This window comes from Pseudomonas sp. GW821-FHT02A11 (genome assembly GCF_059421985.1).
Window position 1 is genome coordinate 57,672 of record NZ_JBWKWB010000008.1, and the last position, 57,406, is coordinate 115,077.

Genomic DNA, 57,406 nt, shown 5'->3' on the forward strand with positions numbered 1-57,406 from the left:
GAAGATCGAGCAGGTGTTCATCGGCGGTGAAGGCCTGAGCGATCAGGAATTCGCCATCAAGCTGTTCTGTGCCCGTCGCCGTTCGTCGGTGGCCAACGCGGCCGACAGCGACCACTACATCTGCAGCTTCTCGCACAAGACCATCATCTATAAAGGCCTGATGATGCCGCGTGACCTCACGGCATTTTATCCAGACCTCAGCGACGAGCGCCTGCAGACCGCGATCTGCGTATTCCACCAGCGCTTCTCCACCAACACCCTGCCGAAATGGCCGTTGGCTCAGCCTTTCCGCTTCCTCGCCCACAACGGCGAGATCAACACCATTACCGGTAACCGCAACTGGGCTCAAGCTCGTCGTACCAAGTTCACCAATGATCTGATGGATCTGGACGAGTTGGGCCCGCTGGTCAACCGCGTAGGCTCCGACTCCTCGAGCATGGACAACATGCTGGAGTTGATGGTCACCGGCGGCATCGACCTCTTCCGTGGCGTGCGCATGCTCGTTCCGCCTGCATGGCAGAACGTCGAGACCATGGACCCGGATCTGCGCGCCTTCTACGAATTCAACTCCATGCACATGGAGCCGTGGGACGGCCCGGCCGGTATCGTGATGACCGAAGGTCGCCACGCGGTCTGCCTGCTCGACCGTAACGGTCTGCGTCCGGCGCGCTGGGTCACCACCAAGAACGGCTACATCACCCTGGCGTCGGAAATCGGCGTGTGGAACTACACCCCTGAAGACGTCATCGCCAAGGGCCGCGTAGGCCCGGGCCAGATCTTCGCCGTGGACACCGAAACCGGTCAGATCCTCGATACCGACGCCATCGACAGCCGTCTGAAGTCGCGCCATCCGTACAAGCAGTGGCTGCGCAAGAATGCGCTGCGCATTCAGGCGACGCTGGAAGATCACGATCACGGTTCGGCGTTCTACAACCCGGATCAGCTCAAGCAGTACATGAAGATGTTCCAGGTCACGTTCGAAGAGCGCGATCAGGTGCTGCGTCCGCTGGGCGAGCAAGGTCAGGAAGCCGTGGGCTCCATGGGTGACGACACGCCGATGGCCGTGCTGTCGCGGCGTGTGCGCACGCCTTACGACTACTTCCGTCAGCAGTTCGCGCAGGTCACCAACCCGCCGATCGACCCGCTGCGTGAAGCCATCGTCATGTCGCTGGAAGTCTGCCTCGGTGCTGAGCGCAACATCTTCCAGGAATCCCCTGAGCACGCTTCGCGCGTGATCCTCAGCTCCCCTGTCATCTCGCCTGCCAAGTGGCGCGCGCTGATGAACCTGGAGCGTGAAGGTTTCGATCGCGCCATCATCGACCTGAACTACGACGAAGCCACCGGCCTTGAAGCCGCGCTGCGCAACGTTGTCGATCAGGCCGAAGAAGCCGTGCGTGCCGGTCGCACCCAGATCGTGCTGAGCGACCGCCACATCGCGCCGGGCAAACTGCCGATTCACGCGTCGCTGGCCACCGGCGCCGTGCACCACCGCCTGACCGAGAAAGGCCTGCGCTGCGACAGCAACATTCTGGTCGAAACCGCGACTGCCCGTGACCCGCATCACTTCGCTGTACTGATCGGCTTTGGTGCGTCGGCGGTCTATCCGTTCCTGGCTTACGAAGTGCTGGGCGACCTGATCCGCACCGGCGAAGTGCTGGGCGATCTGTATGAAGTCTTCAAGAATTATCGCAAAGGCATCACCAAGGGCCTGCTCAAGATCCTGTCGAAAATGGGCATCTCCACCATCGGTTCGTACCGCGGTGCGCAGCTGTTCGAGGCCATCGGCCTGTCCGAAGAAGTCTGCGATCTGAGCTTCCGTGGCGTGCCGAGCCGCATCAAGGGTGCGCGTTTCGTCGACATCGAAGCCGAGCAGAAAGCCCTGGCCGGCGAAGCCTGGAGCCCGCGCAAGCCGATCCAGCAAGGCGGCCTGCTGAAGTTCGTCTATGGCGGCGAATACCACGCCTACAACCCTGACGTGGTCGCGACCCTGCAAGCCGCTGTGCAACAGGGCGACTACAGCAAGTTCAAGGAATACACCGCGCTGGTGGACAACCGTCCGGTGTCGATGATCCGCGACCTGTTCAAGGTCAAGGAACTCGACACGCCGTTGTCGATTGACGACATCGAGCCGCTGGAAGCGATCCTCAAGCGTTTCGACTCGGCGGGTATCTCGCTGGGCGCGCTGTCGCCGGAAGCTCACGAAGCGCTGGCCGAGGCCATGAACCGCCTGGGCGCACGTTCCAACTCCGGCGAAGGCGGTGAAGACCCGGCGCGCTACGGCACCATCCGCAGCTCCAAGATCAAGCAGATCGCCACCGGTCGTTTCGGTGTGACGCCTGAGTACCTGGTCAACGCTGACGTGTTGCAGATCAAAGTCGCGCAAGGCGCCAAGCCGGGCGAGGGTGGTCAATTGCCAGGCGGCAAGGTCAACGGTCTGATCGCCAAGCTGCGTTACGCGGTGCCGGGCGTGACCCTGATTTCGCCTCCGCCGCACCACGATATCTACTCGATCGAAGACCTGTCTCAGCTGATTTTCGACCTCAAGCAGGTCAACCCGGCTGCACTGGTTTCGGTCAAGCTGGTGGCAGAAGCGGGCGTCGGCACCATCGCCGCCGGCGTGGCCAAGGCGTACGCCGACCTGATCACCATTTCCGGCTACGACGGCGGCACCGGTGCATCGCCGCTGTCGTCGATCAAATACGCGGGCGCTCCGTGGGAAATCGGCCTGGCCGAAACCCACCAGACCCTGCGCGGCAACGATCTTCGCGGCAAGGTCCGGGTACAGACCGACGGTGGTCTGAAAACCGGTCTGGACGTGATCAAGGCCGCGATTCTCGGCGCCGAGAGCTTCGGCTTCGGTACGGCGCCCATGATCGCGCTGGGCTGCAAATACCTGCGTATCTGCCACCTGAACAACTGCGCCACCGGCGTTGCGACTCAGAACGACAAGCTGCGCAAGGATCACTACATCGGCACCGTCGACATGGTGATCAACTTCTTCACCTATGTGGCTGAAGAAACCCGCGAGTGGCTGGCCAAGCTGGGCGTTCGCTCGCTGGAAGAGCTGATCGGCCGTACCGATCTGCTGGACATCCTGCCGGGCGAGACCGCCAAACAGCAGCATCTTGACCTGACGCCATTGCTGGGCAGCGATCACATCCCGGCCGACAAGCCTCAGTTCAGTCTGGTCGACCGCAACCCGCCGTTCGACAAGGGCTTGCTGGCCGAGAAAATGGTCGAGCTGGCCAAGTCGGCCATCGAGTCCAAGAGCGGTGGCGAGTACGAACTCGACATCTGCAACTGCGACCGTTCCATCGGCGCGCGTATTTCCGGCGAAATCGCCAAGCTTCACGGCAACCAGGGCATGAAAGAGGCCCCGGTGACTTTCCGCTTCAAGGGCACGGCGGGTCAGAGCTTTGGCGTGTGGAACGCCGGCGGCCTGAACATGTACCTGGAAGGCGACGCCAACGACTACGTCGGCAAAGGCATGACAGCCGGCAAGCTGGTGATCGTGCCGCCCAAAGGCAGCCCGTTCAAAACCCAGGACAGCGCCATTGTCGGTAACACCTGCCTGTACGGCGCCACCGGCGGCAAGCTTTTTGCTGCAGGGACCGCCGGCGAGCGTTTCGCTGTGCGTAACTCGGGTGCCCACACCGTTGTGGAAGGCACCGGCGATCACTGCTGCGAATACATGACCGGCGGTTTTGTCTGCGTCTTGGGCAAGACAGGTTACAACTTCGGTTCCGGCATGACCGGCGGTTTCGCCTACGTGCTCGACCAGGACAACACCTTCGTCGACCGGGTCAACCACGAACTGGTTGAAATCCAGCGCATCAGCGGCGAAGCGATGGAAGCCTATCGCAGCCACCTGGAGCGCGTTCTCGCCGAATACGTTGCAGAAACCGATAGCGAGTGGGGCCGTAATCTCTGGGAAAACCTGGATGACTACCTGCGCCGCTTCTGGCTGGTGAAGCCTAAGGCCGCCAACCTCAAGTCTTTGCTGTCGAGTACACGCGCCAACCCGCAATAAAAGCAGCTGCAAGCGGCGAGCTACAAGCCGCAAGTTAAATGCAGTGCGCGAGTGCCTGCGAAATATGATTCTTGCAGCTTGAAGCTTAGGGCTTGAAGCTGCCTCGAAGAGGCTCAAAATGGCTGAACGTCTGAGTAACGACTTCCAGTTCATCGATGTCGGGCGCAAAGATCCGAAGAAGAAACTGTTGCGTCAACGCAAGAAAGAGTTCGTGGAAATCTACGAACCCTTCAAACCCCAGCAGTCGGCCGATCAGGCCCACCGCTGCCTGGGTTGCGGTAATCCGTACTGCGAATGGAAATGCCCTGTGCATAACTTCATTCCCAACTGGCTCAAGCTGGTGTCGGAGGGCAACATCCTCGCCGCCGCCGAGCTGTCGCACCAGACCAATACGCTGCCGGAAGTCTGCGGCCGCGTGTGCCCGCAGGACCGTCTGTGTGAAGGTGCGTGCACCCTAAACGACGGCTTTGGCGCGGTCACCATCGGTTCGGTGGAGAAGTACATCACCGACACCGCTTTCGCCATGGGCTGGCGTCCAGACATGTCCCGCGTAGTGCCGACCGGCAAGCGCGTGGCAATCATTGGTGCAGGCCCTGCAGGCCTGGGTTGCGCCGACGTGCTGGTGCGTGGCGGCGTGACGCCGGTGGTGTTCGACAAGAACCCTGAAATCGGTGGTCTGCTGACCTTCGGTATCCCGGAGTTCAAGCTCGAAAAGAGCGTGCTGAGCCATCGTCGTGAGGTCTTCACCGGCATGGGTATCGAGTTCCGCCTCAATACCGAAGTCGGCAAGGACATCACCGTCGAGCAACTGCTGCAGGAATACGATGCCGTGTTCATGGGCATGGGCACCTACACCTACATGAAGGGCGGCTTCCCGGGCGAAGACCTGCCGGGCGTGCACGACGCGCTGGATTTCCTGATCGCCAACGTCAACCGCAACCTGGGCTTTGAAAAGTCGCCGGAAGATTTCGTCGACATGAAAGGCAAGAAGGTTGTGGTGCTGGGCGGTGGTGACACCGCGATGGACTGCAACCGCACTTCGATCCGTCAGGGTGCCAAGGCCGTGACGTGCGCCTATCGTCGTGACGAAGAAAACATGCCGGGTTCGCGCAAGGAAGTGAAAAACGCCAAGGAAGAGGGCGTGAAGTTCCTCTACAACCGTCAGCCCATCGCCATCGTCGGTGAGGACAAGGTTGAAGGCGTGAAGGTCGTCGAGACCCGTCTGGGCGAGCCTGATGCCCGTGGCCGTCGCAGCCCCGAGCCGATCCCGGGCTCCGAAGAGATCATCCCGGCAGACGCCGTGGTCATCGCTTTCGGTTTCCGTCCAAGCCCGGCGTCCTGGTTCGAGCAGCACAATATTGAAACCGACAGCCAGGGCCGCGTCGTTGCGCCAGAACAAGGCCAGTTCAAGCACCAGACCAGCAACCCGAAGATCTTCGCCGGCGGCGACATGGTCCGCGGTTCCGACCTGGTGGTGACCGCGATCTTCGAAGGCCGCAATGCGGCTGAAGGGATTCTGGACTATCTGGGCGTGTAAACACGCCAATTTGTAGGAGCGCGCTTGCCCGCGAACGCGTTGGTTCATGCACCCATTGAGTGTCTGAACGTGTGCAATCGCGGGCAAGCGCGCTCCTACAGGCTGCAGCGCTCTCATGCGACAAATCGCCCCCATAGACAAAAGGCACGGTACTTACCGTGCCTTTTGCGTTGGTGTCTGAGAAAATGCCCGCACTTTTTTTCCGGATCCTGCCATGACTGCCCTGAAGAACGACCGTTTCCTTCGCGCCCTGCTCAAGCAACCCGTAGACGTCACGCCGGTCTGGATGATGCGTCAGGCCGGTCGCTACCTCCCGGAGTACCGCGCCAGCCGTGCCAAGGCCGGAGATTTCATGAGCCTGTGCAAGAACCCGGCGTTCGCCTGCGAGGTCACCCTGCAGCCGCTCGAGCGTTACCCGCTGGACGCCGCGATCCTGTTCTCCGACATCCTCACCGTGCCTGACGCCATGGACCTGGGTCTGTATTTCGAGACCGGCGAAGGCCCGCGCTTCAAGAAAACCGTCAGCACTCTGGCCGACATCGAAGCACTGCCCATCCCCGACGCGCAGAAAGACCTCGGCTACGTCATGGATGCGGTCAGCACCATTCGTCGCGAGCTCAACGGCCGTGTACCGCTGATCGGTTTCTCCGGTAGCCCCTGGACCCTCGCGACCTATATGGTTGAGGGCGGCTCGTCCAAGGACTTCCGCAAGTCCAAGGCCATGCTCTACGACAACCCACAAGCCATGCACCTGTTGCTAGACAAGCTGGCGCAGTCGGTGACGGCTTACCTGAATGGCCAGATCCTCGCTGGCGCGCAAGCCGTGCAGATCTTCGACAGCTGGGGTGGCAGCCTCTCGGCAGCGGCGTATCAGGAATTCTCCCTGGCTTACATGCGCAAGATTGTCAGCGGTCTGATTCGCGAACACGATGGCCGCAAAGTTCCGGTCATCCTCTTCACCAAAGGCGGCGGCCTGTGGCTGGAAAGCATCGCCGACGCCGGGGCCGACGCGCTGGGCCTGGACTGGACGTGCGACATCGGCGAAGCGCGCCGCCGTGTCGGCAGCAAAGTCGCCCTGCAAGGCAACATGGACCCCACCGTGCTCTACGCGAATCCCCAGGCAATCCGCCAGGAAGTCGCCAACATCCTCAAAAGCTACGGCAGCGGCACCGGCCACGTCTTCAACCTCGGCCACGGCATCACCCCGGAAGTCGACCCGGCCAATGCTGGCGCGTTCATCAACGCGGTGCACGAGCTGTCGGCGCAGTATCACCCGTAAGCTGATACGCAGATACGAACACGCCCGGTCAATGCCGGGCGTTTTTGTGTGCGCATGGAAGGTTTGCTGTTAATCCGGTTTGCTTCTGCCATCAAACCTGCACATTCACCGCTAACGGCTTTACCCGCGCCAGTTTCAGCGCAGCGCCCAGCGCCATCAGCAGCAGGATGCCGATGAACAGCCCGATGCCGTTCCAGCCGCCGTAGTGCCAGAACATGCCGCCGCCGGTGCCGGCGATGCTGGAGCCGACGTAGTAGCTGAAGAGGTACAGCGAAGAGGCTTGGCCCTTGGCTTTGATGGCGCGGCGGCCGATCCAGCTGCTGGCCACGGAGTGGGCGCCGAAAAAACCGAAGGTGAACAGCAATACGCCGATGATCACGATGGGCAGTGGGGTGAACAGCGTCAGCACCAGCCCCACGAGCATCAAGCCGATAACTGCCCACAGCACATTGCGACGGCCCAGTTTGTCGGCCAGCGCGCCGATCTTCGCCGAGCTGTAGATACCCGACAGGTACACCACCGAGAACAGCCCCACCACTGCCTGACTCAAGTGGTAAGGCTCGGCCAGCAGCCGATAGCCGATGTAGTTGAACAAGGTGACGAACGATCCCATCAGCAGGAACCCTTCGAGGAACAGCCATGGCAGGCCTGCGTCGCGGAACTGCAGCACGAACCCGTCCAGCAGGTTACGGGCGTTGAGCGGATTGGGGCGGAAGTTGCGCGAAGGCGGCAGAAACTTCCAGAACAGGCCGGCAGCACCGAGAGCGATCAAGCCCATGATCAACAGCGAGGTGTGCCAACTGACGAAATCGCTCAGTACCCCTGTGATCAACCGCCCGCTCATGCCGCCAATGGCGTTGCCCCCGATGTACAGCCCCATGGCCAGGCCAATGTGCTGGGGATGAATCTCTTCACTGAGGTAAGTCATGCCCACTGCTGCCAGGCCGCTCAACGAAAGCCCGAGCAGCGCCCGAGCCACCAGCACCCCTTCCCAGGTCGGCATGACGGCGCTGACAAGGGTAAAGAAAGCAGCCGAGAACAGTGCGAAGACCATCACCGATTTGCGCCCCAGACGATCGGAAATCGGCCCGGTGATCAGCAGGCCGATCGCCATCATGGCGGTGGAAACGGAAAGGATCAGGCTGCTCTGCGCCGCGTTGATCGAAAACTCGCGGGAGAGCACCGGCATCATCGGCTGCACGCAGTAGAGCAGGGCAAAAGTGGCAAAGCCGCCGGAGAACAGCGCGAGCACAGTGCGGACAAAAGCGGGGGTGTCTTTTTCGATATAGGTATCACCCAGCGGGATGGCAGCGTTGATCACGTCAGGCGCGGGGGATGCAGCACTATTCACGATGGACCTCAGGGGAAGCGGAGCGACAATGGAAAAGAATATAGCCTGCTAACGATTCCTTCCAATATATTGTTCGACCTAATTGATAGGTTTAACGACTTAATGGTGAAGTCATGGAATTACGTCATTTGCGCTACTTCATTGCAGTCGCCGAAGAGCTGCATTTTGGACGCGCCGCCGAGTCCTTAGGCATCTCGCAACCGCCGTTGAGTCAGCAGATTCAGGCGCTGGAACAGGAGCTAGGCGCGCGGTTGTTTGAGCGCACCAACCGACGAGTGGAGCTGAGCGAGGCGGGCCGCTTGTTTCTCGACGAGGCACGGCTGGTGCTGGCGCAGGTCGAAAAGGCCTCGGACGTCGCCCGCCGCGCGCAGTTGGGCGAACTGGGCGAACTGAAGATTGGCTTCACTGCCTCGGCGCCGTTCACCTCCAGTATTCCCCAGGCGATCTTCGCCTTTCGCCAGCGTTATCCGGCCGTGCATCTGGCCTTGCAGGAGATGAGCAGCAAGGAGGTTGCCGAACGCTTGGAGGAAGAATCGATGCAAGTCGGCATCATGCGGCCTCTGCCGTTGCCGGATTCTCTGGTGGCGGTTGAGCTGCTTCGCGAACCGCTGGTGGCGATTCTGCGCTCCGATCACCCTCTGGCCGAGGGTAGCGAGCGCGGTATCTACCTCAAGGAGCTGGCGACAGAGCCGTTTGTGTTCTTTCCTCGCAGTTATGGCAGCGGCTTGTACGCGCAGCTGTTGAGCCTGGCGCGGGAGGCGGGATTCAGCCCGTTGTTCACTCAGGAAGCGGGGGAGGCGATGACGATTATCGGTCTGGTAGCGGCGGGGTTGGGGGTGACAGTGCTACCGGCGTCCTATCAACGCATGCGCATCGACGGCGTGGTCTATCGCACCTTGCTGGATACCGAGGCCACTTCAGCCGTGTGGCTGGTGCAGCGCAAGGATCAGAAATCGCCCATGGCCAAGGCGTTTGTGGAGCTGGTGACGCGCAGGGCGGGCTAAATCATCGGGGGCGTCAGGCACATAACACTGTGGGAGCGAATTCATTCGCGAAAGATGCAACTGGCGATACACATCTAGCGCCTGGAAGATTTTTCGCGAATGAATTCGCTCCCACAGAGAAACGGCGCTTGTCAGTCTACGTGAGCGAGGTCACCCCGCAACGATACGCTGGACATGACCAAACCGGCTCGGCACTGGAATTTTTCAGTGTCTTTGTACAGCGAGCGCTGGTCGACACTGGCAATGTTGACGACCGCATTGGCATCGGCCTTCTTGGCAGCGTTTTGCAAAGTGGCCAAGGCTGACTGCAGCGCCCAGAAGCAGGCTTCCTGATCCGACTTGTTGGTGCCGTTGGTTTTGCGGCTGCTGCTGACGGTTTGTAGTGTACGAACTTGGTCAGGCAGTGCTTCACCCGCCAGATAGAACTCTACGCTGCCATCCAGCAGGCCTGCTTCGGTGGCGCGTTTGACGCCTTCACGGAAGCTCAGGTAGGTCGGCGAGTCCGCACCCTGTTTGACGATGCCCTTTTCATTCAAGCGCTCGATCGTTGGGTCGAACGACAATTCCTTGAGGATGTTGTCGCGAAGCCGGTTGACCCAGCGGTTGTAGTTGCCGTGGATGTCTCCGTCCTTGTAGTTCAGGCCCCAGCTGTCGCGATAGGCAATTTCGAACGACGTCGGGCTGAACGGAATATCGACTTCCGCATGGTGCTTGCCGCGTACGGTAATGGCGGCTTTGATCATGCCCGGTTTGACCGATTGCACGACCCATTGGCGATCATTCAACGCCGTGACGATGGCGCGGCTCATCTGGCTATCGGTAAACCCGAGTTCAGGGGAAAAGCTTTCCTTGGCTGTGTACACCGGCTTGCTGCTACAGGCGCTCAGGAACAGCGCGATGGCTAGCACTGCAACGATGCGGTAAATCTGAGTCATTCCGTTCACTCCATCATGTATTTCAAGGATCAAGACCAGCGACGAAAAATCAACGACGTGTTGACCCCGCCAAAAGCGAAATTGTTGTTCATCACGAACTCGTGGCTCATGTGCCGCGGTTCGCCTCGCAGGTAGTCCAGTTCGCCGCAGCGGCTGTCCACGTCGTCCAGGTTGAGGGTGTGGATGTAGCGGTCGCGGTTCATCATCTCGATGGTGAACCAGGATTCCAGCGCCCCACAGGCGCCCAGGGTGTGGCCCAGGAAGCTCTTCTGCGAGCTGATCGGCATGCGCGAGCCGAACAGGCTCTGGGTCGCCAGCGTCTCGGCGATGTCGCCCTGTTCGGTGGCGGTGCCGTGACCGTTGACGTAGCCGACGGCGTCAGGGGGCAGGTGGGCGTCTTCCAGCGCCAGTTCCATCGCGCGGCGCATGGTGACCTGCTCGGGGCGCGTGGTGTGGACGCCGTCGGCGTTGCTGCCGAAACCAACGATCTCCGCGTGAATCTTCGCTCCGCGCGCCAGTGCGTGTTCCAGCTCTTCGAGCACCAACATGCCGCCGCCTTCGCCGATCACCAGGCCATCCCGACCGGTGTCATAGGGGCGCGGACTGGTGTGCGGCGCGTCGTTTTTCAGGCTGGTGGCGTACAGCGCGTCGAACACCATGGCCTCGGTCGGGCACAGCTCTTCGGCGCCGCCAGCGAGCATCAGCGGCAGGCGTCCGAACTTGATCGCTTCATAGGCATAACCCACGCCCTGGCTGCCGCTGGTGCAGGCACTGGACGTCGGAATCAAGCGGCCGGTGAGGTTGAAAAAGATGCTGATATTCGCGGCCGTCGTGTGCGGCATCATTCGCACGTACGAGTTGGCGTTGAGGCCGTCGGCCACCGAGTTGAGCAGCATGTTGCCGAACGCCTTGATCTCGTCGGTACTGCCAGTGGACGAGCCGCAGGCCACGCCCATGCGCCCGTCGCGGATGATCGGGTCGTCGAGCAAGCCGGCGTCGCGCAACGCCGCCTCCGATGCACCGACCGCCAGGCGCGATACCCGGCCCATGCTGCGCAACTGCTTGCGGGTCCAGTGCGAAGGCACGACGAAGTCGTCGATGGGACCGGCCAGACGGGTGTTCAGCTCGGTGAACCGGTCCCACTCGTCCATGCGCCGAATACCGCTGCGATTGGCGCTGAAATTGGCCTCGATGCTTGCCCAGTCGCTGCCCAGCGAGGTAATGCCGGCCATGCCGGTGACGACGACGCGCTTCATCAGCACAAGCCTCCGTTGACCGCCAGCACTTGGCGGGTGATGTACGAGGCTTCCGCCGACATCAGGAAATTCACGGCGCCGGCGACTTCTTCCGGGGTACCCATGCGTTGCGCGGGGATCATCTTCAGCAGTTCATCCACGGGTACGTTTTCATCGAGCATGGCCGTGTCGATCAGCCCCGGCGCGACGCAGTTGACGGTGATCTTGCGCTTGCCCAACTCGATGGCCAGCGCCTTGGCGGCACCGATCACACCGGCCTTGGAGGCGCTGTAATTGACCTGCCCGCGATTGCCGATCAGGCCGGACACCGAGGTGATGCAGACAATCCGTCCGGCGGCGCGACGACGAATCATCGGCATCATGACCGGGTGCAGCACGTTGTAGAAACCGTCCAGATTGGTGCGCATGACCACGTCCCAATCCTCGTCGGTCAACGCTGGAAACGCGCCGTCGCGGGTCAGGCCGGCGTTGCACACCACGCCGTAATAGGCGCCGTGATTTTCCACGTCGGCCTCGAGGATTTCCTTGCACGCGGCGCGATCGGCCACGTCGAATTGCAGCACGCGCGCCTGTCGGCCCAGGGCCTGGATTTCACCCTGCACGGCTTCGGCCTCGGCCCGACCGCTGCGGCAATGCAGCACGATGTCGTAACCGGATTGAGCCAGGCGCAGGGCGATGGCGCGACCGATGCCACGGCTGGAGCCGGTGACCAGAATTGAGTCAGTCATTGTCGGCTCCTTCGGCCAGATAACCCGCCGATTGCGGCGGGCGATACACATTGAGTCGAGCACTGGCATCGATGCCGGGGCCGCTCAGGTGACACTCGAACACGCCCATGCCGCTGTCGTCCTGCAATGAACGCTGCGCGTGGACGATCAGCTCACTGCCTGCCGGGAAGTGATCGACGTTGCATTCGAACTTGCGCGTGCCGAGCAGAAAACCCAGCTCGACCGGCTCATCTTTAACTCGCGCCTGGCAACCGGCGTAGGCCGCGACGCTCTGAGCCATCAGCTCGATGCCGACCCACGCAGGCAGGCTGCCATCGGTGCGGTTGAACAGGCCGCCGGGGCGTACGTGAATGCGCGTGCGGATGTCTTCTTCGCCGAACTCGATCACTTCATCGATGAGGATCATGTCACCCGCGTGGGGCAGCAGATCGGCAGGTGGCCACGGGGAGGGGGTCATAGCACTCATGGGCCGTCTCCGATGATCAGGCTGACGTTGTTGCCACCAAAGGCGAAAGAGTTGCTCATCAGGCGACGCGACGAGGTGTCTGGCAGCACATCGCCCGGTTTGACCCAGGCCAGCGCGGGCAGGTTTGTATCGGCCTGGTCGTCCCACACATGAGGCGGCAACTGCCGATCGCTGTTCTCGGGCGCCAGCGCCAGCCAGCAGAACGCCGTTTCCAGCGCACCGGCAGCGCCGAGGGTGTGGCCGCTCATGGGCTTGGTCGAAGAGCAGGGCACGCCTTCGGGGAAGACGGCCTGCACGGCCAGAGACTCCATCGCGTCGTTGTGCTGGGTCGCGGTGCCGTGCAGGTTCAGGTAACCGATATCGCTGGCCTTCAGGCGCGCGTTATCCAGCGCCTTTTGCATGGCCTGCTGCGCACCTTTGCCGCTAGGTTCGGGGGCGGAAATATGGTGTGCGTCGGAGCTTGCGCCTGCGCCGAGCAGCGCGATCCGGTGATCACCGCTGGCCTCGCGGGTCATCAGGAACAGCACCGCCGCTTCGCCGATGTTGATGCCGTTGCGGTTGGCGGAGAACGGGTTGCAGCGTTCGCTGGACACTGCCTCAAGGGATGAAAAGCCGTTGAGGGTCAGCTTGCACAGGCTGTCCACACCGCCACACAGCACGGCGTCGCACAGGTTCATGTCGAGCAGGCGACGGGCGCTGAGCAAGGCCCGGGCGCTGGAGGTGCAGGCGGTCGAGATCACGTAGGTCGGGCCGCTGAGGTCCAGCCAGGCAGCGAGAAAATTCGCCGGCGCGCTGAGTTCCTGCTGGCGATAGTCGTAGTCGGCGGGGAAGGCCTCGTCGCGCAGATAGGCGGCGATGCCCCGGCTGGCTTCGTCGATACCCGACGTGCTGGTGCCCAGAATGACGCCGATGCGATCGCGTCCGTATTGGCTGATCGCCTGCTGGATCTGCGGTTCGATCTGCAACGCGGCCGCCAGCAACAGTTGATTGTTGCGGCTGGACTGCTGAGCCACCCGGGCCGGGATTTCCGGCAACGGCGTTTTCACTGCCGCCACGGGCAGGACGCGCTCCGGCACCCAGCCACTTTCAGGGCGCATGCACGAGGTGTCGCCAGCGAACAACGTGCGCGCGACACTGGCGCGGTCGTCACCCAGCGAGCAAATTAGCCCCAGTGCATTGAGGTAGGCGGTCATTTCGAGGCCTTGCCTTCCAGCGAACTGACGATGTAGGTCAGCTCGCCCCCTTCCAGCGTGAGGCGGAAAATGCCTTCAGAGGCGTAATCGACGCGCCAGCGATCTTCCAGCGTACGCCCGTGCGGCAGCAGCACCACGCCCGGATAGTCGAAGCGCGCTTCTTCATTGGAGGTCAGCGCAAACAGCACGGCGGCGAACAGCTCACGGGCCTCGGGGTTTGGCGGCAGCAGGCCGTCGGCTTTCCAGGTCTCGTCATGCAGCAGCTGACGCGCGACCGGAATGCCCAGCGGGTCCATCAGCGACCAGCGCAGACCGTGCTGTTCTTTCTGCACCACCAGCAGCCAGTCCTGGCGCTGTCCGGCCTGCTCACGCTGTACGTGCAGCTGCTTGGGGAACTTGATGTGCGGGATCTGCGGGGGCAGCGGCGCATGACTGGTACAGGCGCTCAACAGCAGGACGCAAAACAGCACAAGGGCGCGAATCATGGTGTGTCACCTTCGAGTGTTGCCAGCGGCGGTTTGCGGACGACGGCGTTGACCAGCGTCTCTTCGCGTTCGCCAAAGGGCTTGGGTTTGATCAGTTTCAAGCGTTCCAGCAGGCCGAAATCCTTGGCCCGGCTCCACCACAGGTAGGGGTAGGAAACGTTGTGCGCGGTGAATTGAAAACCCTCTTCGCGCAGCATGTCCAGATATTGCGCCGCGCTCTTTTGCACGTGCATGGGATGGCGGAAGAGCCAGCGAATCACCCAGGTATCGATATAGGCCTCGGTGGACTCGGCAAACAGCAGGTAACCCCCAGGCTTGAGCACGCGATAGAACTCGGCGAGGGCTTTTTCCTGCTCGACCAGGTGATGAAAGGTCTGATGGCAGAAGACCATGTCGACACTGTTGTCGGCCAGCTTCAGCGACGCGCAGTCGCTGCCGATCAGCTCGGCGTTGATGCGACGGCGTGCAGCTTCTTCCGCGCTGAGCCGCAGGCTGGTCGGATCGGCATCGACCCCCAGAATCTTCGACGGGTTAAACATCGTGTGCAGGTACTGGAACGACTTACCCTGCCCGCAACCGGCATCGAGGATCACGGGATGCTCAGGCGGGTGCTCGTCGAACAGGCTGCGTAAATCGTTGATTGCCACGCGCAGGACATGATGCTGCCAGGTGTGGCTGCGCAGGAAGGCAAAGCCCAGACGGGTTTCTTCGACGTAGGTGTTGGAATAGAACGGCTCGCTCATGGGCCGGTGCTCGCGCAGATTTCGGCCAGCATGCGCAGGCGGCGCTTGGGCTCGGCGACGAACGGGTTGCGCTCATCCCACGCGTAACCGGCGAGGATCGAGCAGATCATGCGGCGAATGTCGTCGGTGCTGTGGGGGTAAAAGATCACGTCCTGAAAGCTGCCTTCGTACCAGCCCTCGACATAGGCGCGGAAGGTGTCGACGCCCTTCTTGAGCGGCACTGCGAACTCGCTTTCCCAGTCCACGCTCTCGCCTTGCAACTGACGATGCAGCACACCGGCGGCCATGCTCGCCGAGCGCATGGCGATCGTGACGCCGGAGGAAAACACCGGATCGAGGAATTCTGCCGCGTTACCCAGCAGCGCGAAGCCTTTGCCGTGCAGGGCTTTGACGTTGGCCGCGTAGCCACCAATGGTGCGCGCCGGCGTGTCCCAGACGGCGTACTGCAGCACGCGGCTCAGGCTCGGGGTTTCGTCGATGAACGCGCGCAAGCAGGCGTCCAGATCGGCGGGTTTGTCCTTGAAGCGTTCGGCCGATGCGACCACGCCCACCGAGCAGCGACCGTTGCTGAACGGAATGGACCAGAACCACACATCGCGCATTGTCGGGTGCACAGTGACCAGAATCTTTTCGCGGTCGAAACCCGCGTCGTCGATGCGGTCCTCGACGTGGGTGAACACAGCCTGACGCAGCGGGAAGTTCGAAGGCGCCTCCAGGTCAAGCAAGCGCGGCAGTACCCGGCCATAGCCGCTGGCGTCGAGCACGAACGCAGCCTGCACGCGGTACTGGCTGCCATCGGCGCGCTGCACCTCGAGCACCGGCTGATCGGCGCTGAAGTCAGCGGCGGTGATGGTTTCCTGATAGCGGATCTCGACGCCCTGGCGCTCGGCTTCGTCAGCCAGCAGTTTATCGAAATCGGCGCGCTGCACCTGAAAGGTCGTCGGTTTGCCGTTGCTGAAGGTCTGGCCGAAATCGAACGCGCTGTACTGCTCGCCACAGGCGAATGCTGCGCCGTTCTTGAGCTGGAAGCCGGCGGCCTTGACCGCATCGAGCATGCCCGCCCCTTCAACGAAATCCAGGCATTGCGAAAGCAGGCTTTCGCCAATGGAGAAGCGCGGAAACTGCTGGCGCTCGATGATCAGCACGTCATGGCCCTGGCGCTTGAGCAGGGCTGCGGCGATGGCTCCGGCAGGGCCGGCACCGATCACCACGATCTGGCGGGATTCCATTTCAGCTATTGGCACACGATTTCCTTTTCAGTTGTTTAGCGGCTTCGACGGCTTCGGCGTCTTGCAAAGAGAGGGGGCGATTCATGCCCGCGAGGGCTGGCAGCAGCGTGGCGATCAGGCTCATGCTCATCAGCGCGAAGTACAGCGCAGGGCTGATGAGCGACTGTTGCAGCAGCAGGTTGAGAAAAACGATTTCGCTCAGGCCGCGGATGTTCAGCAGCACGGCTTCTTTCCAGCGCACGGCCCCTGCGAACGACGGAGCCGCCCAGCGCACGCCGATCCAGTTGCCGAGCAGTTTGCTGGCAATCGGTAGGAGGATCAGCATCAGCAGGTTCAGCCAGCCCAGATCGCCCATGGCGCTGTGCACGTTGATCTGCACGATGCCGAACGTGAGGATCAGTGGGATCGCCAAGTAATGCTGCAAGGCCTTGAACCACGCGGCCTTGAGCGGCGGTGCGAAGGGCTGTTTGAGCGCGCCCATGCACAGCAGGTAACCGATGCCGAGGATCAGCGCGTTGAGCTTGTAATGCTCGGCGACCATCAGCAGGCCAAAGAACACCAGCCCGTAGAGGCGCGCCTGACGCAGCTTCAGCAGGCGCAGCAACAACGGCGTGCAAGCGCCGAGCAGCGGCAGGGCGAGGCTGCTCAGGTGCAGGCTGCCCTGGGCCAGGCCGAACAGGCTCCAGCAGGCCAGGTCGATGAGGATCGCGGTTTGCACCAAACGACGGGTCGCTTCGGGCGGATAACCGATGTGATGCAAATACAGGTACAGCACCGGAATGGCCGTGATCGCGAACACCAGCCCCAATGCCAACGAGCTGAGCCAGCCTTGCGCAGGCAGCAGCCATACCGCGCAGGCCACGCCACAGATGAACGGGATGCAGAAACTCGGCAGCGCGACTTTCAGGCTTTGCCGATCCAGGCGCACATCGATCACGTCGCTGAGGATGTGCCCCAGCACTATCGCGAAACTCAGGCCGTAGAGGGTTTTCAGCCAGACCGGCGCCACCAGTTGCGCGCCCGACAGCTGCCAGTGCGGCTCGACCCAGAACAGCATCAACAGCGGCAGGCCGAAGGTCGCCAGCAGTAACTGGCTGACGATGGGGATCAGGTTCAAGTTTCGGCCCAGGCGGGTCGCCAAGGCGAACAGCGCCAATACCAAGGCCCAGAACACGGCCGTCATCACGCCGCTGCCTCCTGCTGTGAGGCGCTCAGCGGTGCTTCATGACTGCCCGCCCAAGGCGCGAGTAGGAAGCTGAAGGCCAGACCGAGGCTCACCGACAAGCCGAAATTGCTCACCGCAGGCGTACTGGAAACCGCCAGCAACCCGAACGACAGCCAGGTGGTGGCCGCCGCCAGCAAGGTGCCGAGCAGGCTGACCGCCGCGCCGCCGATCTGCTCGCGCATGAGGATCGCGTAATCGACGCTGATGGCCGTGACCAGCAGCAGGCCGAACAAGCTGAACAGCGTCAGCGGCTGACCGAGCCAGCCCAGGCTTGCCAGGCTGCACAGCGCGGCCAGCAACGGCAGGGCCACGACGCGCAGGGCGCCGCGCAGGCCGAAAGGCAAAATCAACAGCACCACGATCAGCACGCAGGACAGCAGTTTCAATTCCGCAGCGCTGACCTGCGTGGCGGCGAAGACCTTGTTCAGGTCGCCGAGACGATCCACCAGCTGCACGCCGGGCAGGTCCTGCGCCTGAACACGCAGCAGCGCGGCATCGTTGAGACCTTGCAGGCTGACGATCCCGGCCGCGCTTTGACTGTCACCCCCCATCCACAGCAGGCGCCAGGGCTCGCCCAAAGGGCCTGCCAGCACGCTGTCGATGTCTTGAACGGGCAGGGCACGAAGGTTCGTCAGCTCTTTATTGAGTGCATCGACCGGCACACCGAGGTCGAGCAAAGGCTGCCAGTGTGTGGGCAGCGCTTCGAGGGCCTGGCGCGTGGCGTCCTGCTCGGCAGGCGTCGACACGAGCTGATTCAGCGACAAGTAACCTTGCAGCTTGTCGAGCATCACCAGGTGATCGAGGCGCTGACTGAGTACGGCCTGACGCTTCAGCAATTGCTGCTGATCAGCGCCGCGCACCAGGAAAAACTGACTGGTGGGCTGATAACCGGTAATGCGTGCAACGGCACGGGCTTCGTCGGTGAGGCTCGGCGGCGCGGCAATCCACTGGCGGATGTCGTTTTTAGTGGTCAGTTGCCAGAGACCGGCTGCACAGAAAATCAGCAGCAGGCCCAGCAGGATCGGAGTGCCCACTCGGGCCAGCAGACGAGCGCGCAGGTTGACCAGCCTTTGAGCGAACTTCAGCGGCCATTGCGCGGGGCGCAATTCAACACCCTTGAGCAGCGCAGGCAGCAGACACACTGCGCACAGGTAGGCGCCGATCAGGCCGGCGGCGGAGAATACGGCGATCTGGGTCAGGGCCGGGAAGGGCGTCCACGCCAGCGCCAGATAGCCGATGCAGCTGGTTGCCAGGCTCAGGCTCAGGCCCGACAGGGTCAGGCGCAAGGCTGGCCAGCTGCGCCAGGGTTTCAGGCTCCAACCCTTGGAGAGGTAGTGCAGCGGGTAGTCGACGGCCACACCGATCAGGCTCGACCCCAACACTAAGGTCATCACGTGCATCTTGCCGAACAGCGCAATGCAGGCCGTGGCGCCGAACAGCATGCCGACCACCACCGGCGCGAATGCCAGCAGCACCCGCCAGCGTTTGAACGCCAGCAGCAGCAACAGCAGGATGCCCAACGTGGCACCGCCGCCGACCCAGGTGATTTCCCGCGTGGCCTGTTGCTGGCCGTGTGCGGCGTAGAGCAGGCCGCTGGCGGCGAGCAACTGTGCATCGGTTTTCGACGCCTGGATGCGCGCCTGATCGAGCAGCGCCGAGACCTTGAGCGGCAGGCTCATGTCGAAGGCGTCGGCCTGGGTTCTGGCGCGCAGCAGCACCCAGCTCTTGCCATCGGCATTGGCGATCAGCGCGCCACTGCCGATGTCCAGCTGCACCGCGCCGTGTGTCGGCTGGCTGTTCTGGATGCGTCCGGTCAGGCCCAGCCAGTCTTCCTGGCTCGGCACCAGACTGAAGCCGCCAAAGGGGTCGAACAGGTTCTGCACGCGCTTCTGAATGAAGGCGTCCGGGTGCTCGATCAGCTCAGCGCGGTCGCTGTTCGAGAGCATCGCCAGACGGCCTTTGAGCAGCTGTTCGCGCAGCGCTGGAAGGTCGGCCTGCAGATTCCACTGGACCTTCTCGAACAGCCCGCTGCCTTGCCACTCCTCGCTGATGCGCTGAGCCAGTTCGATAGCCTGCTGCTTGTCGGCATGCCCCACCAGCACCAGCATCTCGCGGTTCAGCGGCTCCTGAATGCGTTGTTCGGCGCGCAGCTCCAGTGCGTCGGGGCTGCTGCCGGGCACCAGTTCCATCAGGTTCGCCGACAGCGGCGCGCCCCCACGCCATTGCCAGCCTGCCAGGGCGAGGACCGCCAGCAGGATGATCAGGAACAGGCGTGGCAGCAGGCGCTGCAACCGTTGGTCAGCGGGCAAAGTCAGCGCGCTCCGAATCGCTCAGCGGTTGCGCGCTGGTGCTGTCGATCATCTTCAAGAGCGTGCTGTCGCCTTGGGTTTCCTGCAGTTCGATGCGCTGCACCAGCGCACCGCCGTCGATGTTGATCTGCTTGAAGATCTGTTGAAGCAGCAGCGAGCGCGGCACCAGCGTCAGTTGCCAGGCCTGTGCGTCGCCGCTCAATTGCAGCTCGAAGTCTCGTTGCAGGCCGCTGCTGTCGCCTTTCAATACGGCGAGAAACAGCCGGTTCTGCTCGGCGCCAGCGGTTTTGCCGGGGATCATTTGCCAGCTGCCATCAGCGTCGCGACGGGCGATGCCGGCGGAGTCGATGCGGTAGTCCTGCTTGAGCGGCGTGTTTAACAGCCATAGCAGGCCAAACTCCTTGGCCAGCACGAAATTGCCCTTGCTGGTCAGCGGTTGCGGCAGCGAACGCAGGTGCTTTTCCTGAATGAAACCGCCGTGGATGACGCTGGGTTTGGCCAGCTGTTCGCTCAGTTGTTGCAGGTCGAAGGCGTGGGCGCTGGAGCTCAAAAACAACATCGCCAACACGATGGCTGTAGGAGCGCGCTTGCCCGCGATGCTTAGTGTCAGCCACCGCATCAGTGCCTGGCATGCCCTCATCGCGGGCAAGCGCGCTCCTACAAGTGCAGTAACTACTTTTGCGGGGATTAGCATGCAAGTGCCCTCTCGACCGCGTCTACGAACATCTTGGGCGAGGCCAGTTGCATTTCCCGGTCTTCGATCCTGACGGCCACTTGCACGGTGCTGGCGCGGGTCAGGCGCTCGCCTGTGGCGATGTCGGTGATCAGGTAGTCGATCTTCAGGCGGTTTTCCCATTCCACGAGACTGGCACGTACGTTGATTCGCTGGCCAAACACCGCCCCGCGCACGTAGCGCAGTTGCAGGTCGATCACCGGCCACGCGTAGCCCGATTCGAGCATGTGCGTGTAGTTGTGGCCGAGCTTGTCGAGCAGCGCGCAACGGGCCACTTCCAGGTACTTCACGTAGTGCCCGTGCCAGACGACGTGCATGGTGTCGACGTCGAAAAACGGCACCAGCACTTCGGTGTCTTCGTGTATGACGCCTTTGCTACGCATGCAGCCTCCAGTGTTGTTCGGCGATGCGTCGCAGGCACAGGCGCAGTTCGCCTTCCAGCGCGCGGTCCTCGATGACCGGCGGGAAGTCTTCGCGCAGTTGTTGGTGCATCGCGGCCAGCACCGGCGGCAGTGGGCGTGCCTCGGCATCGCGACTGCGCAGCCAGACGCCCTGATTGGCGGCGATGAGCGTGGCGGCGGCGACCTGCTCGGTCAGCTCCAGCACACGAATCGCATCCCGTGCGGCGATGGTACCCATGCTTACCTTGTCCTGGTTGTGGCACTCGGTGGAGCGCGAGAACACGCTGGCAGGCAGGGTGTTTTTCAGGGCTTCTGCCGTCCAGGCGCTGGTGCCGATCTGCACGGCCTTGAAGCCGTGGTTGATCATCGCGCGATCGGCAGGCGAGCCCGACAGGTTGCTCGGCAGGCCGTGGTTGTAGCGTTCATCCACCAGCAGCGCCAATTGCCGATCCAGCAGGTCGGCGACGTTGGCGACGAGGTTTTTCAGGCTGTCCATGGCGAAGGCGATGTGGCCGCCATAGAAGTGCCCGCCGTGCAGCACGCGCTCGGCTTCGGCGTCGATGATCGGGTTGTCGTTGGCGCTGTTCAGCTCGACTTCGATGAAACTGCGCAGCCAGTTCAGGCTGTCTGCCAGCACGCCCAGGACGTGGGGCGCGCACCGCAGGGAGTAGCGATCCTGCAGGCGATGCAGCGGCGCGGTCGGCGCATCGATGGCCAGATCGTGGCGCAGCCAGGCTGCGACCTGCATCTGACCTGGATGAGGCTTGGCGGCGAACAGGCGCTCGTCGAAATGCTCAGGGTTACCCTGCAACGCCACCACGTTCAGCGCGGTGATGCGGGTCGCGAGCTTGAGCAGGTAGTCGGCGCGAGCGTAGGCCAGGCAGGCAAGGCCGGTCATCACCGCAGTGCCGTTCATCAAAGCCAGTGCCTCTTTCGGGCGCAACACCAAGGGGTCCCAGCCCAACTGGCGATGCACATCGGCCGACTGACGACGCTCGCCCTTGAACATCACTTCGCGCTCGCCCGACAACGTTGCCGCGACGTAGGACAGCGGCGTCAGGTCGCCACTGGCGCCCACCGAGCCTTCTTCCGGGATCAGCGGCAGGATGTCGTGTTCGAGAAACGCCTGCAGACGCTCCAGCAACTCAACCCGCACGCCCGAAACGCCATGGCACAGGGATCGCAGGCGCGCCGCCAGCACGGCGCGAGTGGCCTGAGCGTCTAGCAATTTGCCCAGCCCGCAGCCGTGGAAGGTGTACAGATGACGGGGCAGCGCCTCGACGTGCTGCAGCGGCACGGCCACTACGCAGGAGTCGCCGTAACCGGTGGTCACGCCATAGATGACGCCTTCCTTGTCCAGCAGCGAGTCGAGGAACTGCGCGCCCTTGGCGATGCGCTGGCGGTAGTCCGTGTCGCCCTGCAGGGCCGTCGGCCGCTGGCGATTGGACAGGGCCAGGACTTCCTCAATGCTCAGGGGACGCTCGCCGAAGATGATCGGCTCAGGTGCTTGGTTCGTCATCGGATTTCCAGAACGGGTAGAAGTTGAACCACTGCTGCGGCGCTTGCAGGCAGTAGTGCGCCAGACGGTCGGCGTAACGTTGGGTCCATTGCGCGATCACCTGTTGGCGATCGCTGCGCCGCCATTCGATGGCATCGGCAAACGGCTCAAGCACCACGCGATAACCGCTGGCGCCCTTGAGGCAGAAAATCAGATTGATCGGGCATTTCAACAGCCCCGCCAGCAACCACGGGCCTTGAGGAAACGCTGCCGAGTGGCCGAGAAAGTCGACCCTGGCATTGCGCCCGCCATGCAGTGGAACGCGGTCGCCGGCAATCGCCAGCCACTCGCCCTGATCCAGACGCTGGCTCAATTGCAGCATGATCGCCGGGTCCAGTTCGCTGACCTGGATCAGCCGCAGGTTGGTCGCCCCAGCCTCGCCCAACAGGCGGTTGAAACGCTCGGCATGCTTGGTGTGTACCAGCACGTTCATGGTGACCTTTTCGCCCAGCTCGGCCAGCGCCCGGCAGACTTCGAGGTTGCCCAGGTGCGCGCCGACCAGCATTTGCCCGCGCTCGCCGCGCAGTTGATCACGCAGGTGGGCGTCGTCGACGATTTCTATCTGGTCCAGCCCCAGCTTGCCGTTCCACACGTCGAGCTTGTCGAGCAGCGCATCGGCGAAGGCCATGAATTGCCGGAACACACGCCAGGTGGTCGGGCGCAGTTCAGGGCGCTGGCTCCAGTCGGCGAGGCGTTGCTGGTATTGCCAGGCGCTGCGGCGGGCGCTGCGACCGAACAGAAAAAAGTACAGCACGATGCCGTGCAGGATCGGGCTCAACACGCGACGCCCGAGGACCTTCACGCCCCAGGCCGTGAGCTTCATCAGCAGGAAGCTGCCGCGCTCATCATGCTCGGCCCAGTGCTGTTTTTGCTCGGCGTCGCTCACGGCAGCCACCGCCGCCAGAGGATCAGCGGGAAGCGCGCGAGCATGCCGAAGAACAGCTTGGTGTGCATCTTCGAGATCAGTGCGTTGTCGTGAAACAGGCGGAAATGCGACAGGCCATCCTGAGGGTAATGTACTTTGGTCGGCAGCCAGCGCATCGGCTGGTTGCGCCACGACAGACGCACGAGAATCTCGGGATCGAAGTCCATGCGTTTGCCCAGGTTTACGGTGTCGATCAGGTGCAGCACGGGCTTGAGGGGGTACACGCGGAATCCGCACATCGAGTCGGGGATCTGCAGCGACAGGCTGTTGATCCACACCCACACGTGGGTAAGGTAGCGCGCATACAGGCGGCCTTTCGGCACGCTCGCGTCGTATTGCGGGTAGCCACAGATCAGCGAATGCGGGTGTTCGCGAGAGTTTTCGAGGAACGCTTGAATGTCGTTCAGATCGTGCTGACCATCGGCGTCAACCTGCAATGCATGGCTGAAGCCTATTTTTGCGGCTTCACGCAGGCCCGCCATGACGGCGCCGCCCTTGCCCTGATTGACCGGCAGCTGGACCAGAAACACCTTGTCCTGCTCGGCCAGCGACCTCAGCACCGCCGCACAGGCCGTGCTGCTGGCGTCGTCCACCAGCACGCACGGCAGACCGGCGTCCAGCAGCTCTTGCACGACAGCAGGCACGGCTCGTTCGTGGTTGTAGACCGGGATGACGGCGCAGGGGTTATGCATGGGGACGTCCTTTTCGAGCGCTGCGATACGTCACTGCCGACCACAAATCCTGTGGGAGCGAATTCATTCGCGAGAGGCCGGTACAGTCGACCCACATCTGCCGGATGTACCGCCGCATCGCGAATGAATTCGCTCCCACAGGGTTATCGCCAGACACATAATCGGTGTCGGGCATAGGGTTTGTGCTCTGCTCACGCATCGGCTTCACTCCACAAAATCCGTCCACTGGAGCAGGCCGCGTCGCCGTTGCGATAGGCGAAATGCAATTTGCTGCGTGCCTGATCGAAGCGCAGGGTCAGGGTGATGCGGTCGCCGGGGCGCACCAGTTGCTGGAATTTCAGCACTTCCATTCCGGCAAAACGCGGCGGCAAGTCCATCAGGCGCTGGCCTAAGGCGATAGCCCAGTCGACCTGCACCACGCCGGGCAGAATCGGCGTGCCGGGGAAATGCCCGGTGAAGTGCGCCAGATCCAGCGGCACCACCAGTTCCAGCAGCAGTTCTTCGCCGTTCTGTTGCTGACCGATGATTTCCGGCTCCTGAATCCGTGGCGCCACCAACAAGGCTTCGACTTGCGCCTGTGGCAGCTTGCCCTGGGTGTTCATCGGCAACTGGCTCAGCAAACGCCAGCGACGAGGCAGGGCCAGCGCTTCGCAGTGAGGCACCAGGTGCTGGCGCAAGGCGTTGGTCAGCGCGCGACGACCCTGATTGCGCAGGGCATGCACGCCACTTGCGCTGAGCACGATCAACGCGCCCAGCGACGCCCGGTTCTCCCGCACCACGCCCAGACGCGCCTCGCTGACCCACTCATGGGCCGCCAGCGCCTGTTCCAGCAGGGGCAGGGAGATGCGTTTTTCTTCCAGCTTGACGATGCGGTCCAGGCGACCCAGCAGTTCGAAGCGGCCATCGTCGGTGAAGCGTGCAGCGTCGGCAGTCTGCTCGACATGGCCGACCGGCAGGTACGCCGATTCGATGCGCAGCGCGCCGTCTTCGTTCTGACTCAGCTTCACGTCGTCGAACGCGCGCCACAGCGGGTCGCCCTGACGCCAGGCGATGCCACCGGTTTCCGAGCTGCCAAGAATTTCGGTGGGCCACTGATCGAGGCGTTCATGCAGGCTTTGCGCGGCTTCTGCTGGCAACGCGCCGCCCGAGGAAAACACTCGGCGTACAGCGCTCAGGCTCTGCCAGTCGAGGTTGTCGCCCATGCGCTTGAGCAGGGCAGGGCTGGCGACCCAGGCGAACGTCTCGTGCTCGCGGCTGGCGCGCTGCAGGTCCTCGGGGAAGGGCAGCTGCTTGCGCACGAAACTGCGCCCGGCACACAGCGGCCACAGCACCCGGAACAACAGGCCATAAATATGCTGCGCAGCGACGCTGCCGATGATGCACGCACTGCCCAGATCAGCACCCCAAAGGCGTTCCAGCGCGCTGACTTCGTTGGCAAGCTGACGCAGTTTTTTCTCGATCAGCTTGGGCTCGCCGCTGGAGCCGGAGGTGCACAGGCTCAGGGCGCAGGTGTCCAGATCCAGAGGTGCAGGGCAAAGCGGCGCCGTATTCAGCGTATTCAGTTGAACGTCGCCTCTGGCGTCGGTCAGCCATAGATCGACTTGAGGCGCCCAGCGCTCGCGGGTTTGCGCTTGCAGATCGGACGGCAGCAACACATCGACCCCGGCACGCCAGGCGGCGAACAGGGCGACAGCGAGTTCAGCAGCGTCTTCCAGATGAATCGCCACGCTCTTTACGCCGCGCTGTTGCAGAGCCGCTGCGACAGACAGCACTTGCTCATGCCATTGCCCGTGATTCAGCGCTGGCGCTTGGGTGATCGGGCGGCTTGAGTCCGGGCTGAGCAACAAGTGTTCAAGGTTGATCCAGCTCATGCACGCCCTCGCACGCGCTGACGCACGATCCATTCGCCAGCGAACAGGATGCCCATCAGGCCGTAGGCGATGAGGCCGGTGTACAGCATCCACCAGCTCAGCGGCGCCCAGAGGGTCAGCACGGCGGCGACGATGCCGTTGAACAGGAAGAACAGGCACCAGATCTGCGTGACCTGACGGGTGTAGCGGATCGCGACCTCCGGAAGTTCGGGGTCGGTCAGGCGCGCCAGGCGTTCAACCATCGGCATGCCGCGCATCAAGCTCAGGCCAAACAGGATCAGCATGAAACCGCTGATCAGCACCGGGTACCAGCGCAGCAGTTGCGGGCTGTCGAACACCCCCAGCAACAGGCAAAAGGCCATGGCGACCAGCGCCATGCCCAGGCTGCCAGGGCGGCGTTCGCCCGTGAGCGCGCGGGCGGCCCACAGCGCGCCGAGCAGGAGCGCGAATTGCCAGGGCGAAAAATGCTCCATGCCGAAATACACAGCGAACGGATACAGCACCCCCGCCAGCACCAGAATCAGGCCGATCAGGCGACTCATGCGGCGGCGTTGACCAGACGGTAGACCGCTTCGACGACATCGCCGACGGTGCGTACGGACTTGAATTCTTCAGCGGCGATTTTCTTGCCGGTCTTGCGCTTGATGTGGTCGATCAGGTCGACCGCGTCGATGCTGTCGATTTCCAGGTCCTGATACAGGTTGGCTTCGAGTGTGACGCGCTCGGGTTCGAGTTCGAACAGCTCGACCAATGCAGTGCGCAGGGTTTCGAAGATCTCTTCACGGGATTGCATGTTCTGTCCTCAGGCCACCAGGCGGGCGTTGACGAAGGCCGCGAGGCTGTCGACGCTGGTGAAGTGGGTGCGTGTGTCTTTGGCGTCAGCGTCGATCTTGATGCCGTAGCGTTTCTGAATGGCCAGGCCCAGTTCCAGGGCGTCGACCGAGTCCAGGCCCAAGCCTTCGCCGAACAGCGTCTGATCGTTGCCGATGTCGTGGGTGCTGATGTCTTCGAGGCCCAGGGCGTCGATGATCAGTTGTTTAATTTCCAGGTGCAGATCGCTCATCTGTGGCGAGCTCCTTGATGAAGTGGTGATGCAGATGGTCATTGAGCTTGCGCGACGCCACAGGGGCCGGGCCAAGCGCGGCGAACGCCGCAGGGTCGATATCGTGGCCGACCCGCAGGTGAAAGTGCGGGCGGCGCTGGGGAATGCGGTACCAGGGCTCGGCCTTGGTCAGGGTGGTCGGCGAGACGTGGATCGTCACCGGCGTGATCACGTTCGCACCGCGTAGCGCAATGGCCGCAGCGCCCCGGTGAAAGGCAGGTGCCTTGCCCGGTTGGGTGCGCGTGCCTTCGGGAAAAATGATCAGGGTCTGGCCGGACTGCAGCAGATGAGCGGCGTTTTCCAGCATGTCGGCGCTGCCGTCATTACTCACATAGCCGGTCGCGCGAACCGGCCCCCGGGTGAAGGGGTTTCGCCACAGGCTCTGCTTGACCACGCAGTTGCCGTCACGCACCAGGCCAATCAAAAACACCACGTCGATCAGCGAGGGGTGGTTGGCAATAATCATCTGCCCCGGGCGGCCAAGACGTTCGGCGCCCTCGACTTCATAAGTGAGCACACCAGCCCGGGCCATGAGGCGAATGAACGCCCAGAATAAACAGCTGATGGTGCGCCGGGCGCGACACTGATGGCTGCAGGCATCCCCCGGCAGCAGGGCCAGTAGTGGAAAGATGAACAAGCGCAGGCACAACCCGCCCAGCCCGAACAGGGCGAAGCTCAGGGCAGTGGTCAGCAGGCGCCAATGATAGGCGTCGCGACTTTTGCTCAGCGGTTGTGTTGCCAGTTCCATAGCCGATTCTTCCAGGGATGTTGCAGCGCGCTCTGTTGTGTCGACAGAGCACGCAAAAGGTTAAGCGCGTGTGGCCAGTCGCTACCGAAATCCGCGACCTCCTTAGACTCGCCCGTGCTCAACGCCAGCTGCCATTCGTCGCCTGGGGTCAGCAAAAGCCCCAGTGCGTAGGGAAAAGGCACATCGTCGATCCAGGGGGCGTAGGCGCGCGGCGGGTTTTCTTCGGCCACCACCAGCAGCACAGCGGATGCGCCATCGGCGAGCAGCGCTGCGGCTTCAAGCACGCCATGCTCAAGGCCGTCGCCTGCGGCTGCCAACGCCGTCATTTCGCTGGTTTCGCCGCGCAGAATCGACCATAGGCCGATCACTGCGTTATGCACCGACAGACTGAACTGCGTCGGCGACAACGGCTGATCGGCGGCCAGATCGCTGAGAATGTCGAAGGTGCGAGGCGTTTCGCCGTGACGTGAGACGAACACCAGCGGCAGTCGATCATGTCCTTGCGCCAGCGGCCAGCCTACGCTGAAAGCCATACGCGCCAGGCGGCTGAGGCGTCGGCGCTGCATGGCAGGCAGAAACGAGACATCCGGGGCGTCATCCTGATCGTCCGGGACGGTCGGATTACGGCTCCATTGTTGCCAGTCTTCAGTCGTTGCCAAGCCAGGGGCCCACGCGCGCCACTGTGCGATGTTGAACATGATCACGAGTTATCTTCCCGCCCATATGCGGGCTTACTTCCTGGCTTCGAGTATCCGAAGTGACACCAACCATGGCGCGGCGCTATCACCGAGTGGCGGGCATTATCCCGATGAGTACGATTTGTAGCAATTTGTAAGTCCGCTATTTCACTTGGTTGCGTGGGATTTATCCGTTTCTGTTGTCTCTTTAATTCGTAAGCGCTCGCCCTTGTCATGCGCTTTGCCTAGACTCGGGACCATTCATCAGGTCGTTCGACGACCCTTCCACGGCAAGACAGCAACAGGGAGTTATCAAATGCGGCGTGTGGTGTTCAATCAGAAAGGCGGCGTTGGCAAATCGAGCATCGCGTGCAATCTGGCGGCCGTCAGTGCCCATGAGGGCTACCGGACGCTCTTGATCGACCTCGACGCTCAGGCCAACTCGACGCAGTACCTCACAGGCCTGACCGGCGATGACATCCCCATGGGGATCGCCGACTTCTTCAAGCAGACCCTGTCCTCCGGCCCGTTCTCCAAGAAGAACCAGGTCGATATCTATGAAACCCCGTTCGACAACCTGCACGTCGTCACGGCGACGCCAGAACTGGCCGACCTGCAGCCCAAGCTTGAGGCCAAGCACAAGATCAACAAGCTGCGTAAGTTGCTGGAAGAGCTGGACGAGGATTACGACCGGATTTACCTCGACACGCCGCCAGCGCTGAATTTTTATGCGGTGTCTGCGTTGATCGCCGCTGATCGGGTGTTGATTCCCTTCGACTGCGACAGTTTTTCCCGTCAGGCCCTGTATGGTCTGCTCAAGGAAATTGAGGAGCTGAAGGAAGATCACAACGAAGCGCTGGAGGTGGAAGGGATCATCGTCAACCAGTTTCAGTCTCGCGCCAGCCTGCCGCAGCAGATTCTCGATGAGTTGATTGCCGAGGGGCTGCCGGTGCTGCCGATCTACCTCAACAGTTCGGTGAAGATGCGTGAGTCTCATCAGGCCAACATGCCGCTGATCCACCTGGACCCACGCCACAAGCTGAGCCAGCAGTTCGTCGAGCTGCATCATTTGCTGGAACGCAACACCGTGCAGTGAGCGGTGCCGGCGGGGGTTGAAGGGCGCGGTCATTCAGGCGCACCTTCATTTAAAGCAACCGCCAGCTTTTTCGCCTGCTTGCGTGCCTTTTTGGCGAGATCCTTGGGGATGCCGATAGCAGCCTGCATGTCGGCCTTCAGTTGATCCTGACTGGCGATCAACTGATGAACACCGTCGGGGCATTTGCAGCGTACGGCTTGCCCCTCGGTGGCGACGGCCATGACCTGGTCAATGAACGTCGGATTGCCCTGAGCGATGAAGCCGACGCTCTTGCACGCCGGGCACCATACAGGATCGCCCATGCGCGCGAGGCGACGGTCCTCCCAAACGAGCGTTCCGGATGCCTGCAAAACCCTGCCGCCGGTGGTGGTTGCGTCGCCTTCCCTGATCACTGCTGTCATCGTTGGCCGCCTCTGGATTGAACACGAGTGCGGCTAACCTTACATGGCGAATTTGATGTTCGCAGGGCCGAAAAGCGCTTTCAGACGCGTCCTACCGCCAAAGCAGGCAAGCCCCGCGCAGCATGATGAATTACCTGTCAGATCCCCTGACTGGCCAGCCAGGCAGTCAGTTGTGGCAACTGCATCGCACCGCTCTGGCGCGCCACTTCCCGGCCGTTCTTGAACAGGATCAGACTCGGAATCGAGCGAATACCCAGTTGCGCCGACAGCTGTTGATTGGCCTCGCTGTCCAGCTTGGCCAGGCGCACCCGACCGCTCAGCTGTGCCGCAGCCTGCTCGAAAGTCGGCGCGAAGGATTTGCACGGCCCGCACCAGTCGGCCCAGACGTCCACCAACAGCGGCAGATCGCCTTTGATCTGGCTGGCGTAATCGCCTTGGGTGAGGTTGAACGGCTTGCTCAGCAGCACCGGCTCCTTGCAGCGTCCGCATTTGGGCTGATCAGCCAGACGCTCGGCGGGGATACGGTTCAACCCGTTGCAGTGCGGGCAGGGAATGTGAAGAGGTTCGGACATGGCAGCGACCCAGATAAAGGTTGATGAGCGATAGGTGGTGCCTGAGCGCGGCTTTATCAAGCGTGGCCTTGCGACTGTACCGCCCCCTTGGCGCGTTTCTGTCACTGGCCCGGTGGCGGCATTGCGCCTAGCCTGCGCAGACGACTGTCAGCCGGAGAACAACATGAAGACCCTCGGTGTATTGGGCGGAATGAGCTGGGAATCTACAGCCACGTACTACAAATGGCTCAACGAAGGCGTGCGCAATCAACTGGGCGAGTTGCACTCGGCGCCGTTGCTGCTGCACTCAGTGGATTTCGCAGGCATCGCCGCTCTGCAAAAGTCCGGTCAGTGGGACCAGGCAGGCGAACAGTTGGCCCAAGCCTCCCAAGGCCTCGAGCGTGCCGGCGCCGGCGCAATTCTGCTCGCAACCAACACCATGCACAAAGTCGCTGCTGCGATTGAATCCGCCGTCGACATCCCGCTGCTGCACATTGGCGACGCCGTCGGCCAGGCATTACAAGCCAAGGGCGTCACCCGCGCAGCCTTGCTCGGCACTCGCTTCACCATGCAGGAAGACTTCTACAAACGCCGCATGGCCGAACGTTTCGGCATCGAAGTGCTGTTGCCCACAGCCGCTGACATGAGCGAAATCGACCGCGTGATCTTCGCCGAACTGTGCCTGGGCCAGTTCCACCCACCCGCCCGCAACTTCTATCTAGGCGTGCTGGAGCAGCTCCGCGAACAAGGCGCCCAGGCCGCGATCCTGGGCTGCACCGAGATTGGTCTGCTGCTCGAAGGCGTGCAAAGCCCGCTGCCGCTGGTGGATAGCACTGAAGAGCACGTGGCGATGGGGTTGGGATGGTTGTTGGGGAGTTAATTCAGCTTTTTCCCACAGGGTTGGCTGTATCTTCGGATTGCTGGAGTGCTTGAGGCCGGACACGCTAGATGCCGTCTCGTCGCAGTTCGTAATCAGGCATGTTGGGTGCTACTTTTGTAGCACTTGGTAGACGAGACATTCATCATGGCCGACAAGAGAAAAAAGATGACGATGAACTCCACGATCCGCCGTCAGGGCGGTGCGGCAGTAATGACGATACCACCCGCATTTCTGAAACTGCTGGATCTGGAAATCGGTTCTGAGGTCGAACTTAGTGTGGAGGCAGGAGAGCTGGTCGCTAAGCCTGTGCCTCAGCTTATGCGTAAACGTTATTCGGCAGCGGAGCTATTGAAGGGCGCCGAGCATGTTGCTGAGCTGAACAGTGAGACGGCCTGGGCTCGTGAAGGTGATCCGGTTGGGCGGGAAATCATCTGATGGTTCGTCGCAAGGCTCCCCGCCAAGGGGACGTGTATTGGATAGACCCTAATCCGGTAGCGGGACGTGAGATGAAGGGCCGGCATCGCTTCGTTGTCATTACCTCACAGCAGATCAACACGTTAGGTCTATGCATGGCCGTTCCCGTGACCAGCGGCGGTGAGTTTGCTCGCCAATCCGGGCTGTGTGTGGTCATTGCCGGCCACGAGACCAATGGCTTGGCGGTGTGCAATCAAGTCCGCAGCTTTGACCTTGAGCAACGAGTCCGAGCGGGCTCTGCAAGGTTTATCGAAAGCCTGGACAAGGTGACCGTCAACGAGATTATCTCCAAGGTGCTGAGTGTCATCGATTTGAAAGACTAGTCAGCTGATCTGCGGAACATGCTGCTTTTCACATTTTGCATTCTCATTTGCTATAGAACCGCCGATTCACTCGGTTTTGAAGACATCGTCCATTCCTGCAGCGCCCCTTTGAATCACCCCTGTTCATCGCAAATCGGCGCTTTTTTTCCTCGTATTTATCCCTAAGACCCCCCATTCGCCCAGCTAGCCGCAGGCCAAAACCCCGCATAGCTTCCCGCCTAGGGAGCTTTTTTCGTTCATTTCAAACCCGTCGCTCCCTGCCCATTCATTGTCAGGGAGTCGCCCATGATCAGTCAGATTCAGGCCGCCGTTGCCGCCGTCATATCGAACAAAACGGCCCCCACAACAGTAGCAAAAGGTGATCAGCCCGCTGTGGATAAAATGCAGAAGCAGGCCGAAGACAAGGCGAGTTTTTCCACGCTGGCCAGTCAGTTGAACGAAAGCGACGCACGTGCGGCCAAGCGTGATGCCGGGATGACCTTTGAGGAGCTGGGCCAGTACGGACGTAACCGGATCAAGGAATTTACCCAGGAAACGCCCAAGGCCAACAGCGGCACCCGCGCCATGGAAGTGCCGAACACCCACGACCCTGAGTTGCTGGATCGTGCGCGGGCGGCATCTGCGTACGTCACGCGTACGCTTGCAGGGGATAAAAACGCCATCAGCCCATTCGAGAAACTGTCTCGCGAACAGTTGAACCTGATTGCCTATGACGACAGCGGCGCCTTCACCCTCAATGAGCGACGCGCCGCCTGGCAGGGCGTGCAGAAAATGGACGATGCCTGGCGCAAGGTGGCCATCGCGCAAGGGGAGCTGGAGCAGATTCGTACAGGTAAGGCGTCGAAGTTCTACAACGAGGCGCTGAGCTACTTCAAATCGCTGCCTGCTATCGAAAAGGCTGTGGACTATCCGAAGGACGCCCAAGCGATCCTTGAGTCGCGCATCAAGGACGACAAGACGCTGCCGAGTTTCCCGGGCCTCGTGAGTCGGCCACGCAGTGATCGCCAATTCACCCTCTACGACGTCCTCGCCGGCATCGTGGACACCCGCAAAGGCAAGGGCGAACCGAATGGCTCTGGCCCCAGAACCAAGTTCAGCCCCAGAACCTCGCCGACGCCGGTGTCGTGGAATGAGCGATGGGCGAGGAAAGAAGCGGCTGCGGCCAAGGCCGTCAGCACAACGCAGGTAATCGCCCCGACAACGCCGACCCTGCGGCTGCGAATGCGGCGGTTAAGACTGAGACGGCGAGTGGCGCTAAGTCAGGAGCCTGATTCCATATCTCAATTTGCGATATTTCATCCGATACGCTAAATTCCGTATCGCAAAATGCGATATGGATGATCAGATGCGTGTCATTACGGAAAAGCGGATTTGGGAGGCTAAACAGAGATGGCTACATTCAGCTACAGCACTGGACGCATGGTACCGATTGATAAAGGCCTGCAGGCCTTCGGATTTTGCTGCCATGAAGGCGATATTTCCTGCCACTGACAAAGTGGGGCCCTTTCATGTGTTCGATATCGGAGGCAACAAGATAAGGCTCATCGCCTCGGTAAATTATTCTGCGCAACGGCTCTACATCAAATATGTGCTGGACCATCGCGAATACGATAAAGGCAAATGGAAGGGGTAAGTCAATGAGTGTGCTTATCGAACGGGCAACAGAGCACTGGCACCACGTGGCGCCCTTGCTAAACAAGCCGGAATCAGAAGAAGAATACGACCTGCTGGTCAACGGGCTGGATGAGTTGCTCGAAATCATTGGTGAGGATGAGGGGCACCCGCTCAGTCGTCTGGCCATCCTGATCGGCGATGTGATTGAGGCCTACGACCACGAGCATCGCCCGATGCCCGTTGTGTCAGGCGCTGAGACCCTGCGCTATCTGATGCGCGAGCACGGCTTGAGTCAGAGTGACCTTCCCGAGGTGGGTACTCAGTCGGTCATCTCCGAAATCCTCTCGGGCAAGCGTCAGCTCAATCTGCGCCAAGTTCGTCAGTTGGCGGAGCGATTCGGTGTGCCGGTTGAGGTCTTCATCTGACCTCGACGCGCAGCCGCCTCACGACGAACAACTGATCTCCAGATGCTTGCCCCAATCCGGTGGCCGCTGTGCATAACTGTCCATTCCGTCTTGCGCTTCGAACGGTTTGCACAGCACCTGATGCAAGCGCCGGACTTCGCTGTAGTCGCCTTGCTCGGCGGCTTCGATGGCGCGTTGGGCCAGGTAGTTGCGCAGGATGTACAGCGGGTTGACGGCGTGCATGCGGGTGCGGCGTTCGTCCTGGGTGGTTTCGGTCTCGCGGGCGATGCGCGCTTTGTAGGCGTCGGCCCAGGCGTCGAAGCCGAGCATGTCGACGAAGTCGTCGCGCAGGTGGCGCACGGCGATGTCGGCTGAGTCTTCGCCCAGGCGGCGGAAGAACAGGCTGTAGTCGACGCCGCTGTTCTGCATCAATTGCAGCAGGCGGGCGATGAGGTCGGCGTCGGCGTCTTCGGCGGTGGTCAGGCCCAGGCGGCGGCGCATGAGATCCAGGTAGTGGGCTTGATACAGCGGCAGGAACATCCCGAGTGCTCCGCGAAGCGGTTCGACCTCGACGAACGGTGTCAGGGCCTGGGCTAGGGCGCTGAGGTTCCACTGGCCGATGGGCACCTGATTGCTGAAGGAATAGCGGCCTTCGTGGTCGGAGTGGTTGCAGACGAAATGCTGGTCAAAGTCGTCGAGGAAGGCGAATGGGCCGAAGTCGAAGGTGATGCCCAGAATCGACATGTTGTCAGTGTTCATCACGCCATGACAGAAGCCGTAGGCCTGCCATTTGGCGATCAGTTCGGCCTGGCGCTCGACGATCACGCGGAACATCGCCAGATACGGCTCGGGCTGCTCCAGGCATTCGGCGTAGTGCAGCGACAGCACGTGATCGGCCAGTTGTTTCAGCTCGTCGTGCTGCTGGGTGTAAAAGAAATACTCGAGGCTGCCAAAACGCACATGGCTCTGGGCCAGGCGCAGCACCATCGCCGCGCGTTCCTGGGATTCGCGCCACACCGCGGTGGTCGAGCCGATCACGCAGCCAGCGCGACTGGTCGGAATGCCCAGCGCATGCAGGGCTTCGGATGCCAGAAACTCACGAATCGAGGAGCGCAGCACCGCGCGGCCGTCGCCCATGCGCGAATACGGCGTCTGGCCAGCGCCTTTAAGGTGCAGGTCCCAATGCTCGCCGGCGTCGTTGTAGACCTCGCCCAGCAGCAGCCCGCGACCATCCCCAAGGCGCGGGTTGTAGGAGCCGAACTGGTGACCGGAATAGACCATCGCCCGGGGCTCGGCTTCGGCCCACAGCTTGTGTCCGCTGAACAGCTCGGCAAACACCGGCTCTTGGGCCTGCGCGGGGTCCAGGTCGAGCAATGCCAGCGCCGCATCGCTCGCGACCACAAGGCGTGGTTCGGCGATGGGCTCGGGCAATACGGACGTGGAAAACGCATCGCCCAGGCGGGCAAAGCGGTTGTCGAAGGTCAGTTCGTCGAGGTCTTTCACAAGACAGCTCCAGCAGAATGTCCGAGCATTCTGCTGGGTTTAGTGCGCTCAGTCGAGCTTGGCTTCCGGCGGCTCCGGTACATCTTTTGGCGCAGCGGGCACAACCGTGGAGGCCACAGGGGGCGCGATGGTTTTGTGCTCCGGTTCGACCGGCACCATCTTGTACTCCTGACCCTGCATGTTCTTGAGGTACACCTCCATCTGCCGGAACGAGATGTTGATGTGCTGCTTCTTGAACTCCTTGTTGATGAACCGGTTGATCTCGTCGAGCACCGGGTTGCGGTCGCCCAGATCCCGCACGTGCATGCGCAGTTCGTGGTCCAGGGTGCTTTCGCCGAAGTTCAGGAAGTACACGATCGGCTCGGGCTCTTTCAGGACGCGCGGGTTTTCCCTGGCTGCCTGTAGCAACAGCTTGCGCACCAGATCCAGGTCGGAGCCGTAATCCACGCCCAGCTTGAGGGTGACGCGGGTAATGGTGTCGGTCAGCGACCAGTTGATCAGTTGCCCGGTGATGAACGTCTTGTTCGGGACAATGATGTCCTTGCGGTCGAAGTCGGTGATGGTGGTCGCGCGAATGCGGATCTTGCTGACCGTGCCCGACAGGTTGCCGATGGTGATGGTGTCGCCGATGCGCACGGGGCGTTCGAACAGGATCATGATGCCTGAGATGAAGTTCGCGAAGATCTCCTGCATGCCGAAACCCAGGCCGACCGACAGCGCTGCCACCAGCCATTGCAGCTTGTCCCAACTGACGCCAAGCGCCGACAGCGTCGAGACGAAACCGACCCCCGCGATGATGTACGACAGCAGCGTGGTGGTGGCGTATGAGCTGCCTTGCTTGAGGTTCAGCTTGGATAGCACGAAGACTTCCAGCAGCCCCGGCAGGTTACCCGCCAGCACGAAGGTGATGCCGATGATCACCAGAGCGCCGATCATGTCGCCGAGGCTGATCGGCACCATGCTCATGGTCGCGCCGGTGCCGCTGGTGTACTCGTACAGGGTGATGTTGTCCAGGTACGAGAACACTGTAATCAGGTCGGCCCAGACCAGATACAGCGCGCCGATGAAGCCGGCGATCAGCGCCAGACGGATCAGGCGCAGGGACTGCTGGTTGACCTGTTCGATGTCCAGCGTCGGTTCTTCGACCAACGCTTCGCCTTCACCGGCTTCCTTGGCGGCTTGACGTTTGGCCAGGGCGCGTTGGTAAGCCAGACGCCGCGCCGCGACCCCCAGGCCCCGCACGAACGTGGCTTCGATCACCAGCCACAGCATCAGCAGATACAGGGTGTCGATCAACCGGTCGCTGAGTTTCAGCGCGGTGTAGTAGTAGCCAAAGCACACGGCCAGGAATAGCGCGATAGGCAGCGCGGTAAAGGCCAGACCTACAGCGCGGCGGAACAGCGAGGCGTTTTCGTGGGTCGGGCTGGTCAGTAGCAGGCGGCCCAGGAGCCAGGTCATCATGGCGTAGCAGGTCAGTACCACGGCGATGCCGATCACGTCGTCTGCCAGCGCCGAAGGTTCGTGCTCGGCGACCGCAACCACGGTCACCAGCGCCAGTACCACCAGGCCAAGTCGGCGGATCCAGCCGCGCAGGAACTCGACCTGAGACTTCTCCCAACGGAAATGCAGCTGCGCCACACCGCCCGGCGCGAGGATGCGGTATGCGGTGTAGAACACCAGCCAGGCCAGCGAGATCTGCATCAGCGCCGCGCCCAGATTGACGTTCTGCTCGCGGGCGTCGATCTGCAATGCCAGCGCGCACGAGGCCAGGGCCAGCGACAGTGGCATGGCCAGTAGAATGTTGATGATGATCGCCAATGGCGTCTGCCACTGTCGGTCGCGCTTGAAGTGGCCGATGTCGGCGTGGAGGCGATTGAGCTTGTCGTACAGTGCGTTGCGCTTCCACATCAGCACGCCGATCACCAGCAGCAGCGGCAGGAAGATCAGTGGACGCTGAGTCAGTCCGTCGGCCAGTTCGCTGACCGTCGAGGTCCAGGGCAGCGTGGAAATCTGCTTCATCAGGCGCGGCTGAACGCGCTCGAACCACTCGAAATCCAACGGCTTGTTGCTGGGAATCCAGAACATCTGCTCGTCCAGGGTCTGGCGCAGACTGATGGCCGTGCTGACCAGTTGCTTCTGGTTGAGCTGCAGGGTGATGGATTCGTTGAGCAGGGCGCTGAGTTCGCGATTCAGGCGCTCCAGCAGATCAGAGCGGGTGGTCGCCAGATCGAGCAACGTCTTGCGCAGCGCCGGGGTGACGTCTTCAGGTTTTTGCGTGGCGAGCAGGGTGTCGACGTAATTGGCCGGGTTGCTCATCTGTTCGCGCTGCTGATTGACCTCGAATTGATAGAGGCGAATGTCAGCGATTTCGTCGGCCAGGCCGCTGTCGAGCTTGAGCTTGGGCAGCGACTGTTTCTGTTTATAGAGGATCTTGGAGAGCAGCAGGCTGCCGCTGAGCACATTGATCTGCTCATCCAGCGCGGCATCGGTCTGGGTGATGGCGTCGAGTTGGGTCTTGGTCTTGAGGTTCTGCTGGGTCAGCTCGTTGAGGCGGTCGGTGCCGCGCAGCAGGTAGTCGGAGAGCTTGAGGTTGGTCGCGCTTTCCGTCGCCAGCAGGCTGCTGCCACCGGCCTTTTGTGCCTCGATCGACAGCTGCGTCACGGTTTCCTGGGACTGTGCGCGGCGCTTGTCGTTGATCAGGGTCTGCAGGTCCTGGATTTCCTGATCCTGGCGCGCGACCTTCTCGGTCAACAAATCACGCTGGCTGCCGCCCAGATCCTGAAGCTGGCTGTTGCCGGCCAGTTCCTGACGACGCAGGGCAATCAGCGCGTTGATCGATGCCAGCTCGGCGTTCAGCTGGTTGCGCTGATCGGCACTGATCGACTTGCCGCCGTCCTTGCCGGACTTGAGGATGCCGTTGATGGTCTGGATGCGCGTCTGACTGTTGCTGATCTCCGCTTGCGCGCGCTCAGGGCGGGTCTGCGCGGTGATGGTCATGCTGTTGGCGTCGTTGAGCGCCTTTTGCAAGTCGGCCTGTTGCGCGCTGCGCTGACTGAGCAGGCCTTCGAGCTGAGGCACGTCCATGTTGGCGTAGCGCTGAGCGACCGGGATCGTTTTGCTGGCCTTGAGTTTGGCCAGCTCACGCTGGTTTTCGGCCGTCTGCCTGGGGGCATCGGTCAGCTGCTTTTTCAGGTCTTCGAGCTTTTGCTGGTTGTCCTTCTGGCTGGCGAGGAGGGTGAGCGTCTGCTCAAGCACCTGTTGCAGGGCCTTCTGGTCGTCGGCCGACAGCTTGCGGTCGGCGATCTTGTCCAGGCTCTGCTGAACGGCTTCGCTGGAAGGTGGGGGAGTGTCAGCGGCAAAGGCCGGGACGCCGGAAAGGCAAAGCCCCAGCAAGGCTGAGGCAAAAAAGGTACGCAGCGTGAACATAGACACCGGGTCGAACAGTCAGGAAAGTTGAGCAGTTTAGAGGAACAACCCGGGACCCGGGCGGCTTCCTTCGGGGAATCTGACGCCCACTTTAAGGATCTTGTTCCCCTCCATCACCGCAACTGTCCAAATCGTTCCGTTCCATTCGATCTGATCGCCCACGATTGGTGCGCCGCGATTCTTCTGAATGATGAACTGGCTCAACGGCATATTCGGATCCAGGCCGTCGAGTTTCAAACCGTACAACGCCGCAACAGCCCCGAGCTGAGCGTCTCCCTCAAGGACGAAGTCGCCGAAGAAGCGCAGATCCAGACCCCGCTGTGGCGCCTGGCTGAACAGCTTGCCGAGGGCCGGAAGGTCGTGTTCATGGCCGATTACGCAGAGCAGATCGCCTGTCTCCAGCACCGTACTACCCGACGGATGGAGCAGTTGCTGACCGCGAAACAGGGCCGCAATCCGGGTGCCTTCAGGCATTTTCAGCTCGCGAAGGGCTGCGCCGATGCACCATTTTTCGGCGCCGAGTCGGTAAACGAACAACTCCCATTCACTGGTTACGTGCACTTCCAACGCGGCGCGGGAGATCGGCGCAGGATCAGGCGGAACCGTCACCTTCAGCCACTTCGCCATCCACGGCAGGCTCGTGCCCTGCACCAGCAGCGACACCAGCACGATAAAGAACGCGAGGTTGAAGAACAGTTGCGCCTGCGGCAGACCGGCCATCAGCGGAAACACCGCCAGAATGATCGGCACCGCGCCACGCAGGCCGACCCAGGCGATAAAGGCTTTTTCACGGGAGTGGAACACGCGAAACGGCAGCAAGCCCGCGAGCACCGACAGCGGGCGCGCCACCAGAATCATCCACAGCGCCAGGCCCAGTGCAGGCAGGGCGATGGGCAACAGATCGTGAGGCGTGACCAGCAGGCCCAGCACCAGGAACATGCCGATCTGCGCCAGCCACGCCATGCCGTCGAGCATGTGCAGGATGCCGTGGCGGCTGCGGATCGGCTTGTTGCCGAGCACCAGACCGCACAGGTAAACCGCGAGGAAGCCGCTGCCATGAATGGCGTTGGTCAGGGCGAAGACCGCCAGACCGCCGGCGATCACCAGGATCGGGTACAGGCCGTTGGCAAGGTTGATGCGGTTGACCAGTTGCAGCATCACCCAGCCGCCACCCAGACCGATGATCGCGCCGATGCCGAACTCCTGAATCAGATGGCCCAGCAGGCTCCAGTGCAGGCCGGTTTGGCCGCTGGACAGCATGTCGATCAGGGTGACCGTGAGAAATACCGCCATCGGGTCGTTGCTGCCGGATTCGATCTCAAGACTGGCTGTCACCCGTTCGTTCAGGCCCTTGCCGCCCAATAGCGAGAAGACCGCCGCGGCGTCCGTGGAGCCGACGATGGCGCCGATCAACAGCCCCTGAATGATGTTCAGGTCGAATAGCCAGGCCGCGACCATGCCGGTCAACCCGGTGGTGATGAGCACCCCCACCGTGGCCAGCGACAGCGCGGGCCAGAGCGCGACGCGAAAGCTTGCCACCCGCGTACGCAGGCCGCCGTCGAGCAGGATCACTGCCAGCGCCAGGTTGCCGACCAGATAGGCCGTCGGGTAGTTGTCGAAGATGATGCCGCCGCCATCGACCCCGGCGGCCATGCCGACGCCCAGAATGATGACCAGAATCGGGATGCCCAGTCGCGACGACAACGAGCTGACCAGAATACTCGCGCCCACCAGCAACGCGCCGATCAGGAACAGGCTGTTGATGGTCGTGGCATCCAAGGGCGGTACTCCAGACAAAAGCAGAAAAGAACGCATGCGTGGACTGACATGCAGTCCACGTGCCAAGGGATTTAACCCGTTGAATTAGCGAGCTGTCAAAGCTTTGTCGAGTGTTCCGTGACTAATGCCCGGCCTGTTTAAATCAGAACCAGCTGTCTTGCATCGTCAGGCACAGATCATCACGGGCGTGCAGAATCGCCAGTTCGTGATGACACGCCGGGACTTCCCACGTGAGGAAAAACCGCGCCGCTGCCAGCTTGCCTTCATAGAAAGCGGTATCGGCCGCATTGCCTTTATCGAGGCCCTCGGCTGCGCGAATCGCCTGTTCCAGCCAGCGCCAGCCGATGACCGTGTGGCCGAACGCCTTCAGGTACAGCGCCGAGTTCGCCAGTGTCGCGGTGACCTTGCCCTGGGCCAGATCGGTCAGCAGCTCCAGCGTCACAGCTTGCAGCCGAGCGACCAGCTGTTCCAGAGGCTGACGCAACGCGCTCAACGCCGCATGTTCCTGAGCCCGCTGACAGGTGTCGGCGACTAGACGAATCAGTTGCTTGAGCCCTGCGCCGCCGTTTTGCGCGAGTTTGCGGCCCAGCAGGTCCAGCGACTGAATGCCGTGGGTGCCTTCGTGAATCGGGTTCAGGCGGTTATCGCGGTAGTACTGCTCCACCGGGTATTCGCGGGTGTAACCGTGGCCGCCGAGGATCTGGATCGCCAGTTCGTTGGCCTTCAGGCAAAACTCCGACGGCCAGGATTTGACGATAGGGGTCAGCAGGTCGAGCAGCTCACAGGCCAGCTTGCGCTGCTCCTCGGTCTCGCCGGTCTGGGTGTCGTCGAACAGTCGCGCGGCGTACAGGCCCAGGTCGAACGAGCCTTCGACATAAGCTTTCTGAGTCAGCAGCATGCGTTTCACATCGGCGTGCTGAATGATCGACACCGGTGCGCTGTCCGGGTGTTTGCTGTCCGGCAAGCGGCCTTGCGGGCGTTCGCGGGCATATTCCAGCGAGTACAGATAACCGGCGTAGCCGAGCATGACCGCGCCCATGCCAACGCCGATGCGCGCCTCGTTCATCATCTGAAACATGTAGCTCAGACCCTGATGCGGCTTGCCCACCAGATAGCCCACACACCCACCGTTATCACCGAAGTTCAGCGCCGTCGACGTGGTGCCGCGCCAGCCCATCTTGTGAAACAGCCCGGCCAGCAGCACGTCGTTGCGCGCGCCCAGGCTGCCGTCGTCGTTGACCAGAAATTTCGGCACGATGAACAGCGAGATGCCTTTCACGCCAAGTGGTGCATCGGGCAGTTTGGCCAGCACCAGATGCACGATGTTTTCCGACAGCGGATGGTCGCCACCGGAAATGAAAATCTTGTTGCCGCGCAGACGATAGGTGCCGTCTTCAGCGGGTTCGGCGCGGGTGCGGATGTCCGACAGGGAAGATCCTGCGTGGGGTTCGGTCAGGGCCATGGTGCCGAAGAAACGGCCGTCGATCATCGGCTGCAGGAAACGGCGTTTCTGCTCGTTGCTGCCGAAATTCTCGATCAGGTTCGCCGCGCCCATGGTCAGGAACGGGTAAGACGCCGATGCCGCATTCGCCGACTGAAAATGCGCGAAACAGGCCTGTGACAACAGCGTCGGCAGCTGCATGCCGCCCGCCTCGAAGTCCCGCGCGGCATTGAGAAAGCCTGCTTCGAGAAACGCATCCACAGCCGGTTTCACTTCCGGGATCAGAATTGCCTCGCCATTTTCATAGCGCGGCTCGTTCTCGTCGTTTTTGCGGTTATGGGGCGCAAAGAACTTCTCGGCAATGGTGCGCGCCGTGCCGATCGCCGCGTCGAACGTCTCGCGACTGTGCTCGGCAAACCGCTCCCGCCGGGTCAACGCTTCGGCGTCCAGCACTTCATACAGCTCGAAAGCCAGATTGCGGGAACTGAGCAGCGTCTCGGACATGGCGGCGTACCTGTTGTTGGATTGACGTCGAGTCTAGGGGCGCGGGGGAGGGGTGAACAGGATGATTGATTTGGCTGATGGGGGGGTAGAACGCGGGGTGAATGCCCAATGTTCGTTCTGCAGGAGCGAACCGGTTACGCCCCTGCAGTGTGACGCTCAGCGAATTTCCATCTGGTCCAGCGATCGGTCGACGATAGCTCTGGCCATGTCGATCAGGTGGACGACGGAGAAGGCGAGGTCGCGTTTGACGCCGGTGAGGTTTTCGGCGCTTTCACAGGCGGTGGCTGTGGCGCAGCGCAACAGGCCGGAGACGTGGGCCAGGGATTCTTCGAGGGATTTGTCGGGTGGGTCGGGGGTGATTTTCAGCATTTCCATCTCTCTCTTGGTGACGAAAAACCACCTGGAAATCCGCTGCTAAACGAATAAGGGTGGCGGCTTTGAGACGGGTTAGCAGACCGGTAAGAGAGCAACCCGGCGCATCCGGAGATGCCCCGTCCAAAGCCACCATGACACAGTGGGCGCTACTCAATCAGGCTGCTAAACCCGGTCGCTGATTTCAGCGACGGACGCAGCCTAAAGATCGAAATCGCACGGCACAAGCGGGTGAGAGTTTCTCGGAAATGTCCTTCGCAAGAAAGGGAGAGGGCTGTAAGAAAGGGGCTACAAGTGCGGAGATGTGTTGCAGGAAATGGCTGTTTCCGGGGTGGGACGCAGCACGGATATTGAGTCGGGTTCAACTATCACGGCCTGTAAAAACTGTGGGAGCGAATTCATTCGCGAAAGGCAGGTACATCCGATGAAGCTTTGTCGGATGTACCCTCCCATCGCGAATGAATTCGCTCCCACAGAGGCGTGCGTTACCCGATCGTCATCAGGCTCGCATTACCCCCCGCCGCTGCGGTGTTGACGCTCAACGCACGCTCGATCACCAGACGCTCCAGTGCAATGCCGGTTTCGCCTTTGGACAAACCGTGCACACCGATGATCGCGCCGCTGCGTTGGGCAACCTGCTCGCAGATGCCGCGCAGCTGGTCGGAGTCGCCATGGTGCAGGACGGCTTCGAGGGCGATGTCGTCCTTGCTCCAGTCGCTCACCAGTTTGACGCGCGCCTGAACTTCTTTTGGCAAGCGCTTGTACAGGGGCTTGCTCAGCTCGTTGTCCGGGATAATCGCCGTGCTACCGACCGACAGCACGGCCGCCAGTTGGGTCAGCAGATCAGCTTCATCCTCGGCCAGGCACAGCACGTGCTCGCGGGGCAGGATGCTATAGCTGTTTCGCTCACCCGTCGGGCCCGCCAACAGACGCGTGACACCGCTTTGTGACTGCGCCGTGAACTGCGTAATCACAGCCTCCAGATCCGCCAGCTGCTGGCTGGTCGCCCAGGCTTTCAGCGCGTTTAGCGGCTTGAGCAGGGTTTCGCGCATGCGGGTGTCTGGCGCAGTGGCTGCGTCGCCCTGTGCGAAGGATTTCTGCACGGCATCGGCAGGGCGGGTCGACAGCAGGCGATACAGGTACAGCGGGCCGCCAGCTTTCGGGCCCGTGCCGGACAGGCCTTCGCCACCGAATGGCTGCACGCCGACCACGGCACCGACGATGTTGCGGTTGACGTACATGTTGCCCGCGTTGACCGAGTCGATGACCTTGGCGATCGTCTCGTCGATACGGGTGTGCACGCCCAGAGTCAGGCCGTAGCCCGACGCGTTGATCTGGCCGATCAGTTGGTCCAGCTCTTTGCGCTTGTAGCGAACCACGTGCAGCACCGGACCGAAGATTTCGCGTTGCAGCTCGTCAAAGCTTTCCAGCTCGATCAGGGTTGGCATCACGTAGGTGCCGCGCTTGATTTCGTCGCTGTCGGCAATCGCCACCTGATAAACGTTGCGGCCTTTGTCGCGCATGGCCTGAATGTGTTGCTCGATGCCTGCCTTGGCTTCGGCGTCGATCACCGGGCCGATGTCCACCGACAGGCGTTCCGGGTTACCCAGGCGGCTTTCAGCCATCGCGCCTTTGAGCATTTCGATGACGCGGTCGGCGGAGTCTTCCTGCAGACACAGTACACGCAGGGCCGAGCAGCGCTGGCCGGCGCTGTCGAACGCCGAGGACACGACATCGATGACCACTTGTTCGGTCAGGGCGGACGAGTCAACGATCATGGCGTTCTGGCCACCGGTTTCGGCGATCAGCGGGATCGGACGACCCTGAGCGTCGAGGCGTCCGGCGATGTTGCGCTGCAGCAGGCGCGCGACTTCGGTGGAGCCTGTGAACATCACGCCTTTGACGCGATCATCGCCCACCAGACGCGCGCCGACGGTTTCACCACGGCCTGGCAGCAGTTGCACCACGCCTTCCGGAATGCCGGCTTCCAGCAGGATGCGCACGGCCTGAGCGGCCACCAGCGGGGTTTGCTCGGCAGGCTTGGCCAGTACCGGGTTGCCCGCAGCCAGCGCAGCAGCGACCTGGCCGCTGAAGATCGCCAGCGGGAAGTTCCACGGGCTGATGCACACCACCGGGCCCAGTGGGCGGTGGGCGTCGTTGCTGAAATCGTTACGTGCCTGCACCGCGTAGTAGCGCAGGAAGTCCACCGCTTCACGCACTTCGGCAATGGCGTTGGCGAAGGTTTTACCAGCCTCGCGTGCCAACAGGCCCATCAATGGCTGGATGTCGGCTTCCATCAGGTCGGCCGCGCGCTCAAGGATCGCAGCGCGTTCGGCAGGCGGGGTGGCTTGCCAGATCGGACCGGCGCTCAGGGCGCTGAGCAGGGCATAGTCGACGTCCTCAAGGCTTGCCTCCTGCACGTGACCGACGATGTCACGCAGGTCGGAGGGGTTCAGCACCGGCGTGGTTGCACCTGCACTCACCGGGCTGCCCAGCATCGGCAGGGCCTTCCAGTCATTGTGAGCCGTGGCCAGCAGGGCCGAAGACAGCGACGCCAGACGATGTTCGTTGGCCATGTCGATGCCCGCCGAGTTGGCGCGCTCGCTGCCATACAGGTCCCGCGGCAGCGGAATGCGCGGGTGCGGCAGGCCGAAACCGCCTTCCTGAGTGGCCATGCGCTCGATGCTGGAGACAGGGTCTGCGACCAGTTCCTGAATCGAAATCGACTGATCGGCGATGCGATTGACGAAAGAGGTGTTGGCGCCGTTTTCCAGCAGCCGGCGCACCAGATACGCCAGCAGCGTCTCGTGAGTGCCGACAGGTGCATACACGCGACACGGACGGTTCAGCTTGCCATCAGAGACTTTGCCTACAACCTGCTCGTACAAAGGCTCGCCCATGCCGTGAAGGCACTGGAACTCGTACTGGCCGGGGTAATAGTTCTGGCCGGCGATGTGGTAGATGGCCGACAGCGTATGGGCGTTGTGCGTGGCGAACTGTGGGTAGATGACTTCCGGTACCGACAGCAGTTTGCGAGCGCAGGCGATGTAGGAAACGTCGGTGTACACCTTGCGGGTGTAGACCGGATAGCCTTCCAGACCTTCGACCTGGGCGCGCTTGATCTCGCTGTCCCAGTACGCGCCTTTCACCAGACGGATCATCAGGCGATGACGGCTGCGACGCGCCAGATCGATCACGTAGTCGATCACATAGGGGCAACGCTTCTGGTAGGCCTGAATCACGAAGCCGATGCCGTTCCAACCCGTCAATTGAGGTTCGAAACACAAGCGTTCGAGCAGGTCCAGCGACAGTTCAAGGCGGTCGGCTTCTTCGGCGTCGATGTTCAGGCCGATGTCGTATTGCTTGGCCAGCAGGGTCAACGACAGCAGGCGCGGGTACAGCTCTTCCATCACGCGCTCGTACTGCGCGCGGCTGTAGCGCGGGTGCAGGGCCGAGAGCTTGATCGAGATGCCCGGGCCTTCATAAATGCCGCGGCCGTGGGAGGCTTTGCCGATGGAATGGATCGCCTGTTCGTACGATGCCAGGTATTTCTGCGCATCGTGCTCGGTCAGCGCTGCTTCGCCGAGCATGTCGTAGGAGTAGCGGAAGCCTTTGGATTCAAACTTGCTGGCGTTGGCCAGGGCTTCGGCGATGGTTTCGCCGGTGACGAACTGCTCGCCCATCAGGCGCATGGCCATGTCGACGCCCTTGCGGATCATCGGCTCGCCGGACTTGCCGATGATGCGGCTCAGGGACGAGGTCAGGCCGGCTTCGTTGTGGGTGCTGACCAGTTTCCCAGTCAGCAGCAGCCCCCAGGTGGCGGCGTTGACGAACAGCGACGGGCTGTTGCCCAAGTGCGGCTGCCAGTTGCCGGTGCTGATCTTGTCGCGGATCAGCGCGTCACGGGTGCCTTTGTCCGGGATACGCAGCAGGGCCTCGGCCAGGCACATCAGGGCGACGCCTTCCTGAGACGACAGCGAAAACTCCTGCAGCAGGCCCTGAACGATCCCTGCACGGCCACCGGCACTTTTCTGGTTGCGCAGTTTTTCGGCGATGGATGCGGCCAGCTTATGGGTGGCGTCGGCTATCGGTGCCGGCAGGCGCGCCTGTTCCAGCAGCATCGGCACGACTTCTGGTTCAGGGCGTCGGTAGGCCGAGGTGATGGCCGCGCGCAGTACCGATTGCGGCAGGATGCTTTCGGCGAACTCGAGGAACGCCTGATGGGTGCTATCTACTGGCAACTCGCCCTGGTCGTCGGCATCTTTGCTCAAGCCGTTCAATTCGTTGAGGGTTGCACCACTCTCCAGCTTTTCCAGGTAATTGAAGATCGCCTGTTTGATGAGCCAGTGCGGAGTCCGGTCGATGGACTGGGCAGCTGCTTTCAATCGCTCGCGGGTCGGGTCGTCGAGTTTGACACCCAGAGTGGTGGTCGCCATGTGTTGTCCTCATAAGAGCCACGATGGATGTGGCTATAGCTGTCGCCAAGATTAGCTGTGTGCCACCCAGGGTGCAACCGGGTGCAACCCTATTTATCAAGATATTTCAAAAGGCCACGGTAGGCGGGGTTTAAGGCGCGGAATTGGTGCTGAAACACGCAGTACGGGGCTTTAACGCTCGCAGAAGAGGCAAAAGCACCAATTGGTTACAGTTTTCCGGCGCAAAAGGTGCAACTGAGTGCTTTTTCGGGTTGCGCCTCGGTCTTGTACCTGTCTAGGATGCGCGCCTTTGGTGCAACTCGTTGCTCCTGCCATAACAACATCGCATGGACATCCAATGAGCGTCAGCAACCCCACTCTGATCACTTTCGTGATCTACATCGCGGCGATGGTCCTGATCGGACTCATGGCCTACCGCTCCACCAACAATCTCTCGGATTACATCCTCGGCGGCCGCAGCCTGGGCAGCGTCGTTACCGCGCTATCGGCGGGCGCTTCGGACATGAGCGGCTGGCTGCTCATGGGCTTGCCCGGCGCCATTTACATGTCGGGCTTGTCGGAGAGCTGGATCGCCATCGGCCTGATCACCGGGGCCTACCTGAACTGGCTGTTCGTCGCCGGTCGTCTGCGGGTACAAACCGAGCACAACGGTGATGCGCTGACATTGCCTGATTACTTTTCCAGTCGTTTCGAAGACACCACAGGTTTGTTGCGGGTGATTTCGGCGATCGTGATTCTGGTGTTCTTCACTATCTATTGCGCCTCGGGCATCGTCGCAGGCGCCCGCCTGTTCGAAAGCACTTTTGGCATGCCGTATGAAACTGCCTTGTGGGCCGGCGCTGCGGCGACGATTGCCTACACCTTTATTGGCGGTTTCCTGGCCGTAAGCTGGACCGATACGGTGCAGGCCACGCTGATGATCTTTGCCTTGATCCTCACGCCGATCATCGTGCTGCTGGCCACCGGCGGCGTCGATACCACCTTTCTTGCCATCGAGGCGAAAGACCCCACCCACTTTGACATGCTCAAGAACACCACCTTCATCGGCATCATTTCGCTGATGGGCTGGGGGCTGGGCTACTTCGGCCAGCCGCATATTCTGGCGCGCTTCATGGCGGCGGATTCGGTCAAGTCGATCGCCAACGCCCGACGCATTTCCATGACCTGGATGATCTTGTGCCTGGGCGGCACGGTGGCAGTTGGCTTCTTCGGGATCGCCTATTTCTCGGCGCACCCGGACGTTGCAGGCCCTGTGACCGAAAACCCCGAGCGGGTGTTCATCGAGCTGGCCAAGCTGCTGTTCAACCCTTGGGTTGCCGGAGTGCTGCTTTCGGCCATTCTGGCGGCGGTGATGAGCACCCTGAGCTGCCAGTTGCTGGTGTGTTCAAGTGCCTTGACCGAAGACTTCTACAAGGCGTTTCTGCGCAAGGGCGCCTCGCAGCTTGAACTGGTATGGGTCGGTCGGGGCATGGTGCTGCTGGTGGCACTGATCGCCATCGCCCTGGCGGCCAACCCTGACAACCGCGTGCTGGGGCTGGTCAGCTACGCCTGGGCCGGTTTCGGTGCGGCATTCGGGCCGGTGGTACTGATTTCCGTCATCTGGAAAGGCATGACTCGCAACGGCGCACTGGCCGGGATTCTGGTCGGCGCGATCACTGTGGTGCTGTGGAAGCACTTCGAGCTGCTGGGGCTATACGAAATCATCCCGGGCTTCCTCTTCGCCAGCGTTGCCATCGTGCTGTTCAGTCTGCTGGGCAAGGGTCCGAGCCAGGGCATGGTGCAGCGCTTCGAAGCGGCTGAGAAAGAGTACAAAGCCTGCTGATGACATTTACCTCATAGGATCGCGCTCGCCCGCGATGCGTCAGTACACATCCCACAAGGGTGTCTGACAAAACGCTGTCGCGGGCAAGCGCGTTCCTGCATCGGGCTGGGATTTCAGCCTTTGTTGTGGTCGACATCCAGATTAAAGAACATCACCTTGCCACCTTCGCTGCTGTAACCGGTGTTGTCCTGGGTGTAGACCCCCGCCTTGAAGTACAGCTGCTGAGCGCGCCAGGTGGCGCTGATGCGGTCGTTCCAGACCATGTCGTTGGCCCTGACGGTCAGCAGTCCTGCCTTATTCAAATGAATGACGTACTTGAACGTCTCGTTCAGGGGGACGCCTTCGGCGATCTCAATGACCCGCGGCTTCTTGTCCGAGGGGTGGAAGCGCACTTTGGCGACGATGGTGCCGTCCTTGGTCGCGTCCTTGTACTGATACTCGAGTTTGAGCAGGGGCTGGGTGCTTTCATAGACGTGGATCTGCCCGATCACCACCCGTCCGGAAGACGGCACCTGAATCACCTTGAGTTTGGCGTTCAGGAAGTTGTCGGCGTCAGGGTAGAACCAGTTGTGCAGCTCACCGTTTGACCAGGTTTCGCGCAGCTCGGTGCGCGGGTAGATCGCGTTGGCGGTCTTGCTGCCGGTCACGGGGGCCCAGAATGTGACGTTGGCGGTGCTTGAGCTGAAGTACTTGCCGTCGTAGCCTTGGAGCAGTTGCCGGGTTTCAATCGTGGTGGGGGGCGAGCCCACTGGAATGCTCAGATTCCAGGTTCCCAAATCAATCATTTCTCGTTCGTCCGGTTATGTCTCATTGCCAGTAAACGTCTGGCTCAAGGGTTTTAGGGGTGCTCCTTATACGTTTCGCTTGAGCGATTGTTAACGTCAAACCGTCGAATGACTGCCGTCAATGTGCCGCTATTTTTCTTGGACGGTAGGTGGGGTCTGGGCGTCAGAGGTCCTACCGTTAGTCGGGTTGCTTCACGTTTTGGGATGGCAAAACGATGGCCCATCTTCCCTTTTCCTTATTCAGGTCTAGAGTAAAGCCAGTCGGAACGTGGGTGGAACCCTCTCACCAGGCAGTAACGTGAATGAGTAGCAGCATGGAATGCATGCAACCCCCGCCACCTGTTGGCAAGTCAGTTCTATTGGTAGTCGATGACTACCCGGAAAATCTGGTCACGATGCGTGCGGTCCTGCAAAGGCAGGACTGGGAAATCATGACGGCCAGTTCGGGCATGGAAGCGTTGGGTCTGCTTCTGGACGTCGACGTCGACATTGTTTTGCTCGACGTGCAAATGCCGGAAATGGACGGCTTCGAAGTCGCGCGTCTGATGCGCGGCAGTCAGCGAACGCGGCTGACCCCGATCATCTTTCTGACGGCCAATGAGCAGTCCCGCGATGCTGTGCATAAAGGCTACGCCAGCGGCGCGGTGGACTACCTGTTCAAGCCCTTCGACCCCAATGTCCTCAAGCCCAAGGTTCAGGCACTGCTCGAGCAGCAGCACAATCGGCGCGCCTTGCAGAAACTCAGTCGCGAGCTCGAATCAGCGCGGGCATTCAACGCCTCAGTGCTGGCGAACGTGGCCGAAGGCATCCTGGTGGTCAACGAGGATGGCCTGATCAGCTTCGCCAACCCTGCGATCTGTCGGCTTTTGGGGATGACCGATGGCGAGCTGCGGGGTACCGGGCTGGGCTGCTATCTGCAGGAGCCCGCTTTCAAGGAGTGGACCGATTCGGGTTTCTATCACCATTACCGCCGTGCCGACACCTACCGCGTTCACGACGCCATTCTGCTCAGCCCTGAAGGGCGTCAGATCCCGGTGGCGTTGTCTTGCGCGCCGCTGCCTGAAGAGCAGAAGGCGATGGTGCTGAGCGTGCTGGACATGTCGGTGGTCCGCGACCTGTACCGCCAGCTGGAACATCAGGCAGTGACCGATTCGCTGACCGGCCTGCTCAATCGTCGCGGTTTTTATCAGACGGTCGAAGGCATGCTGGTGCGCAACGAGAACGCCGGGAAGTACCTGGTGGTGCTCTATCTGGATCTGGATGGCTTCAAGCATGTCAACGATTCGCTGGGCCACGACGCTGGCGATCAGGTGCTGATCTGGGTCGCCGAACAGCTCAAGGACAGCTTGCGCCCCTATGACGTGCTGGCGCGCATGGGCGGCGATGAGTTCGTGGTGGTCATAGACGGCCTGGACTTTCCCGAACACGCGGCCAAGGTCGCGGAAAAACTCATCGACCGTATTTCGGTGCGACGTCACGTCGACGGCATCGAAGCGACGCTGGGCGTGAGTATCGGCATTGCTGTGTACCCCGATTGCGGTACCAACCTGGACGGCCTGCTACGCGCCTCCGACATTGCGATGTACGAGGCCAAGCGCGCGGGGCGGCATCAGTACCGCTTCTACGATCAATACATGAACGGCCGCGCCCGCTCGCGTCTGATGCTTGAGGAGAGCGTGCGCACTGCCATCGAAGGCAAGGATTTCTCCATCGTCTATCAACCGCAGATCAACGTCGTCACCGGGCGTACTCGCGGGTTCGAGGCGCTGTTGCGCTGGAATCACCCGGATGCCGGTGATGTGCCGTCGAGCCTGTTCATTCCGCTGCTCGAAGAAACGCGCCTGATCAACAAGCTGGGCGGCTGGATCTACGAACAGGGCGCGGCTCAGCGGCAGCGCTGGGAAGGGGTGTTTCCGGATGATCTGGTGGTCAGTGTGAGCGTCAGCCCTGCGCAATTCAGCATGCCCAATCTGGCGGCAGAGCTGCAGCGCGCGATTCACCTGCACAACCTCAAACCTCGTCAGCTGGAGGTGGAAATCACCGAGCCGTCGCTGGTGCACAACCTGGTGCACAGCCGTCAACAGCTGCAAAGCCTGCACGACATCGGCGTGCGGGTGTCGCTGGATGACTTCGGCGCAGGCGACAGCTCACTGGCGCACCTGCGCAATCTGGACCTGGACACTCTCAAGATCGACCGACACTTCATCGGCGGCATGATGACCTCCCCGCGCGATCTGGCAGTGGCGCGCAGCATCATCGACATGTGCCGCCTGCTGAACATCGAGGTGATAGCCGAAGGCGTGGAGACGCAGGAACAGTATCAATGGCTGGTGGACAACGGCTGCGAGATCATTCAGGGGTTCCTGTTGGCTCACCCGATGACGCCGCAGGAGGCGCAGCGTTTCGTCGATCCGATTGAGTTGCCCACCGTGCACCCGCTGCTCCAGAAGAACTGACGCGGTAGACTGACGCCTTTTGAGCCATTTGATCCGACGATGACCTCTTTAGCTGCAACGCCGCTCAAATACCTGCAGGCCTACCCGGCAACGCTGCAGGATCAGGTGCGGCAACTGATCGCTCAGGACAAGCTGGGCGCGTACCTGCAACAGCGCTATCCCGGTCGGCACGAGGTGCAGAGCGACAAGGCGCTGTACGCCTACGCGCTGGCCCTCAAGCAGGAGCACCTGCGCAACGCGCCTAACATCGACAAGGTGCTGTTCGACAATCGTCTGGACCTTACTCATCGTGCGCTCGGCCTGCACACCACGGTGTCGCGGGTGCAGGGCGGCAAGCTCAAGGCCAAGAAGGAAATTCGCGTGGCCTCGCTGTTCAAGGAAGCCGCGCCCGAGTTTCTTAAAATGATCGTGGTGCACGAGTTGGCCCACTTCAAGGAAACCGAGCACAACAAGGCCTTCTACAAACTCTGCGAATACATGCAGCCGGGCTACCACCAGTTGGAGTTCGATCTGCGCATTTATCTGACGTGGCGGGATATGCAGGGCTGAGGAGGGGCGGGGCGTTGGTCATTCGCCGATTTGGTGAGAGTATGGCCGCATTTTTTCATCGACAAGGACCTGACGATGGACGTCAGCAAGACCAAGAGCAGCTTCTATCGACGCTTGTACGTGGCGTACCTGATCGACAGCGGCACCGCCAACAGCGTCCCGGCATTGACCGACGCCACCGGCATGCCGCGCCGCACTGCTCAGGACACCATCGCGGCGCTGGCGGACCTGGACATCGTCTGTGAATTCGAACAGGAAGAGGGCGCCCGCAACCACGCCGGGGCTTACCGGATACGCGACTGGGGCGCGATCGACAGGCAGTGGATTGCCGGGAATCTAGGGCAGATCAAATCGGTGTTGGGGTATCCCTGAATCGAGGGGATGAACGCTGAACACCTGTGGGAGCGAATTCATTCGCGAGACGTCAGTACATCGACGCGTCTCTTACGCCCATACCGGCCTCTCGCGAATGAATTCGCTCCCACAGTTTCCATCGCGTAGTGCCAGTAGACTCAGTCCAGATCCCGACGCATCCCGATATGCGGAATGCCATCCTCGACGTACACCTCGCCCACCGGATTGAAGCCATAGCGGCTGTAGTAACCCTGCAAATGCGCCTGGGCTGAAAGGTAAATCGGCTGGTCCGGCCAGTTGCGCTCGGCGTGTTCCAGTGCCTGCACCATCAACTCATGGCCCATGCCTTTGTTGCGCATCGATGGGGCAGTGACCACGCGACCGATGGTCACATCGCCGTCCTGCTGGATCGGGTCCAGCAGGCGCAGATAGGCCACCAGCTCGTCGTTTTGCCAGGCCATCAGGTGGCGGGTATCGCCTACCAGATCAAGACCGTCGACGTCCTGATACCAGCATTTCTGCTCCACGACGAACACCTGCGCGCGCAACTGCAGAATGGCGTACAGCTGCTCTTTGGCAAGGGCGGTATGGTGTTTGCAAATCCAGTTGATAGACATGAAGCCGGCTCACGAAAAAAGTCCATGCCGGATACTAAACGCATATGGCCTCAAGCCCAAAGTCGGCGTATGAGGACAGGTGTGACGCCGGTCAGGACTTTGTGTGATTTTCTTGAAGTGCGGCACAGACATTGGCCGCTTATGTGTTGTGCAAAGTCGCCAACAGGTCTTCAATGGAGGCCACTTGCTATTGCCTCGCACCGGGTTTCATTGCCCTTCGCTCGCTTCAGGGATGTCACAGTGTCACTGGATTGCCGCTGAAAAGAATCGCAGGCCATTACCTGCCTAAGGATCTTGAGCATGCTGCGTTTGCTTCGAGCCATGGCTTTGCTGGGAATGCTGTTGATCGCGCAGGATGCCTGGGCGCTGAAGCTGCGCATGGCGGGAGATGCCTGGGCTCCCTATTCGGATGTGTCGTTGCTCAACGGCGGGCTGTCGACGGATCTGGTGCGCACCGCGCTCAGTCGTGCCGGTTATACCGTCGACTACGAGCAAGTGCCGTGGGCCCGGGCGATTCACGGCGTTGGGGAAGGGCGCTATGACATCCTGATCAACGCCTGGTACAGCGAAGAACGCACCCGGATCGGCGAGTATTCGGGTGAGTACCTGACCAATCGCTTGCGCTTCTTCAAGCGCAAGGCTTCTGACATCCAGTATCAGAACCTTCAGCAGCTGCACCCCTATTCAATTGCAGTGGTGCGCAGCTACGCCTATTCGCAGGCCTTCGACAGCGATATGGGTCTGAAAAAAGTACCGGTGGCCAGCTTCTCGACGGCCGTGCGCATGCTGGCGGCTGGGCGGGTGGACCTGACCGTCGAGGACGAATACGCCGCGATGGTGGCGCTCGGTCGTGAGCCTGAAGATGTGCGCGACAGCGTGGAGTTCCTGCCGCGCTCACTGAGCGAAAACAGCCTGCACATTCTCGTCAGCCTGAAGAATCCGGATCATGAAAAGATCGTCGCCGATTTCGACAAGGCCATCGCTGCGATGAAGGCCGATGGCAGCTACGACAAGCTGTTCAAGCTGCACGGTCTGTGATGTCGCCCGCTTCTTTCTCCGGCGCTTTGATCAGGTGCGCGGCCAGCGTGCGCAGCGGGCCGAGCTGACGACAGATCAGCGCCAGTTGCGTCTGCACCAGACGCTGCCCTTCGTCGATTTCTTCGGGCATTTGCTCAAGCTCTGTCGCCAGCGCTTCCTCGGCATCGCTTTGCACCGCCACTGGCTCACGCGTGGCCAGGCTTTGAGCGATCTCGTCGATGCTCGACGCCAGACTCGCCCCCGCGCCCTCGATCAACTGCTCGCGCACTTCGCTCGGTAATTGGGTTTCGCGGTGTGCGCCCAGGCCTGAGAGGTAGCTCAGCAAGGTGTGGGACAGCACCAGAAAGCGGAAGCCCACGTCGGCCTCTTTGCGGAAATGCCCAGGCTCCATCAGCATGTTGGCCAGCGTGGTCGACAGCGCGGCGTCGGCGTTGTGGGCGTTGCGTCGGGCCAGTCGGTAGGCGAGGTCATCGCTCTTGCCTGCTGCGTACTGTTGCATGATCTGGCGCAGGTAAATGCTGTTGCACGACAGGGTATTGGCCAGCACCTTGTTCAGGCGGCGGCCTTGCCAGTCCGGCAGGAACAGGAACACCGCAAGCCCCGCGATCAGGCTGCCCAGCAGGGTATCCATCAGGCGCGGCAGGAACAGGCCGTAGCCGTTGCCGACCTGATTGAAGCAGAACAGGATCATCACCGTGATCGCCGCTGTCGACAGCGTATAGCGCGTGGTCCGGTTGACGAAGAACACCACCCCGGCCAACACCGCGCACATCGATTGCAGAATCGGCGTGGTAATCAGGTCGAACAGAATCCAGCCCGCCGTCAGGCCAATGGCCGTGCCGATGATCCGCTGGCCGAGCTTGCGCCGCGTCGCGCCGTAGCTCGGCTGGCAGACGAAAACCGTGGTCAGGATGATCCAGTAGCCCTGCGAAGGATGAATCAGGTGAACCATCAGGTAGCCGATCACCAGCGCCAGCGGCAGGCGCAGGGCGTGGCGGAACAGCAGCGAGGTCGGCGTGAGTTGCAGGCGCAGGCGCGTCCAGACGTCCTTGAGCGTGCGTGGCGAACGGTCCAGCAGGCTGCTGTCGGAGGCGTCGGCCAGCGCGTCGGGGTTGCTCGCGTCACTCAACAGGCGGTCCAGCGTGCCGAGGTTGTTGGCCAGGGCGCGCAGGGAGCGCAGCAGGCCACGCCAGGCCGGGTTGCTCTGGATACGCAGGTGTTCGAGGGAGGCGCGCAGGTCGTCCAGCGCATGAGCGAAGCTGTCGTCGTAAACGAACGGCTGGCGCAACTGGATCGACACTGACAGATCGCGGCACGCGTTGCCCTGCTGACGCAACAGCCGCTGGCAGCGGAACAGCACGTCGCTGTGGAAAAACGCTTCAGCCAGAGAATTGTAGGGATAGTGCGACGAACTGGCGCGCTCGTGAACGTCCTGTGCGAGGAAGTACAGCTTCAGGTAGCGACTGACCTTCGAGCCGGGGCGACCACTGCCGACGCGGTTGAGGATGATTTCCTTGGTCACGTTGAGCGCGGCGACGACCTTGCCGTTCTGCTTGGCCAGCTCCAGACGCTTGGCTTCGACGTCCAGCGTGCGAATGGGCTCGAACAGCTCGGATTTCAGTTTCAGGTACATGCCCAGTTCGCGAAACAGTCGCGCCAGCGCCTGTTGCACCGGCTGGTTGGAAAACAGCATCTGCCACAGTACCGATAACAGCCCGTACCACGCGGCACCTGCCACCAGCAGCATCGGCTCGTGCCAGAAATCCGTGACTTCGCCACCGCGCTGGTCCACGCCGATCATCGTGTAGACCGAGAGAATCAGCGTGGCGTAGGCGATGGCGCCGTAGCGCTCGCCCAAGGCGCCGAGCATCGTCAGGCAGAACGCCGCGAGCGCGAAGGCGCAGATGAACAGCACGGGGTAGGGAAAGAGCAGTTCGACGGACAGCGCCGCGATGCTGAAACACACCAGCGTCACGGCCAGCGCATTGAGGCGGCCTTGCCAGCTGTCGTCGGTTTCGGACAGGGCACTGGCGATAATTCCCAGGAACAGCGGGATGACCAGCGACATCTCGTTTTGATACCAGCACAGGGCCATGCTGCCGGT

49 protein-coding genes (2 of these 49 only partly in view) are annotated in these 57,406 nt (G+C 61.6%); 16 read left to right on the plus strand and 33 right to left on the minus strand.

What is annotated here, in order from left to right:
• The 3 genes from gltB to hemE form a co-directional block, all read left to right on the plus strand.
• Positions 1–4,030, plus strand: the 3' portion of a protein-coding gene (gene gltB, locus AC07V9_RS14030; RefSeq protein WP_495016306.1) for a glutamate synthase large subunit. Its footprint begins 416 nt before the window's first position; the window shows 4,030 of its 4,446 coding nt (coding positions 417–4,446); its start codon lies beyond the left edge, outside the window; the stop codon is at positions 4,028–4,030.
• Between the two features lie 118 nt (positions 4,031–4,148).
• Positions 4,149–5,567: an FAD-dependent oxidoreductase gene (locus AC07V9_RS14035; protein WP_495016307.1), complete on the plus strand. Its 1,419-nt coding sequence runs from the start codon at positions 4,149–4,151 to the stop codon at positions 5,565–5,567.
• 214 nt (positions 5,568–5,781) lie between these two features.
• Entirely contained in the window at positions 5,782–6,846 is a 1,065-nt protein-coding gene (gene hemE / locus AC07V9_RS14040) for a uroporphyrinogen decarboxylase (RefSeq protein WP_495016308.1), read from the plus strand.
• Positions 6,847–6,937: 91 nt separating this feature from the next.
• Here the strand turns inward: hemE and AC07V9_RS14045 are convergent, their stop codons facing one another.
• Positions 6,938–8,197, minus strand: coding sequence for an MFS transporter (locus tag AC07V9_RS14045; protein WP_495016309.1), 1,260 nt, complete (start codon positions 8,195–8,197; stop codon positions 6,938–6,940).
• Positions 8,198–8,310: 113 nt separating this feature from the next.
• Here AC07V9_RS14045 and AC07V9_RS14050 point away from each other — a divergent pair, with 113 nt between their 5' ends.
• Positions 8,311–9,201 (plus strand): LysR family transcriptional regulator, encoded by an 891-nt coding sequence (locus tag AC07V9_RS14050; RefSeq protein ID WP_495016310.1) that lies wholly within the window; start codon positions 8,311–8,313, stop codon positions 9,199–9,201.
• 131 nt (positions 9,202–9,332) lie between these two features.
• Here the strand turns inward: AC07V9_RS14050 and AC07V9_RS14055 are convergent, their stop codons facing one another.
• The 21 genes from AC07V9_RS14055 to AC07V9_RS14155 all read right to left on the minus strand — a co-directional run bounded on the left by AC07V9_RS14055 (position 9,333) and on the right by AC07V9_RS14155 (position 28,504).
• On the minus strand, positions 9,333–10,136 hold the full coding sequence (locus AC07V9_RS14055; RefSeq protein WP_495016311.1) for a hypothetical protein: 804 nt from the start codon (positions 10,134–10,136) through the stop codon (positions 9,333–9,335).
• Between the two features lie 29 nt (positions 10,137–10,165).
• Positions 10,166–11,392, minus strand: coding sequence for a beta-ketoacyl-ACP synthase (locus AC07V9_RS14060; RefSeq protein ID WP_495016312.1), 1,227 nt, complete (start codon positions 11,390–11,392; stop codon positions 10,166–10,168).
• Positions 11,392–12,120 carry a 3-oxoacyl-ACP reductase FabG gene (gene fabG, locus AC07V9_RS14065; protein WP_495016313.1) on the minus strand — a complete coding sequence of 243 codons (729 nt, stop codon included), beginning with the start codon at positions 12,118–12,120 and terminating at the stop codon, positions 11,392–11,394. Before fabG ends, AC07V9_RS14060 begins: the two co-directional genes overlap by 1 nt.
• Positions 12,113–12,577: a hotdog family protein gene (locus tag AC07V9_RS14070; protein WP_495016442.1), complete on the minus strand. Its 465-nt coding sequence runs from the start codon at positions 12,575–12,577 to the stop codon at positions 12,113–12,115. Before AC07V9_RS14070 ends, fabG begins: the two co-directional genes overlap by 8 nt.
• Positions 12,578–12,582: 5 nt before the next feature.
• The gene (locus AC07V9_RS14075; RefSeq protein WP_495016314.1) at positions 12,583–13,779 is read right to left on the minus strand and encodes a beta-ketoacyl-[acyl-carrier-protein] synthase family protein; all 1,197 of its coding nucleotides are present in this window, start codon (positions 13,777–13,779) and stop codon (positions 12,583–12,585) included.
• Positions 13,776–14,264: a hypothetical protein gene (locus AC07V9_RS14080; protein WP_495016315.1), complete on the minus strand. Its 489-nt coding sequence runs from the start codon at positions 14,262–14,264 to the stop codon at positions 13,776–13,778. The genes AC07V9_RS14075 and AC07V9_RS14080 overlap by 4 nt, the downstream gene beginning before the upstream one ends.
• Positions 14,261–15,007: a class I SAM-dependent methyltransferase gene (locus AC07V9_RS14085; protein ID WP_495016316.1), complete on the minus strand. Its 747-nt coding sequence runs from the start codon at positions 15,005–15,007 to the stop codon at positions 14,261–14,263. Before AC07V9_RS14085 ends, AC07V9_RS14080 begins: the two co-directional genes overlap by 4 nt.
• Entirely contained in the window at positions 15,004–16,251 is a 1,248-nt protein-coding gene (locus AC07V9_RS14090) for an NAD(P)/FAD-dependent oxidoreductase (protein ID WP_495016317.1), read from the minus strand. The genes AC07V9_RS14085 and AC07V9_RS14090 overlap by 4 nt, the downstream gene beginning before the upstream one ends.
• Complete coding sequence (locus AC07V9_RS14095; protein WP_495016443.1) at positions 16,238–17,419, minus strand: cation:proton antiporter; 1,182 nt, start codon at positions 17,417–17,419, stop codon at positions 16,238–16,240. The genes AC07V9_RS14090 and AC07V9_RS14095 overlap by 14 nt, the downstream gene beginning before the upstream one ends.
• Positions 17,419–19,770: an MMPL family transporter gene (locus AC07V9_RS14100; RefSeq protein ID WP_495016318.1), complete on the minus strand. Its 2,352-nt coding sequence runs from the start codon at positions 19,768–19,770 to the stop codon at positions 17,419–17,421. The genes AC07V9_RS14095 and AC07V9_RS14100 overlap by 1 nt, the downstream gene beginning before the upstream one ends.
• Positions 19,760–20,389: an outer membrane lipoprotein carrier protein LolA gene (locus tag AC07V9_RS14105; protein ID WP_495016319.1), complete on the minus strand. Its 630-nt coding sequence runs from the start codon at positions 20,387–20,389 to the stop codon at positions 19,760–19,762. Before AC07V9_RS14105 ends, AC07V9_RS14100 begins: the two co-directional genes overlap by 11 nt.
• Before the next feature lie 68 nt (positions 20,390–20,457).
• On the minus strand, positions 20,458–20,886 hold the full coding sequence (locus AC07V9_RS14110) for an acyl-CoA thioesterase (protein ID WP_495016320.1): 429 nt from the start codon (positions 20,884–20,886) through the stop codon (positions 20,458–20,460).
• Positions 20,879–22,423, minus strand: coding sequence for an HAL/PAL/TAL family ammonia-lyase (locus AC07V9_RS14115; RefSeq protein ID WP_495016321.1), 1,545 nt, complete (start codon positions 22,421–22,423; stop codon positions 20,879–20,881). Before AC07V9_RS14115 ends, AC07V9_RS14110 begins: the two co-directional genes overlap by 8 nt.
• A complete protein-coding gene (locus AC07V9_RS14120; RefSeq protein ID WP_495016444.1) occupies positions 22,404–23,285 on the minus strand; it encodes a lysophospholipid acyltransferase family protein in 882 nt (293 codons plus the stop codon). The genes AC07V9_RS14115 and AC07V9_RS14120 overlap by 20 nt, the downstream gene beginning before the upstream one ends.
• 59 nt (positions 23,286–23,344) lie before the next feature.
• On the minus strand, positions 23,345–24,079 hold the full coding sequence (locus tag AC07V9_RS14125) for a glycosyltransferase family 2 protein (RefSeq protein ID WP_495016322.1): 735 nt from the start codon (positions 24,077–24,079) through the stop codon (positions 23,345–23,347).
• Positions 24,080–24,270: 191 nt separating this feature from the next.
• A complete protein-coding gene (locus AC07V9_RS14130; protein WP_495016323.1) occupies positions 24,271–25,950 on the minus strand; it encodes an ApeI family dehydratase in 1,680 nt (559 codons plus the stop codon).
• The gene (locus AC07V9_RS14135; RefSeq protein ID WP_495016324.1) at positions 25,947–26,492 is read right to left on the minus strand and encodes a COG4648 family protein; all 546 of its coding nucleotides are present in this window, start codon (positions 26,490–26,492) and stop codon (positions 25,947–25,949) included. Before AC07V9_RS14135 ends, AC07V9_RS14130 begins: the two co-directional genes overlap by 4 nt.
• A complete protein-coding gene (locus AC07V9_RS14140; RefSeq protein ID WP_495016325.1) occupies positions 26,489–26,743 on the minus strand; it encodes an acyl carrier protein in 255 nt (84 codons plus the stop codon). The genes AC07V9_RS14135 and AC07V9_RS14140 overlap by 4 nt, the downstream gene beginning before the upstream one ends.
• Before the next feature lie 9 nt (positions 26,744–26,752).
• Positions 26,753–27,013: a phosphopantetheine-binding protein gene (locus AC07V9_RS14145; RefSeq protein ID WP_404636363.1), complete on the minus strand. Its 261-nt coding sequence runs from the start codon at positions 27,011–27,013 to the stop codon at positions 26,753–26,755.
• The gene (locus tag AC07V9_RS14150; protein ID WP_495016326.1) at positions 26,988–27,800 is read right to left on the minus strand and encodes a lysophospholipid acyltransferase family protein; all 813 of its coding nucleotides are present in this window, start codon (positions 27,798–27,800) and stop codon (positions 26,988–26,990) included. The genes AC07V9_RS14145 and AC07V9_RS14150 overlap by 26 nt, the downstream gene beginning before the upstream one ends.
• Positions 27,776–28,504: a beta-ketoacyl synthase chain length factor gene (locus AC07V9_RS14155; protein WP_495016327.1), complete on the minus strand. Its 729-nt coding sequence runs from the start codon at positions 28,502–28,504 to the stop codon at positions 27,776–27,778. Before AC07V9_RS14155 ends, AC07V9_RS14150 begins: the two co-directional genes overlap by 25 nt.
• 289 nt (positions 28,505–28,793) lie before the next feature.
• On the opposite strand from AC07V9_RS14155, the gene AC07V9_RS14160 reads away from it, so the two are divergent.
• Positions 28,794–29,573 carry a ParA family protein gene (locus AC07V9_RS14160; RefSeq protein ID WP_495016328.1) on the plus strand — a complete coding sequence of 260 codons (780 nt, stop codon included), beginning with the start codon at positions 28,794–28,796 and terminating at the stop codon, positions 29,571–29,573.
• 29 nt (positions 29,574–29,602) lie between these two features.
• Here the strand turns inward: AC07V9_RS14160 and AC07V9_RS14165 are convergent, their stop codons facing one another.
• Together AC07V9_RS14165 and trxC are read right to left on the minus strand one after the other, a co-directional pair.
• Entirely contained in the window at positions 29,603–29,974 is a 372-nt protein-coding gene (locus AC07V9_RS14165; RefSeq protein WP_495016329.1) for a PAAR domain-containing protein, read from the minus strand.
• A gap of 137 nt (positions 29,975–30,111) precedes the next feature.
• A complete protein-coding gene (trxC, locus tag AC07V9_RS14170; RefSeq protein ID WP_495016330.1) occupies positions 30,112–30,546 on the minus strand; it encodes a thioredoxin TrxC in 435 nt (144 codons plus the stop codon).
• A gap of 163 nt (positions 30,547–30,709) precedes the next feature.
• On the opposite strand from trxC, the gene AC07V9_RS14175 reads away from it, so the two are divergent.
• The 6 genes from AC07V9_RS14175 (at position 30,710) to AC07V9_RS14200 (ending at position 34,241) form a co-directional block, all read left to right on the plus strand.
• Positions 30,710–31,405: an aspartate/glutamate racemase family protein gene (locus AC07V9_RS14175; RefSeq protein WP_495016331.1), complete on the plus strand. Its 696-nt coding sequence runs from the start codon at positions 30,710–30,712 to the stop codon at positions 31,403–31,405.
• A gap of 144 nt (positions 31,406–31,549) precedes the next feature.
• Entirely contained in the window at positions 31,550–31,840 is a 291-nt protein-coding gene (gene mazE, locus AC07V9_RS14180; protein WP_495016332.1) for a type II toxin-antitoxin system antitoxin MazE, read from the plus strand.
• Positions 31,840–32,202 (plus strand): type II toxin-antitoxin system toxin MazF, encoded by a 363-nt coding sequence (mazF, locus tag AC07V9_RS14185; RefSeq protein ID WP_495016333.1) that lies wholly within the window; start codon positions 31,840–31,842, stop codon positions 32,200–32,202. Before mazE ends, mazF begins: the two co-directional genes overlap by 1 nt.
• Positions 32,203–32,487: 285 nt before the next feature.
• Complete coding sequence (locus AC07V9_RS14190) at positions 32,488–33,513, plus strand: hypothetical protein (RefSeq protein WP_495016334.1); 1,026 nt, start codon at positions 32,488–32,490, stop codon at positions 33,511–33,513.
• Positions 33,514–33,547: 34 nt separating this feature from the next.
• Entirely contained in the window at positions 33,548–33,835 is a 288-nt protein-coding gene (locus AC07V9_RS14195) for a type II toxin-antitoxin system HigB family toxin (RefSeq protein WP_495016335.1), read from the plus strand.
• A 4-nt stretch (positions 33,836–33,839) separates the two neighbouring features.
• Positions 33,840–34,241, plus strand: a complete 402-nt coding sequence (locus AC07V9_RS14200; protein ID WP_495016336.1) for a helix-turn-helix domain-containing protein — start codon at positions 33,840–33,842, stop codon at positions 34,239–34,241.
• An 18-nt stretch (positions 34,242–34,259) separates the two neighbouring features.
• On the opposite strand, the gene selO is transcribed toward AC07V9_RS14200, so the two are convergent.
• The 6 genes from selO to putA form a co-directional block, all read right to left on the minus strand.
• A complete protein-coding gene (selO, locus tag AC07V9_RS14205; RefSeq protein ID WP_495016337.1) occupies positions 34,260–35,723 on the minus strand; it encodes a protein adenylyltransferase SelO in 1,464 nt (487 codons plus the stop codon).
• Positions 35,724–35,771: 48 nt separating this feature from the next.
• Entirely contained in the window at positions 35,772–39,149 is a 3,378-nt protein-coding gene (gene mscK, locus AC07V9_RS14210) for a mechanosensitive channel MscK (RefSeq protein ID WP_495016338.1), read from the minus strand.
• A gap of 36 nt (positions 39,150–39,185) precedes the next feature.
• Positions 39,186–40,928 carry a potassium/proton antiporter gene (locus AC07V9_RS14215; RefSeq protein WP_495016339.1) on the minus strand — a complete coding sequence of 581 codons (1,743 nt, stop codon included), beginning with the start codon at positions 40,926–40,928 and terminating at the stop codon, positions 39,186–39,188.
• Positions 40,929–41,070: 142 nt separating this feature from the next.
• Positions 41,071–42,873 carry an acyl-CoA dehydrogenase gene (locus tag AC07V9_RS14220; protein WP_495016340.1) on the minus strand — a complete coding sequence of 601 codons (1,803 nt, stop codon included), beginning with the start codon at positions 42,871–42,873 and terminating at the stop codon, positions 41,071–41,073.
• A gap of 156 nt (positions 42,874–43,029) precedes the next feature.
• Positions 43,030–43,242: a DUF6124 family protein gene (locus tag AC07V9_RS14225; RefSeq protein WP_495016341.1), complete on the minus strand. Its 213-nt coding sequence runs from the start codon at positions 43,240–43,242 to the stop codon at positions 43,030–43,032.
• Between the two features lie 488 nt (positions 43,243–43,730).
• The gene (putA, locus tag AC07V9_RS14230) at positions 43,731–47,681 is read right to left on the minus strand and encodes a trifunctional transcriptional regulator/proline dehydrogenase/L-glutamate gamma-semialdehyde dehydrogenase (RefSeq protein WP_495016342.1); all 3,951 of its coding nucleotides are present in this window, start codon (positions 47,679–47,681) and stop codon (positions 43,731–43,733) included.
• Positions 47,682–48,018: 337 nt separating this feature from the next.
• On the opposite strand from putA, the gene putP reads away from it, so the two are divergent.
• On the plus strand, positions 48,019–49,503 hold the full coding sequence (gene putP, locus AC07V9_RS14235; protein ID WP_495016343.1) for a sodium/proline symporter PutP: 1,485 nt from the start codon (positions 48,019–48,021) through the stop codon (positions 49,501–49,503).
• A 113-nt stretch (positions 49,504–49,616) separates the two neighbouring features.
• Here putP and AC07V9_RS14240 read toward each other — a convergent pair whose 3' ends face one another.
• Positions 49,617–50,288: a polysaccharide lyase family 7 protein gene (locus tag AC07V9_RS14240; RefSeq protein WP_495016344.1), complete on the minus strand. Its 672-nt coding sequence runs from the start codon at positions 50,286–50,288 to the stop codon at positions 49,617–49,619.
• Positions 50,289–50,602: 314 nt separating this feature from the next.
• On the opposite strand from AC07V9_RS14240, the gene AC07V9_RS14245 reads away from it, so the two are divergent.
• The 3 genes from AC07V9_RS14245 to AC07V9_RS14255 all read left to right on the plus strand — a co-directional run bounded on the left by AC07V9_RS14245 (position 50,603) and on the right by AC07V9_RS14255 (position 53,665).
• On the plus strand, positions 50,603–52,744 hold the full coding sequence (locus AC07V9_RS14245) for a putative bifunctional diguanylate cyclase/phosphodiesterase (protein ID WP_495016345.1): 2,142 nt from the start codon (positions 50,603–50,605) through the stop codon (positions 52,742–52,744).
• 39 nt (positions 52,745–52,783) lie between these two features.
• Positions 52,784–53,293, plus strand: a complete 510-nt coding sequence (locus AC07V9_RS14250; RefSeq protein WP_495016346.1) for a YgjP-like metallopeptidase domain-containing protein — start codon at positions 52,784–52,786, stop codon at positions 53,291–53,293.
• 75 nt (positions 53,294–53,368) lie between these two features.
• A complete protein-coding gene (locus AC07V9_RS14255) occupies positions 53,369–53,665 on the plus strand; it encodes a winged helix-turn-helix domain-containing protein (RefSeq protein WP_495016347.1) in 297 nt (98 codons plus the stop codon).
• Between the two features lie 140 nt (positions 53,666–53,805).
• Here AC07V9_RS14255 and AC07V9_RS14260 read toward each other — a convergent pair whose 3' ends face one another.
• Complete coding sequence (locus AC07V9_RS14260; protein WP_495016348.1) at positions 53,806–54,264, minus strand: GNAT family N-acetyltransferase; 459 nt, start codon at positions 54,262–54,264, stop codon at positions 53,806–53,808.
• A 300-nt stretch (positions 54,265–54,564) separates the two neighbouring features.
• On the opposite strand from AC07V9_RS14260, the gene AC07V9_RS14265 reads away from it, so the two are divergent.
• A complete protein-coding gene (locus AC07V9_RS14265; RefSeq protein WP_495016349.1) occupies positions 54,565–55,302 on the plus strand; it encodes a substrate-binding periplasmic protein in 738 nt (245 codons plus the stop codon).
• On the opposite strand, the gene yccS is transcribed toward AC07V9_RS14265, so the two are convergent.
• Positions 55,283–57,406 carry the 3' portion of a YccS family putative transporter gene (gene yccS / locus AC07V9_RS14270; protein ID WP_495016350.1) on the minus strand. The gene runs 87 nt beyond the window's last position, so 2,124 of the gene's 2,211 nt are visible here — the last part of the coding sequence; its start codon lies off the right edge, out of view — the gene reads right to left on this strand; the stop codon is at positions 55,283–55,285. The two genes, AC07V9_RS14265 and yccS, sit on opposite strands and share 20 nt — an antisense overlap.

Excerpts from the sequence above, each read along its gene's own strand:
- AC07V9_RS14145 (WP_404636363.1), bottom strand. The coding sequence starts at position 27,013 with ATGAGCGATCTGCACCTGGAAATTAAACAACTGATCATCGACGCCCTG.
- putP (WP_495016343.1), top strand. The coding sequence starts at position 48,019 with ATGAGCGTCAGCAACCCCACTCTGATCACTTTCGTGATCTACATCGCG.
- AC07V9_RS14075 (WP_495016314.1), bottom strand. The coding sequence starts at position 13,779 with ATGACCGCCTACCTCAATGCACTGGGGCTAATTTGCTCGCTGGGTGAC.
- AC07V9_RS14105 (WP_495016319.1), bottom strand. The coding sequence starts at position 20,389 with ATGCGGTGGCTGACACTAAGCATCGCGGGCAAGCGCGCTCCTACAGCC.
- AC07V9_RS14255 (WP_495016347.1), top strand. The coding sequence starts at position 53,369 with ATGGACGTCAGCAAGACCAAGAGCAGCTTCTATCGACGCTTGTACGTG.
- AC07V9_RS14135 (WP_495016324.1), bottom strand. The coding sequence starts at position 26,492 with ATGAGTCGCCTGATCGGCCTGATTCTGGTGCTGGCGGGGGTGCTGTAT.
- AC07V9_RS14175 (WP_495016331.1), top strand. The coding sequence starts at position 30,710 with ATGAAGACCCTCGGTGTATTGGGCGGAATGAGCTGGGAATCTACAGCC.
- AC07V9_RS14080 (WP_495016315.1), bottom strand. The coding sequence starts at position 14,264 with ATGATTCGCGCCCTTGTGCTGTTTTGCGTCCTGCTGTTGAGCGCCTGT.
- putA (WP_495016342.1), bottom strand. The coding sequence starts at position 47,681 with ATGGCGACCACCACTCTGGGTGTCAAACTCGACGACCCGACCCGCGAG.
- AC07V9_RS14190 (WP_495016334.1), top strand. The coding sequence starts at position 32,488 with ATGATCAGTCAGATTCAGGCCGCCGTTGCCGCCGTCATATCGAACAAA.
- AC07V9_RS14055 (WP_495016311.1), bottom strand. The coding sequence starts at position 10,136 with ATGACTCAGATTTACCGCATCGTTGCAGTGCTAGCCATCGCGCTGTTC.
- AC07V9_RS14120 (WP_495016444.1), bottom strand. The coding sequence starts at position 23,285 with ATGAAGCTCACGGCCTGGGGCGTGAAGGTCCTCGGGCGTCGCGTGTTG.
- AC07V9_RS14195 (WP_495016335.1), top strand. The coding sequence starts at position 33,548 with ATGCGTGTCATTACGGAAAAGCGGATTTGGGAGGCTAAACAGAGATGG.
- AC07V9_RS14095 (WP_495016443.1), bottom strand. The coding sequence starts at position 17,419 with ATGACGGCCGTGTTCTGGGCCTTGGTATTGGCGCTGTTCGCCTTGGCG.
- AC07V9_RS14150 (WP_495016326.1), bottom strand. The coding sequence starts at position 27,800 with ATGGAACTGGCAACACAACCGCTGAGCAAAAGTCGCGACGCCTATCAT.
- AC07V9_RS14225 (WP_495016341.1), bottom strand. The coding sequence starts at position 43,242 with ATGCTGAAAATCACCCCCGACCCACCCGACAAATCCCTCGAAGAATCC.
- AC07V9_RS14060 (WP_495016312.1), bottom strand. The coding sequence starts at position 11,392 with ATGAAGCGCGTCGTCGTCACCGGCATGGCCGGCATTACCTCGCTGGGC.
- AC07V9_RS14240 (WP_495016344.1), bottom strand. The coding sequence starts at position 50,288 with ATGATTGATTTGGGAACCTGGAATCTGAGCATTCCAGTGGGCTCGCCC.
- AC07V9_RS14115 (WP_495016321.1), bottom strand. The coding sequence starts at position 22,423 with ATGACGAACCAAGCACCTGAGCCGATCATCTTCGGCGAGCGTCCCCTG.
- AC07V9_RS14140 (WP_495016325.1), bottom strand. The coding sequence starts at position 26,743 with ATGCAATCCCGTGAAGAGATCTTCGAAACCCTGCGCACTGCATTGGTC.
- AC07V9_RS14070 (WP_495016442.1), bottom strand. The coding sequence starts at position 12,577 with ATGACCCCCTCCCCGTGGCCACCTGCCGATCTGCTGCCCCACGCGGGT.
- hemE (WP_495016308.1), top strand. The coding sequence starts at position 5,782 with ATGACTGCCCTGAAGAACGACCGTTTCCTTCGCGCCCTGCTCAAGCAA.
- AC07V9_RS14085 (WP_495016316.1), bottom strand. The coding sequence starts at position 15,007 with ATGAGCGAGCCGTTCTATTCCAACACCTACGTCGAAGAAACCCGTCTG.
- AC07V9_RS14110 (WP_495016320.1), bottom strand. The coding sequence starts at position 20,886 with ATGCGTAGCAAAGGCGTCATACACGAAGACACCGAAGTGCTGGTGCCG.
- AC07V9_RS14160 (WP_495016328.1), top strand. The coding sequence starts at position 28,794 with ATGCGGCGTGTGGTGTTCAATCAGAAAGGCGGCGTTGGCAAATCGAGC.
- mazE (WP_495016332.1), top strand. The coding sequence starts at position 31,550 with ATGGCCGACAAGAGAAAAAAGATGACGATGAACTCCACGATCCGCCGT.
- AC07V9_RS14260 (WP_495016348.1), bottom strand. The coding sequence starts at position 54,264 with ATGTCTATCAACTGGATTTGCAAACACCATACCGCCCTTGCCAAAGAG.
- AC07V9_RS14245 (WP_495016345.1), top strand. The coding sequence starts at position 50,603 with ATGGAATGCATGCAACCCCCGCCACCTGTTGGCAAGTCAGTTCTATTG.
- AC07V9_RS14050 (WP_495016310.1), top strand. The coding sequence starts at position 8,311 with ATGGAATTACGTCATTTGCGCTACTTCATTGCAGTCGCCGAAGAGCTG.
- AC07V9_RS14165 (WP_495016329.1), bottom strand. The coding sequence starts at position 29,974 with ATGACAGCAGTGATCAGGGAAGGCGACGCAACCACCACCGGCGGCAGG.
- trxC (WP_495016330.1), bottom strand. The coding sequence starts at position 30,546 with ATGTCCGAACCTCTTCACATTCCCTGCCCGCACTGCAACGGGTTGAAC.
- AC07V9_RS14220 (WP_495016340.1), bottom strand. The coding sequence starts at position 42,873 with ATGTCCGAGACGCTGCTCAGTTCCCGCAATCTGGCTTTCGAGCTGTAT.
- AC07V9_RS14125 (WP_495016322.1), bottom strand. The coding sequence starts at position 24,079 with ATGCATAACCCCTGCGCCGTCATCCCGGTCTACAACCACGAACGAGCC.
- AC07V9_RS14265 (WP_495016349.1), top strand. The coding sequence starts at position 54,565 with ATGCTGCGTTTGCTTCGAGCCATGGCTTTGCTGGGAATGCTGTTGATC.
- AC07V9_RS14250 (WP_495016346.1), top strand. The coding sequence starts at position 52,784 with ATGACCTCTTTAGCTGCAACGCCGCTCAAATACCTGCAGGCCTACCCG.
- mazF (WP_495016333.1), top strand. The coding sequence starts at position 31,840 with ATGGTTCGTCGCAAGGCTCCCCGCCAAGGGGACGTGTATTGGATAGAC.
- AC07V9_RS14130 (WP_495016323.1), bottom strand. The coding sequence starts at position 25,950 with ATGAGCTGGATCAACCTTGAACACTTGTTGCTCAGCCCGGACTCAAGC.
- AC07V9_RS14035 (WP_495016307.1), top strand. The coding sequence starts at position 4,149 with ATGGCTGAACGTCTGAGTAACGACTTCCAGTTCATCGATGTCGGGCGC.
- mscK (WP_495016338.1), bottom strand. The coding sequence starts at position 39,149 with ATGTTCACGCTGCGTACCTTTTTTGCCTCAGCCTTGCTGGGGCTTTGC.
- AC07V9_RS14200 (WP_495016336.1), top strand. The coding sequence starts at position 33,840 with ATGAGTGTGCTTATCGAACGGGCAACAGAGCACTGGCACCACGTGGCG.
- fabG (WP_495016313.1), bottom strand. The coding sequence starts at position 12,120 with ATGACTGACTCAATTCTGGTCACCGGCTCCAGCCGTGGCATCGGTCGC.